The following is a 57,671-nucleotide window of genomic DNA, read 5'->3' as shown; positions in this document are numbered from 1 at the left end:
CGGAGCCGCCGGACCCGATCAGCCCGACCGGCGCGTCCGGGAACAACCGGACCAGCTCGGCGACGACGTCAGCGTCGAAGCAGCACGGCGAGATGCGGGCGAGGTCGTCCGGACGGTCGCGCAGCAGCGCGGCCAGCGGCCCGGCCGCCTCCGGCGCCTTGATCTCGACCTGCAGCCGCGCGCCGACGCCGTCGAGGACCTCCTCGAACGACGGGATCGGCGCGCCGCCGCCGGCGTCCAGCGCCCGGAGCTGCTCGAACGTCAGCTCGGCGACGGCGCCGGTCCCGTCCGTGGTCCGGTCGACGGTGGCGTCGTGGATGACCACCAGCCGGCCGTCGGCGGACAGCCGCAGGTCCAGCTCGATCTCGTCGGCGCCCTCGTCGACGGCCCGCTGGAACGACCCGACCGTGTTCTCCGGCAGCACCGAGGGCGAGCCGCGGTGCGCGCACAGGCTCATCGTCATCAGCCGAAGTACTCCTCGTAGGCGGGCCGGATGTCCTCGACGCCCTGCCGCAGCTGCTCGGCGACCTCGTCGAAGACGTCCTGCGGGTCCTCGCTGCCGTCGCTGTAGATGCGCTGCAGGCCGCTGATGATGAGGTCGGTGCCGTTGGGCAGGAAGGACCGGATCGCGTCGCTGCCCTGCGCCTCGGGCAGCTGCTCGACGGCGACGCTGAAGTTCGGGTCGCTGGACAGGGTCTGCGCCAGCTCGGGGACGTCCATCGACGCCTTGACGATCGGCAGGTAGCCGGTGGCGAGCGTCCACTCGGCCGCGTTCTCCGGCTGCCCGAGGAACTTCAGCAGCTGGAACGCGGCGTCCTTGCGCTCCTGCGCGGCACCCCTGAGCAGCGAGAACCCCATGCCGCCGGTCGGGACGCCGCTGGCGACCTCCTTCGGCAGGAACGCGGTGCCGACCTCGAACCCGGCGGTCGCGGCCGCCTCGTAGATGCCGCGCAGCCCGCCGGTCGACGTGATCGTGGTGGCGACGACACCCGTGCCGAAGTCGGTGCCGGACGCCTGCGCGAGGTAGCCGTAGCCGTCCTCGAAGATGTACTGCTGGTGCCACCGGGCCGCGTCGACGGCGCCGCCGGAGTCGATGGTGACGTCCAGTCCGTCGGACAGCCGGCCGCCGAACTGCCAGACCGCCGCCATGAACTGCCAGTCGTCGTCGCCGGTGAACGCGTGCGCCTTGAGCGGCTGGCCGTTGACGGTGAGCTGCGAGATCGCCGACGACCACTCGCGCAGCTCCGACCACGTGTCCGGACCGCGGTCGGGCAGGCCGGCCTGCTGGAACACGTTCTTGTTGTAGTAGAACAGCGGCGTGCTGCGGCCGAAGGAGAGCCAGTACAGCTCGTCGCCGACCAGCCCCTCGTCGTAGAGCGCCTCGACGTAGTCATCGCGGCCGAAGTCGTCGTCGAAGTAGCCGTTCAGCGGCTCGAGGGCGTCGTTGATGAGGAACCGGCCCCAGAACGTGTCGGCCAGCATCATGACGTCGGGGACGGCGCCGGCCCGCAGAGCGGCGGTCAGCTTGGGCGCGGACTCGGCGTAGGCGCCCTGGAACTGCACCTCGGCGTAGACGTCCTCCTGCGACTGGTTGAACTTCTCCACCAGCGCGGCCAGCGCCTCGCCGTTGACGCCGCCCATCGCGCTCCACATGGCGACGTTGACGCGACCGGCGTACTGCGACGGCGGGCTGACGTCGACCTGGTCGAGGTTGCCGCCCGGGGCGGGGGTGCCGTCGTCGCTGCCGCCGTCGTCGGTGACGCCGCCCGCACAGCCGATCAGCGGGACGGCGACGCCGGCGGCCGCCGCCATGGCGAGGAAGTCGCGCCGGCTCGGCCGGGAGGGGCGCATTACGCTGCGGTGTCGCATGTCTGGTGCGTCCTTTCGTGCTCGCGGTACGGCGTCAGCCCTTGACGGCCCCGCCGGTCAGCCCGCGGGTGATCTGCCGCTGGGCGAGGAGGAAGAGGATGAGCATCGGGAGCGCGACCATCACCGTGCCGGCCATGATCGCGCCCCAGTTCGAGTAGCCCTCGGTGGAGCGCAGGTACAGCAATCCGATGGGCAGCGTCCGCATCTCGACGGTGTTGGTGACGATGAGCGGCCAGATGAAGTCGTTCCACATGTCGACGACGGCGATGATCCCGACGGTGACCAGCATCGGCTTGCACATCGGCAGCACGACCTGCCACATGATGCGCAGGTGTCCGGCGCCGTCGACCCGCGCCGCCTCGACGACGTCGCCGGGCAGCGTGAGCATGTACTGGCGCAGCAGGAACATGCCGAACACCGACCCGGCGCTGGGGATGATCAGCCCCAGGTAGGTGTTCACCCAGCCGAGGTTCGACACGGTGATGTAGTTGACGATCAGCGTGACGTTGTTCGGCACCATCAGGGCGCCGAGCATCACCAGGAAGATCACGTTCTTGTAGGGGAATCGCAGGAACACGAACGCGTACGCCGTCAGCGTGGCGTTGACCAGCTTGATCGCGGCGCCGCCCGCGGTGACGATCAGCGAGTTGACGAAGAAGTCGCCGAACGGCGCGGCCCGCCAGGCGTCGGCGAAGTTCTCGAAGTGCCAGCCGGGCAGCCAACTCGGCGGGAACCGGTAGATGTCGCCCGACTCCTTGAGAGCCGACGAGAACAGCCAGTACAGCGGGCCGATGAACAGCAGCCCGACGGCCACCAGGCCCGCGTACAGCAGCACCCGTCGCAACCGTGCGGCGCTCATGTGTAGTGCACCTTGCGCTGGACGAACCTGGTCTGCAGGCCCGTGACGACGAGGAGGATGACGAACAGCACCATGGCGGCCGCGGCGGCGGTGCCGGCGTCGGAGGCGCGGAAGCCCTGCTGGTAGACGTACCAGGACAACGTCGTCGTGGCGTCGCCCGGCCCGCCCCCGGTGAGGACGGCGATCATGTCGTACGCCTGGAAGGTGCCGATGATCGACGTGACCAGCACGAAGAACGTCACCGGCGACAACAGCGGCAGCGTGATGCGCCGGAACGTCGTCCACGTGCCGGCGCCGTCGAGCCGGGCCGCCTCGTAGAGCTCCTCGGGCAGGTTCTGCAGCCCGGCGAGGTACACGACCGCGACGAACCCGATGCCCTTCCACAGGTACGCGATGACCAGGGCGACCAGCGCCCAGTCGGCGTCGTTCACCCAGCGTGGCGACTCGATCCCGAGCGGGTCGAGCAGCACCCGCGTCAGCCCGTACGCCGGGTCGAAGATGAACAGCCACAACGTCGCGATGGCGGCGCCGCTGACGATGTGCGGGGCGAACGCCGCGGTCCGGACGAACCCCCGGCCGCGCAGCTTCTGGTCGAACAGCAGCGCCAGCGCGAGGCCCAGCACCACGCTGCCCACCACGATCGCCGCGCTGAACGTGAGCGTGGTCAGCAGGATCCCGTGGAAGCTCTCACTGGTGAGCAGGTTCTGGTAGTTCTCCAGTCCCACGTACCGCGGGACGCCGGAGATCATGTTCCAGCGGGTCAGGCTCAGCCACGCGTTGTAGAGGACCGGCCAGTAGTCGAACGTGCCGATGATCAGCAGGTTCGGCGAGATCATCAGCAGGAAGAGCAGGTACTCCTTGCGGCGACGGCGCCAGTGGTGCCGGCCGCGTCGCCGTCGGCGGGCCGTCGGCGCGGTGCCGCCGGGGCCGGCGCCGGTGACGGCGCCTTTGCCCGTGTCGCCGGTGGTGGCGGTGGTGGCGGTGCTCACGAACGCCCTCCCGACATGACGGTCGCAATCGGCCAGAGTGGTGCGGTGTGCGGTGGTGTGCGAGTGACCGTAACAGACTTAACACGAAGAACGATAGACTTAACTTCCACGAAGAGATGAACGGCAAGCGGCCACCCGGCGACGGGTCCGCGACGGGCCCGCGACGGACTCAGTCCGCGGCTACGACGTTCGCGTGTTCACGCAGCTCAGCCATGGTGCGGTCGCCCGCCCCGGCGTTCACCACCAGCGCGGTGAAGTCCTTCGTCGGCGCCAGGCGGTGCAACGCGGTGCGGTTCAGCTTCGTGGGATCCATCAACAGGACCCGGCGCCGGCCGGCCGCCATCATCGCGCGTTTCACGGTGACGATCTCGGGTTCCTGGTGATACGTCGTCGACATGGTCATGGCCGACGTGCTGAGGAAGACGATGTCGGTGGTGAGCGCGCCGATCGCCTCGATCGCGCTCATGCCGAGGAACGCGTCGTGGGTGGCGTTGTAGTCGCCGCCGACGCCGATCAGGTGGATGTCGGGCATCGTCCGCAGCAGCTGCATGATCGGCAGGTAGTTGGTCACGACCGTCAGCGGGCCGAGCCGCAGGTCGCCGAGCCGACGGGCCAGGAAGAGGTTGGTCGTGGAGGTGTCGAGCATGATCGACATGCCCGGCTCGATCATCGCCAGCGCGGCCGCTGCCAGCGCTTCCTTCTCCTTGACCTGCACGCGGATGCGGTACTCGGAGCTGCTCTCGAACACCGTCGACGGCTGCGCGGAGACGCCGCCGTGGAACTTCCGGACGACGCCGCGGCGGGCCAGCTCGTCGAGGTCGCGGTGGACCGTCATCACGCTGGCGCCGGTCAGCTCGGTCAGCTCGGCGACCGAGGCGACCCCGTGGGCGACCACATGCGCGACGATGGCCTGCTGCCGGGCCTCGCGGGCGAGCGTGCGCCGCGACGGCGGGTCGGCGGGACGGGCGGACGGCGTCATGCGCACAGTCTGGCGCAGAGGCCGGACGTTGGCGCACGCACCCGCGTCGTTCCATCGCGCGATGGGTTATGTTTAACGTTCTGTTGTGTTATCTCTGCGAAAACGTGCAGGGCTGACGCACGCGGACATCGAGGCGACGGGGAGCAGATGGAGCCGAGGCCGGCGGACGTCATCCGGGTGGGCATCGACCTCGGGACCCAGAGCGTGCGCGTCCTGCTCGCCGACGACGGCGGCCGGGTGCTGGCGCTCGGGTCCGCCCCGCTCACCAGCCACCGGCGCAGCGACGCCGGACGGCGGCACGAGCAGGATCCGCACCAGTGGTGGGAGGCCGTCGGCCAGGCGTCGCGGCAGGCGTTCGGCGCGCTCGCGCCGTCGCAGCGGACGCTCCCCCTCGGCGCGGTCGCCGTCTGCAGCACGTCCGGCACCGTCCTCCTCGGCGACGAGCGAGGTGCCCCGCTGACCCCCGCCCTCATGTACGACGACGCCCGCGCGGTCGACGAGCTGGCCCGGCTGCACGACCGCCTCGGCGAGACGGCGGTGCAGCTGTCGTGGGCGCTGCCGAAGATCGACTGGCTGTTCCGGCACCACACGACCACCGGCCTGACCGGCCGGTACGTGGCCCACAGCGCCGACGTCATCGCCGCCGCGCTGGTCGGGCACCGCGTCGACACCGACAGCAGCCACGCGCTGAAGTCCGGCTACGACGTGGTCGCACGCCGCTGGGACGAGCGCCTCCTCGAGGCCGCCGACGTGGACCCGGCGACCCTCCCGGCCGTCGTCGCGCCGGGCGCCACGCTGGGCGCCGTCACGCCGTCGGCCGCCGAGCACACCGGCATCGCCGCCGGCACCCCCGTCGTCGCGGGGATGACGGACGGGTGCGCGGCGCAGATCGCGGCCGGCGCGCTGACGCCCGGCTCGTGGAACTCCGTCCTCGGCACGACTCTGGTGCTCAAGGGCGTCTCGTCGACGCTGATCGACGATCCGGCCGGCGCCGTCTACAGCCACCGCCACCCCGACGGCGGCTGGCTGCCCGGCGGCGCGTCCAACGTCGGGGCGGGCGCCGTCGCCGGTGAGTTCGCCGACGACGACCTCGACGCGCTCGCCGCCGAGGCCGGCCGGCGGTTCGAGCCGGCCGGTGCCGTCGTCTACCCCCTGACGGCGCGCGGCGAGCGGTTCCCGTTCGTCCGGCCCGACGCGACCCGGTTCGAGCTCGGCACGACGTCGTCGCGGGCGGAGCGGTACGCCGCCGTCGTCCAGGGCGTGGCCTACGTCGAGCGGCTGTGCTTCGAGCGGCTCGCCGAGCTCGGCGCGGACGTCGGCGGCGAGGTCAGCATCACCGGCGGCGCCACCCGCAGCGCGTACTGGAACCAGCTGCGCGCCGACGTGCTCGGCCGGCCGCTGGTCCTCCCCAGCACCCCCGAGCCGGCGTTCGGCATGGCCGTCCTCGCCTCCGCCGGCCACCGCGCCGGCGCGGCGGCCACCGTCACGCAGCGCGCCGCCGCGATGGTCGGCCGCAGCGCGGTCGTCGAGCCGCGCGCCGACGCGCACGAACGGCTCAGCGCCGGCTACGACCGGCTGGTCGCCGAACTGACCCGGCGCGGGTACCTCGACCCCGCCAACGCGCTGAGCAGCCGGAACGCCTCATGACGACCATCATCACGCTGGCCCGGCACGGCCGGACGCCCTGGCACGAGGGCAACCGCTACACCGGCTCCAGCGACATCGGCATCGACGACGTCGGCCGGGCTCAGGCCGGCGCGCTCGCCGCCCACGTGAAGGACGACCCGCCGGACGCCCTGTACGCGTCCGACCTGCTCCGCGCGCGGCAGACCGCGGCCGCCGTCGCGGAGGTCACGGGGCTGGACGTCCGCGTGGACCCGCGCCTGCGCGAGCTCGACTTCGGCGACGCCGAGGGCCGCACCCTCGCCGAGCTGCGCGCCACCGACCCGGACATCGCCGCGGCGTTCGAGCGCGACCCCGTCGCGCACCACCTGCCCGGCGGCGAGCACCCCGAGGCCGCCGCCGACCGGGCCGAGCAGGCGTTGCGCGAGATCGCCGCCCGGCACCCGGACCAGCACGTGCTCGTGGTGTGCCACAACACGCTGATGCGGCTGGCCGTGTGCCGGCTCGTCGGCATCCCGCTGCGCTCGTACCGCACCGTGCTGCGCGGCCCCGACCCGACCGCCACGACCCGCCTGGCCTTCCCCGCCGCCGAGGGTGCAGCCATGCTCGTCCACTACAACCAGGCGCCGCGATGAGCACCCGGACGACCCGCGGCGCGCGGCAGGATCGCATCGCCGACCACGTGCTCCGCGAGGGCTCGGTCACCGCGAGCCAGCTGGCCGAGACGTTCGGCGTCAGCCTCATGACCGTCCATCGCGACCTCGACGAGCTCGAGCGCCAGGGCGTCGTCCGCAAGTTCCACGGCGGCGTCAGCGCGCAGCCGTCAAGCGTCTTCGAGAGCAACGTCGCCTACCGGCTGCGCACCGCCCGCGTCGAGAAGGCCGCCATCGCCCGGTTCGCGCGCACGCTCGTCGAGCCCGGCATGGCGGTCATGCTGGACGACTCGACGACGACGCTCGGGGTCGCGGAGCTGCTCACCGACGCCGCGCCGCTCACCGTCATCACCAACTTCCTGCCGGTCATCAACGCGACGAGCCGGGTCGAGCGGGTCCGGCTGATCGCGCTGGGCGGCGAGTACCACCCGGCGCACGACTCGTTCCTGGGCGTGCCGTGCATCGAGGCGGTCGAGTCGCTGCGCGCCGACCTGCTGCTGACGTCGACGTCGGCGGCGTCCGACGGGCTGACCTATCACCAGGAGCAGGAGATCGTGCTGGTCAAGCGGGCGATGATGCGTTCTGCCAACCGCCGGGTACTGCTCATGGACCACAGCAAGCTCGGCGGCACGGCGCTGCACCAGCTGGCGCCGCTCACCGACTTCGACGACGTGGTGGTCGACGGCGGCACGCCGCCGGACGTGGTCCGGGCGCTGCGCGAGCGCCGGGTGAACGTCCACGTCGCACCGCTCGACACCCCCTGACCGCGAGGAGGCGGCATGTACATCGGCGTCGACATCGGCACCACGCTGACCAAGGCCGTCGGGTACGGCGACGACGGCGCCGAGCTGTGCGTGCACTCCGTCCCGACGGAGCTGGCGCACGGCGACGACGGCCGGGTCGAGCAGGACGCCGGCGCCGTCGTCGCGTCCGTGACCAGCGTGGTCCGGGCCGTCGCCGCCGAGCTGCCCGGCCCGCCGGCGCTGGTCGCGCTGACCGGCCAGGGCGACGGCTGCTGGTTGTCCGACGCCGACGGCGTTCCGGTGCGGCCCGCGGCGTCCTGGCTGGACGGCCGCGCCGCCGACGTCGTGCGCCGGTGGGACCGCGACGGCACCGCGGACGCCGTCCTCGCCCAGAACGGCGGCATGATCTTCCCCGGCGCGTCGGCCGCGATCCTGGCCGCGCTGGACCGCGACGAGCCCGAGGTGCTGGACCGCGCCGCGACCGCCACGCATTGCGTCGGCACGGTGTTCCAGCAGCTCACCGGCGTCCGCGCCGTCGACGTGTCCGACGCGTCGTACCCGTTCCTCGACCCGCGGACGCGCGACTGGTCCGACGAGATCCTGCGGCTGACCGGGCTGTCGCACCGGCGCGAGCTGCTGCCGCCCGTCGTCGGGCCGGGCGGTCCGGCGGCCGGGCTGACGGCGTCGGCGGCGGGCGCGCTCGGGCTGCCGGCCGGGACGACGGTGACCGCGGGGCCGTACGACCTGCTGGCATCCGCCCGCGGCGCCGGCATCGTCGAGCCCGGCGACGGCCTGCTGATCATCGGGACGACGCTGGCCTGTCAGGTCGTCACGGCCGATCCGGGGCCGATCCCGCACCGCGCCGGGCTGCTGCTGGCGACGTGGCAGCCGGAACGGTGGATCCGGGCGATGCCGGCGATGGTCGGCACGGCGTCGCTGGACTGGCTGCTGCGCCTGGTCGGGGCGCCGGTGTCGGCGCTGGCGGACCTGCTGGCGCAGTCGCCGCCGGGCGCTCGTGGCGTGACGGTGCTGCCGTACTGGTCGGCGTCGGGCGAGCGGGCGCCGTTCGTCGAGGCGTCCGCGCGCGGCCGGTTCGACGGGCTGCACCTGGCGACGTCGCGGTCCGACCTGGTCCGCGCGCTGTGCGAGGGGCTGGCGTACGCGGCACGGCACTGCTTTGACGCGGCCGGGCTGACCGGGCGACTCGCCGTCTGCGGCGGCGGCGCCCAGAGCGCGGCGTGGACGCAGCTCTTCGCCGACGTGCTCGGCCGGCCGCTGGACGTCGTCGACGTGCCGCAGGCCGGTGCGTACGGTGCGGTGCTGTCGGCGCTGGAGGCCCGCGGCGAGACGCCCGGCTGGCCGGTCCCCGCACACACCGTCGAGCCGTCGGCCGCCCACCGGGCGCACTACGACGACGGGTTCGCCGCCTACCTCTCCCGGGTCACGGCGGCGCGCGAGACCTGGGCAACCGCCTCGGAAGGGGACGCATGAGCCGGATCCTGCTGGCCGGGGACCACTTCGTCCGCAATGACCTGCTGGCCGACCGGCTGCGCGCCGCCGTTCCTGCCGGGTCGGCCCTCGACGTCCGGACGCTCGAGCTGGCCTGGCCGCTCGTCCCGTTCGGCCCGGTCGCGGAGGTCGACGAAGCCTCCGACGTCGAGGACGAGCTGGTCGCGCTGGTCGGCGACGCCGAGGTGATCGTCACGCAGATGGCGCCGGTCACCGAGCGTGTGCTGGCCGCCGCGCCGTCGCTGAGGCTGGTCGTCTGCACGCGCGGCGGGCCGGTGAACGTCAACGTCGACGCGTGCACCGAGCGCGGGGTGCTGGTGTGCAACACCCCTGGCCGCAACGCCGTCGCGGCGGCCGAGCACGCGTTGACGCTGATCCTGAGCACGGTGCGGGCGATCCCGCGGATCCACGGCACCGTCGCGGCCGGCGAGTGGCGCAGCGACCTCTACGCGTACGACGAGTGCGGGCTGGAGCTGGGCGGGTCGACGGTGGGGCTGGTCGGGTACGGCGCGATCGGCCGGCGGGTGGCCCGGATGCTGCTTGCGTTCGACGCTCAGGTGCTGGTGGCCGACCCGTTCGTGGCGGACGGGTCGTTGCCTGACGGGGTCGCGCTGGTCGAGCTGGACGAGCTGCTGGCCCGCAGCGACGTCGTCAGCCTGCACGCGCGGCTCACGCCGGACACCGCCGGGATGATCGACGCGGCCGCGCTGGCGGCGATGCGGCCGGGCGGCTACCTGGTCAACTCCGCCCGCGGCGGCCTCGTCGACTACGACGCCCTGGCGGCGGCGCTGGCCAGCGGCCACCTCGCCGGCGCCGGCTTCGACGTCTTCCCGGCCGAGCCGCCACCGGCCGACTGGCCGCTGCTGGGCTCGGACCGGGTCGTCATGACGCCGCACCTCGCCGGCGCGACCCGGCAGACCGCGCACCGCGCCGCCGACCTGGGCGCCGCCGCCGCGGCCGCCTTCCTGGCCGGCGACCGCCCGCCCGGCCTGGTCAACCCCGCCGTGCTGGACTGAACGACGCGCGTCAGCGCAGCGGGATGACCTGGTCGCCGAACTCCGCGACCAGCCGCAGCCGTCCGCCCAGCGCCGCGACGTAGGAGTCGATGGTCGACACCTCGGTGCGGAGCAGTTCGGCGGACTCGATGTCGGACACCCGCCGCTGACCGACCCCCATGATCTGGGCGATCTGCGCCTGGGTCCGCTGCTGCTCGCGGCGGATCTCCGCGAGCCGGTAGGCCGCAACCTCCGCCTCGTTGGCCCGGCGGGCCTCCTCCTGCCTTTCCGGCGTGGTGGGCCGCTTGGCCTTGACGTCCTCCCAACGCACCCATTTCGGCTTATCGGCCATCGTCATTTCCTTCCCCGGCCAGCTCCGCCAGCCAGACGTCGAACCTGCGGTCGGCCAGCGGCACCGCCGCTTTGTACCACCGGGACCACAGTCCCTGTTTGTCGCCGGCCACCAGTAACACCGCCCGGCGGACCGGGTCGAACGCGAACAGGATGCGAACCGTTCCGGCCCGCAGCTCCTTCAGGTTCGGGTGCCTGCTGCCCTTGATGGTGTCGACCGTGGGACGCCCAAGTCCCGGGCCGGCTTCTTCCAGCTGTTCGATCGCGTTGGAGATGCGGTCGAACGACCTCTCGTCCAGTCCGAACATCCATTGCTCGACGTCGTCGAGTAGGTAGACCTCCCAAGCCACAACTGCGCCTCCGTAGAGTATCAGGGTTCTAGAACTCCTGAACTCTGCCTGGAGGGGTTAGCCCGGAAGATAGCCCGACCGGGCGGCGAAGCGACTACAGCGGTTGCCCGCTCGCGAATCGGTACGATGCGGCATGGCCGACATCGACGCTGTCGAGTTCGAGCGGCGGCTGCGGGAGCACCAGTCCGACGACGAGCTGCGCAAGATCCAGCGCTACTTCGCCGACGGCACCAGCGGGGTCTTCCTGGGCGTGCGCATGGGGACGGTGTTCGCGCTCGCCAAGGAGTTCATCGACCTGCCGCCGGCGGAGCTGGAGCGGCTGCTGGAGTCCGACGTCCACGAGCTGCGGGCCGGCGCGCTGAGCGTCATGGACAAGCAGGCCCGCCGCAAGCGCACCCCGCCCGACCGGCGCCGCGAGCTGTACGAGCTCTACCTGCGCCGTCACGACCGCATCGACAACTGGGACCTGGTCGACCTCGCGGCGCCCTACGTCGTCGGCGGGTATCTGGCGGACAAGCCGCGCGACGTGTTGTACGAGCTGGCGCGGTCGCAGGACCGGTGGGAGCGGCGGACGGCGATCACCGCGACGGCGTACTTCATCAGGCAGGGCGAGGTCGGTGACACGTTGGCCATCGCCGAACTGCTGCTGGACGATCCCGAGGATCTCGTCCACAAGGCCACCGGTGGCTGGCTGCGCGCGGCCGGCGACAAGGACCGCGACCGGCTGCTCGCCTTCCTCGGCCGGCACGCCCCGGCGATGCCGCGCGTCATGCTCCGCTACGCCGTCGAGCACCTCGAGCCGGAGCAGCGCGAGTACTACCGGGCCCTTCGCTGAGACCGCCATGGCCGCACGGACCTGGGCCGATCCCGCCGTCCGGCGCCTCGCCGGCGACCCGGACGCCGACCCGATGGACAGCCCGCGGGTCCGCGCGCTGCTGGACTTCCCCGCCGCCCACCCGTACGCGAAGTGGCACGGCGCGCACTGGCGGCTGGTCGAGCTGGCCGATCTCGGCGTGACGCCGCCGGGGAACGCGCGCGACCGCCTCCGGGCCGCCATTGGCCGCGTGCTCGACTGGCTCGGCGGACCCGGGCACGACGACGCCGTCGTCGCGGTCCGCGGGCGGTATCGGTGCACGCCTCGCAGGAGGGCAACGCGCTCTACGCCTGCTCGCGCCTCGGCCTCGCCGCCGATCCGCGCGTCCGCGCTCTGGCCGCGAACCTGTGCTCCTGGCAGTGGCCCGACGGCGGCTGGAACTGCGACCGCGCCGCCGCCGCGCACCGCTCGTCGTTCCACGAGACCGTGACGCCGGCGCTCGGCCTGGCCGCGTACCACCACGCCACCGGCGACCCGGACGCGCTGGCCGCGGCGCGGCGGGCGGCCGGCCTGCTGCTCGAGCACCGCCTGTTCCGCCGGCGCTCCGACGGCGCCGTCGTCCACCCGTCCTGGCTGCGGCCGCACTACCCGCCGTACTGGCACTATGACATCGGGCAGGGGCTGTGGCTGCTGCACCGGCTCGGCCTGCTCGCCGACCCGCGGGCGGCCGACGCCCTGGACGTCCTACGGCGGGCGCGCCGGCCCGACGGCCGGTTCTCCGGGCCGAGCTGGACGAGCGCCCGCCAGCCCGGCGCCGTCGACTGGGGCCGCGGGCCGGACAACGAGCCGCTCAACCTGCGTGCCGAGACGATCCTGCAGGCGGCCGACGAGGCTACGACCAGGACCGGCCGGTGATGCGCTCGTACATCTCGATGTACACGGCGCGGGTCTTCTCGACGACGTCGCCGGGGATGGCCGGGCCGGGCGGGGTCTTGTCCCAGGTGCCGAGGTCTTGCGCCCAGTCGCGCACGACCTGCTTGTCGTAGGAGACCTGACGGCGGCCGGGCGCCCACTGCGACGCCTGCCAGAACCGGGACGAGTCGGGCGTGACGACCTCGTCGGCGAGCAGCAGGGTGCCGTCGGGTGCCAGACCGAACTCGACCTTGGTGTCGACGAGCAGGACGCCGCGCTGTTCCATCAGCTCCGCCGCGCGCCGGTACAGCGTCAGCGTCGTGTCGCGCAGCCGGGCCGCCTGGGCATCGCCGGTCAGCGCCGCGACCTCGTCGTAGGTCATCGGCTCGTCGTGGCCGAGCTCCGGCGGCGTCTTCGTGGTCGGTGTGAAGATCGGCTCAGGCAGCCGGTCGCCCTCGACCAGGCCGTGCGGCAGCGCCACCCCGGACACCGTCCCCGACTCCTGGTACGACGTCCAGCCGGAGCCGGCGAGGTAGCCGCGCGCGACGCACTCGACCGGGACGATCTCGACCTGACGGCAGCGGATGGCCCGGCCGCGCCACTCGTCCGGCACGTCGTCGGCGGAGATGACGTGGTTCGCGACGACGTCGGCGAGCTGGTCGAACCACCAGAGCGAGAGCGACGTCAGCACCTTCCCCTTGTCGGGGATCGGCGTCGGCAGCACGACGTCGTAGACCGAGACGCGGTCCGAGGCGACCAGGATCACCTCGCCCGGCCGGTCGGAGTAGACATCGCGGACCTTGCCCTTGTGAAGTAGCTGCACAGCGCCGTTCTAACACAGACGGGAACCGCGGCGGGCCGTGCGGTGTATGAACGGCAGAACACCACGGACGAGGACAGAACCCATCGCCGACGAGACCGAGCAGGCCGCCATCGCCCGCGTGCGCGCCGGAGACGCCGACGCGTACGCCGTCCTCGTGCGCCGGCACGCCGCCCACGCGCGCCGGCTCGCCGTCATGGCGGGCGCCGGGCCGGACGCCGACGACGTCGTCCAGCTGGCGTTCGTCAAGGCGTACCGGACGATCGGCACGTTCCGCGACGGCGCGCCGTTCCGGCCGTGGCTGCTGCGGATCGTGCTCAACGAGACCCACAACGCCACCCGGGCGACCCGCCGGTACCGGGCGGCGGCGGAGCGCTGGTTCGTCCTCGACACCGCGGCCGCGGCCACCGCCGACGACCCGGCGACGACGGCGCTGGCGGATGAGCGGCGGACGGAACTGGTGGCGGCGTTGCGGGAGCTGCCCGAGCCGCACCAGCGGGTCGTCGCCTGCCGGTACCTGCTCGACCTGGACGAAGAGGAGACGGCGACGGTGCTCGGCTGGCCGCGCGGCACGGTGAAGTCGCGGCTGCACCGGGCGCTGCGCCGGCTGCGGACCCAGCTGGCGCCCACGCAGGCCCAGGAGGTGGACCATGGATGACGCCCTCGACCGCGAGCTGCGCGCCCTCGGCCGCTCGCTCGGCACGGCGATCGACGACGACGCGCCCGCGCCGGCCGCCGTCGCGACGGCGGTGCTGGACCGGCTGCGGACCAGTCCTGAGCCGGTGCCCGCGCGGGGGTGGGCGCGGCCGCGGCCCGCGGTTCGCCGCCGGCTGGCCGTCGTCGCCGTCGCGGTGCTGGTGGCGCTCGGTTTGACGCCGCCGGTGCGGGCCGCGGTCGGCGAGTGGCTCGGCATCGGCGCGGTCGCCGTCCGCCCCGGCCCGTCGCAGCCGTCGGCGTCGCCGCCGCCGGAGGCGACCGCGGGACTCTCGCTCGACACCGCCGCGGAGCTGACCGGGCTCACACCCGTCGTGCCGCCCGTCCTCGGCTCGCCCGACGGCGTCGAGGTGTCGGCCGATCGCCGCGTGCTGTCGCTGACCTGGGGCGCCGGCGCCGAGACGGTCCGGCTGGACCAGGTCACCGACCCGCTGTCGCCGGTGTACCTGAAGACGGCGCAGCTGGGCACGACGGCCCGCACCCTCACCGTCGACGGCCACGACGCATGGTGGTTCGGCACGCCGCACTCCCTCGTCCTGCTGACGCCCGACGGCAGCGAGCGGACCGAGTCGGCGCGGGTCGCCGGCCCGACGCTGGTGTGGGTCGACGACGGCGTCACGTTCCGGCTCGAGGGTGCGGACCGCGACCGCGCGGTCGAGATCGCCGGGTCGGCCCTGGGAACCGGCTGAGCCCGGCCGGTGTAGACCGGGCAACACCACCGACCAGCTGGAGCCGTCATGCGCATCGCCCGCCCGGCCACCGTCGTGCTCGTCCTCGGCGCCCTCCTGTTCCTTGCCGCGCCCGCGTCGGCCGGCGGACCCACCAGCGTGCTGCTGGTGTCGCCGTCCACCGGCCGGACCGCGTCGCTGTACGCGACGAACGAGGGGTACACGACGCTGATGAGCCAGCTGGACGCCGACCCGGCGGCCGATCCCAGCCGCGGCATGACACGGCCCAATATCGGCGGCGACCAGATCGTCGTCACCTGGATGATCCACGACGTGCAGCCCTGGCGGGTCGACCGCATCACCCTGGACGGCGGCGGGCTGCCGGAATGGGTGAACACCACGCAGTCGACCGGCGCCGGTCCGATCGCGCTCGACGATGCCGGCCTGTGGCACCGGCCGGCAGACGCGGCGGCGCTCGCCGGCCTGCTGGTCGAGCTCGGGCTGACCGGGCAGACCGGGCTGCGGCCGGCCGGGAAGGAGGACGCTGCGACGATGTCCGGCAACTTCGACCCGCCGGCCCCGGCCGGTGCGGGCGACGCGGCCGGTGCGTCCGGTGCAGCCGGTGCGGCGTCTTCGCCGGACGACGGCGGCGCGGTCGCCGTGGCGACGTGGGCGTTGCCGGCGGTGGCCGGCGGGATCGTGGTCGGCGTGCTCAGCGACCGCTGGCTGCGCCGCCGGCGCCAAGGCGGCGACGGCGGCCGCTGGCAACTCGTCGACGTCCCCGGGCCCTCGGCCTGACCGACCCTCCGACCGCGGCGGCCCGCTGCGGCTCCCCCTCCGGCTGCGGCGGCCCGCCCGCGGGCTGTTGATCATGGAGAAGGTCGGCTCTGGAGCGCCGAGAGCCCCGACCTTCTCCGTGATCAACAGCGAAAGAGAGAGGTCCAACCGGAGTGATTCCTCAGTCGCGTGCCGTGCGCTGTTCGGCGGCGGCGAGGCAGCGGAGCAGGAAGGCCCGCTCGGCGTCGTTGCCGCACAGGTCGACGGCGCGCCGGTAGGCCGCGACCGCGTCCGCCGGCCGATCCAGGCGGTCCAGCAGCCGGCCGCGAGCGGCGTGCAGCGGGTGGAAGCGATCGAGCGCGCCGCCCGCCACGAGCTCGTCCAGCAGGCCCAGCCCGGCCGCCGGTCCGTGCGCCATCGCGATGGCAACGGCGCGGTTGAGGTCGACGACCGGGGAGGGCGCCGTCGCGCGGAGGACGTCGTAGAGCCCGACGATCTGGGGCCAGTCGGTGGCGGCGGCCGACGGCGCCTCGTCGTGGACGGCGGCGATGGCGGCCTGCAGGGCGTACGGGCCGGGCGGGCGGTGCCGCAGCGCGTCGAGCACCAGTGACCGTCCCTCGGCGATCTTGCCCTGGTCCCAGCGGGACCGGTCCTGGTCGTCGAGCAGCACGAGGTCGCCGGCCGCGTCGACGCGGGCGTCGCGGCGGGCGTCGACCAGGAGGAGCAGGGCGAGCAGGCCGGCGACTTCGGGCTCGGCCGGCAGCAGGCGGTGCAGGATGCGGGCCAGCCGGATCGCCTCGTCGGCCAGTTCCGGCTGGATCAGCGCCGCGCCGGTGCTGGCCGCGTACGCCTCGGTGAACACGACGTACACGACGCTGAGCACGGCCGGCAGCCGGCCGGGCAACTCCGTCGCCGACGGGACGCGGTAGGGGATGCCGGCCGCCCCGATCTTCTGCTTGGCCCGCACCAGCCGCTGCGCCATCGTCCCCTCGGGCACCAGAAACGCCCGCGCCACCTGCGCCGTCGTCAGCCCGGCGAGGTACCGCAGCGTCAGCGCGACCCGCGCCTCGGCACGCAACGCGGGGTGACAGCAGGTGAAGAACAGCCGCAGCCGATCGTCGCCGATGACGTCGGGCCCGGTGTCGGCGGCCGGCTCGGTCAGCCGGGCCAGTTCGTCGCGCTCGGCCTCGACCTTGAGCACCGCCAGCTTGGCCGCGTAGTTCTGCCGCCGGCGCAGCAGATCGACCGCCCGGCGGCGCGCCGTCGTCAGCAGCCACGCGCCCGGCCGGTCCGGCACGCCGTCGACCGGCCAGCGCTCGACGGCGGCGGCGATGGCGTCGGCCGCCACCTCCTCGGCGAGGTCGAAGTCGCCGACCCAGCGGACGAGCGTGGCGAGCAGCCGGCCCCACTCTTCGCGGAAGACCGCCTCGGCGGGGTCGGCCGCCCACCGGCTCACCGTCAGCTCTGGTCGAACACCGTGATCGGGCGGACTTCCATGGACCCGTGCCTCGCGCCGGGGCACTTGGCGGCCCAGTCCAGCGCGGCGTCGAGGTCCGGCACGTCGACGAGGTAGTAGCCGCCGAGCACCTCGCGAGTCTCCGCGAACGGCCCGTCGGTGACCACCCGCTCGCCGTCCTTGAGCCGCACGCTCGTGGCGGTGTTGACCGGCTCGAGCGCGTTGCCGTCGACGTACACGCCGGCCTTGCGGATGTCCTCGGTGTAGGTGAACCACTCGGCCATTTCGGCCTCGAGCTGGTCCTGCGGCGGAGCCTCGGTCCGCGGCTCGCTGTAGATCAGCAGCAGGTACTGCATCTCGTCCCCCTTCGCGGGTCGTCGCGGGCGGCCCGGTGCCGCCCTCACCATGACGACGAACGGCGACCGCCCTCATATACAACACCCCGCTTCCGGTGACGGGAACGACTTCAGGCCGTCAGCTCGCCGCGGGCTGGAACTCGGCCAGCCGGTCGGAGTGCGGCGAACTCCCGGTCGCCGCGAGCCAGTGCGGATACGAGACGTAGACCACCTCGCTCTCCTCGTCGGCGCGGTAGACGAGCTCAGTGCCCGCGCGCAGGTAGATGACCTCGCCGACGACCGCCGTGGTGACGGTGCCGCCGCTCTCGACGCTGAACCGGCCCCTCGTGACGACCAGCGCCTCGTCGTAGGAGACGGTCCACGGGTTCGACTCGCCCGCGCCGTAGCGGGCGAAGCCGACGGTCATCGCAGCGTCGTGGCGCTGGTCGATGGCGTCGGCCAACTGCAGATCCTGATCGAAGCGACGAAACCACTCGAGGTCGTCGCCGCTGGTCACCTTCGTCACGCCGGGCATGTCGCACGCTCCCTTTATGTATCGGTCGCTACACAATAAACCGGTGGCGGCCGGTGGCGTCAAGGGGTTAATGTAGCGATCGACACAGAAAGGAGACGACACGATGGGACGCGGCCGGCCACGCGGGTTCGACCGCGACGTGGCGCTCGACCGTGCCATGCGGCTGTTCTGGACGCGCGGGTACCAGGACACCTCGATCGCCGACCTCACGGACGTTCTCGGCATCGGCTCGCCCAGCCTGTACGCCGCGTTCGGCTCCAAGGCGTCACTGTTCTGCATGGCAGCCGACCGCTACCAGGACGGCGACGGCGGCCGCCCCGGTGTGGCGCTGACCGAGGCGCCGACGGCGCGCGGCGGCGTCGAGGCGCTGCTGCGCGAGAACGTCACGCTGTTCACCAAGCGGGGCGGGCCGCGCGGCTGCCTCCTGACCCGCGCGACGCTGAGCTGCCCGCCGACCGACACCACGGTCGTCGCCTACCTGGAGCGGAGCCGACGCGACCGGCTGACCGCCCTGCGCACGCGGCTGCGGACGGCCGCGGAGGCGGGCGAACCACTGCCATCCGACGACGTCGACACGGTGGCGATGTACTACGACGCCCAGGTGCAGGGACTCGCGGTCCGCGCGCTCGAGGGTGCCACCCGGCCGGCACTGCTGCGCACCGTCGACCTCACGATGGCCGGCTGGGACGCACTGATCGCGCGGTGAGCGGAGCGCCGGGTGCGCCTGCGACCATCCGGCCTCGATCGCCAGGGGTGCGGCGACGGCTGGCGTCCTGGGCGTGCGGCGCGACGGCGGTGTCCTGGTCCGGCGTGGGCGCCGACGTCGACAGGCACGGCCGTCTTCGATGGCGAGGCTCGCGTTCTGGGCCTCTTCGGGGTACGGAGAAGATCAATCGGACCCACTCATTCAGTCGGCCCGAGCGCACCACCGTCACACGGTGAGCACCCAGTGATCTTGCCCTAACTCTGCCGAAATCCGGACATAACCCCCATTACCAAGACTGCCTCTGCGCCCGGCACCCCCGCCCGGGCGCACCGACAAGGAGGCCAGTCGTGACCACCACCGCCGGTACACCACACGCACACACCAGGCGCAGCTTCCTCACCCGCGTCGGCGCCGTCGGCGGCGCCTCGGCGCTGTACGGCAGCATGGAGGCCCTGGGCTTGTTCGCCTCGCCCGCCGACGCCGCCACGGCGACCCCGGACTTCGCGCCGCCGCGGGCGGCCGATCTGCCCGACTCGGCCCGCGCCAGGGGCACGAACGTGGTCATCCTGGGCGCGGGCAGCGCCGGGCTGGCCGCGGCGTACGAGCTGGGCAAGGCCGGCTACGACTGCACCGTCCTGGAGGCGCGCGACCGGCCCGGCGGCCGGGCGAAGACGATCAGGCGCGGCGACAAGCTCACCGACACCGACGGCGTGACGCAGACGTGCCGGTTCGACGACGGCCTGTACTTCAACGCCGGTCCGGCCCGCATCCCGAACCACCACGTGACGCTCGACTACTGCCGTGAGCTGGGCGTTCCGATCGAGGCACTGGTCAACGCGAACGCGGAGAGCCTCTACTACCACGAGAACACGAGCACCACTAACTACGGCGAGCTGGCCGGCACCGCGGTCACCCACCGGCAGGCGAAGGCCGACGTGTACGGGTACATCTCCGAGCTGCTCGCCCAGGCGGCCGACCAGGGTGCACTGGACACCGTCCTCAGCGCCGACGACGCCGAGCGGCTGGTGGCGCTGGCGAACAGCCTCGGCGGCCTGACCGGCGGCCGCTACGCCGGCAACGGCCGCCGCGGGTACGTGGACGCGCCGGGCGCGGGCCACGACGCGGGCGTGGTGGGCACTCCGCCGTCGATGTCGGCGATCCTGCAGAGCCAGTTCGGCACCCGGTTCGCGTTCGAGTTCGGCTGGGACCAGGCGATGATGATGTGGCAGCCAGTAGGCGGCATGGACCGCATCTCCGCCGCTCTCGCGGCGGCCGTCGGCGGTAAGCGGCGCATCACCTACAACGCGCCGGTCACGCAGATCGACAACCGGCCCGACGGCGTGCGCGTCAGCTACCGCCACAACGGCCGGACCCGCACCATCGATGCCGACTACTGCGTCAACACCATCCCGCCGATGGTGCTGACGAACATCCCGAACAACTTCGCCCAGGCGACGAAGGACGCGCTGGCCGTCCCGACCGGCGCGAACACCGGGAAGATCGGCCTGCAGTACGGCCGCCGCTGGTGGGAGGAGGACGACAAGATCTTCGGCGGCATCACCGCGACGAACATGGACATCTCAGGCATCTGGTATCCGTCGTCGGGGTTCCTGAGCCGCAAGGGCGTCGTCGTCGGCTACTACTCCGGCTCGTACAGCGGCCTGACGGTGCCGGACCGGGCCGCCCGCGCGGTCGAGCAGGGCGTGAAGATCCACGGCGCGAAGTACCGCGACGAGCTGGAGACCTCGTTCTCCATCGCCTGGCCGAAGGAGCCGTACAGCCTCGGCGGCTGGGTGAACTGGCCGGGCGGACGCGGCGCCGCGTACGACCTCCTGCTGCGCCCGGACGGCCGGACCTACTTCGCCGGCGACCACCTCAGCTACCTCACCGCCTGGCAGGCCGGCGCGTTCGAGTCCGCCCGCCTGACCGTCACCGCCCTGCACGAGCGCGTCGCCGCCACCGCGGCCTGACCAGGGAGAACCCATGCGCAAGCCCACCCGCCGGCTGACCGTCGTCGCCGTCGTGTCCAGCCTGACCACGCTCGCGATCACCGGCAGCGTCGTCGCCGTCACCGGCATCGGCGCGCCCCGGCCGCAGGAGGTGCGGTTCAACATCGCCGCGCCCGCCCAGGCACCGGACCCGTTCATCGCCAACGGCGTCGCCGTCGGCAACCAGGTGCCGCTCTACTTCTCCAGCGGCATCGGCCCGGGCGCGCTCAACACGGCCGCACCGGCCGGGACGCCCGAGCGCTACATCGACCCGGCCCAGTTCCCCGGCGGGGTACTGCCCGCCGGCGTCACCGTCACCGAGGCGCAGGGCATGAACGCGATGGCCCGCATCAAGGAGAACCTGGAGTCACAGGGCCTCACGCTCGCCGACATCATCAGCATGCGGATCTACCTGGAGGCCCCGCCCGGCGCCGAGCGGGCCGACTACAACGGCTGGAACCGCGCGTACCGGAAGTGGGTGGCCAACGTGAACCGGGTGACGGGCGAGGTGATCCCCGCCTACGCGCCGGTCCAGTTCGCCAACGCCACCCGGCCGTCGCGTACGAACCTCGAGGTCGACACGCTGCCGGTTACCGGCTGGCTGGTCGAGATCGAGGTCGTGGCCGCCTACACCAAGCGCTAGAGCGTCCGCCACAACAGCAGCAGGGCGCGGTCGTCGGCATCGGAGGAGGCGACGGCGTTGATGAGCTTCTGCGCGCCGCCGTCGAAGCCGTGCGCCACCAGCCGCTCGGCCTCGCCCTGCAGTTTGTCGATGCCGTCGGACAGGTCCCGCCGCGGCGCCTCGACCAGCCCGTCGGTGTAGAGCATGAGCGCGTCACCGGGCCGCATGCGCCCGGTGACGGGCTCGTAGTGTTTCTGCTCGTAGACGCCGAGCAGGCCACCCTCGGTGTCGAGGGTGGCCCAGCGGCCGGATCCGGCGTGGAAGTGGATCGCGGGCGGATGGCCGGCCGAGCGGACCTCGTACTCACCGGTGGTGAGGTCGACGACGAGATGGACGGCGGTCGCGAACCCCTCGGGCCAGCGCTGCCGCAGCAGGTAGGCGTTGGCGGCGGGCAGGAACTGGTCCTGCGGCAGCGAGCCGAGCAGCCCGCCGAACGCGCCGGACAGCAGCAGCGCGCGCGTCCCGGCGTTGTGGCCCTTGCCGGACACGTCGACCAGCGCGAGCTCCAGCACGCGGCCGTCGGTGGACCGGGAGGCGACGGCGAAGTCGCCGGAGAAGCTGGACCGCTCGGCGGCATGGTGCTTCAGCTCGACCTGCCAGCCGCGCCCCAGCGGCGGCATCCGGCCCTGGGCGGCCAGGCGGTCGCGCAGGTCGACGAGCATCGACTCGCCCATGGTGCCCTGCAGCCCGAGCCGCGCCCGCGACCGCGCCAGGCCGAGCGACACGATCGCGGTGATCCCGACGACGACGGTGACGGCGGCGAAGGTCTGCCCGCCCCCGATGACGATGCCGCCGGCGATGAGGCAGAACCCCACGGTGCCGACCAGCCAGGCCAGCGCCCGCGGCTGCACGAACAACCCGCCGAACAGCAGCGGCAGCACCAGCGCGATGGCCGGCACGATCGACTCCCACTGCACCATCGACAGCCCGAGCAGCAGGGTGGCGGCCAGCAGGACGGCCATGACGACCGGCTCGCGGATCAGACGCCGCGTCAACGCGCTGGCGGGACGCCCGCCGAAGAACGCCCCCGCCAGCCCGAGCAGGCCAGCCGATCGGGTCGTCACACGAGGACCCTAGCGGCAAAGAGAGCGTGGGAGGAAGATCACACAGAATTGCCCGCGACGGCCCGTCAATGCTGGCAGTTCGGGCACCAGAACAGGTTTCTGGCCGCCGCTCTTCCGGCCGCGACGGGCCTGCCGCAGACCAGGCACGGCTGCCCCGCGCGCCGGTAGACGTACACCTCGCCGCCGTGGTCGTCGACTCGCGGCGGACGGCCCATGGCCTCGGGCTCGTGCTCGGGCCGGACGGTGTCGATCCGGCCGGTCTGCACGCCGAGCGCCATCAACGCCACCAGGTCGGACCAGATCTCCCGCAGGGTCCGCGGCGGCACCGACGAGCCGGGCCGCGCGGGGTCGACACCGGCCCGGAACAGCGACTCGGCGCGGTACACGTTGCCGACGCCCGCGACGACCGCCTGGTCCATGAGCAGCACACCGACCGGCGCCCGGCTGCGCCCGATCCGGGCCAGCGCCGCCTCCGGGTCGTCACCGCGCAGCGGGTCCGGGCCGAGCCGGGCCTCGACGGCGGCCTTGTCGGCGTCGGCGACCACCTCGCAGCGGGTCGGCCCGCGCAGGTCGGCGTGCGCGCCGGCGGTCGTCAGCCGCAGCCGCACCTCACCGCGGACCGGCCCGTCCGGCGCCGGTGCGCCCACGACGTCGAACTTCCCGTACAACCCGAGGTGGACGTGCACCCACCGCCGCCCGGCGAACCCGATGAACAGGTGCTTCCCGTGCGCCTCGGCCCGCTCCAGCCGCGACCCGGACACGACGGCGGCGCCGGCGGCGAACCGCCCCTGCGGACTGGACACCTCGACCACCCGGCCGCCGAACGCACTGGACAGCTCACCGGCCAGACGGTGGATCGTGTGGCCTTCGGGCACTACCGTCCTTTCTATGAACGATCGCGAGAAGGGCGTCCGCAAGCTCGACCAGGTCGACCGGCGCTCCCAGGTCGGCGTGTCGCGGGCGCTGCGGGCCCGGGACGTGTCGCGGCCGAGCCCGGGCGACGTCGCCGCCGCGCTGGAGCGGATCGGGAAGTCGCCGCTGCCGCCGCGTTCTAGTCGGCCGGCGCCGGCAGCGGAGGAAGCTCGCCGTCCACCTCGTAACGGCTGAGCATCGCGATGCGGCGGGCGTGCCGCTCGCTGCCGGAGAACGGCGTCTCGAGGAACGTCTGCACGAATGCCGCGACGTCCTCGAACGGGTGCATGCGGGCGCCGACGGCCAGCACGCGGGCGTCGTTGTGCTCACGGGCCAGCCGCGCGGTCTCCTCGGACCACGCCAGCGCGGACCGGATGCCCTCGACCTTGTTCGCGGCGATCTGCTCGCCGTTGCCGGAGCCGCCGATGACGACGCCGAGGCTGTCCGGGTCGGCCGCGACGCCCTCGCCGGCCCGCAGGCAGAACGTCGGGTAGTCGTCGAGCTCGTCGTAGACGAACGGGCCGTGGTCGACGATCTCGTGGCCGCCGTCGCGGAGCACCTCGACGAGGCGGTTCTTGACTTCGTATCCGGCATGGTCGGAGCCGACGTGGACGCGCATGGCCGTCAGTCTGCCGTATGGCCGGCTCAGTCGAAGACGGGCTCGCGGGTACGGGTCCGCTTGAGCTCGAAGAAGCCGTCGTACGAGGCCAGCGCCCGCACGCCGTCCCATACTCGACCCGCCTCGTCGCCCTTCGGCGCCGGCGCCAGCACCGGGCCGAAGAACGCGTAGCCCTCGACCGCGATGACCGGCGTGCCGACCTCGGTGCCGACCTGGTCCATGCCGGCGTGGTGGCTCTCCTTCAGCGCGGCGTCGAACTCGTCGGTGTCGGCGTACGCGGCCAGCGACGCCGGCAGCCCGACCTCCTCGAGGGCGGCGGCGATGACCTTGCCGCGGTCGCGCTCGTGGCCCGGGTGGAACCGGGTGCCGAGGGCGTCGTACAGCGGCTTCACCCATTCCTGGCCGTGCAGATGCTTCGCGGCCGTGACGACGCGCACCGGGCCCCAGCTGTCGGCCATGAGGCGGTTGTACTTCTCGCCGAGGTCGCGCTCGGCGTTGAGGTACGACAGCGACATGACGTGCCAGGTGACCTCCACCGGCCGGACCCGCTCGACCTCCATCATCCAGCGCGACGTCATCCACGCCCACGGGCAGATCGGGTCGAACCAGAAGTCGACGTGAGTGGTCTCGCTCATGCGGTTGCCCTTCATCACAGTTGACACGTCAAAGAGGTCTCGAAATGGCCAACCGCGCGCTGACACGATCGATTCCCAGGGCTCACGGCCAGCGCGAAGACGGATGTTCTGCCAGGATCGACGCCATGTCTGGCACGAACCTGACCCGCGACGAGGCCCGCGAACGCGCGTCCGTCCTCGACCCCGCGTCGGTGCGGTACACCGTCCACCTGGATCTCACCACCGGCGAGACCACGTTCGGGTCGACGACGACGGCGACGTTCGCCGCCACCGAGGGCGCCGAGACCTGGCTGGACCTCATCGCGCCCACCGTGCACGAGGTCGTCCTCAACGGCAACGCGCTCGACCCGGCCGAGGTCTTCGACGGCAGCCGGGTCAAGCTCACCGGCCTGGCCAGCGAGAACGAGGTCAAGGTGGTCGCCGACGCCGCCTACATGAACACCGGCGAGGGCCTGCACCGGTTCGTCGACCCGGTCGACGACGAGGTCTACCTCTACTCGCAGTTCGAGGTGGCCGACGCCCGCCGCGTCTACGCGTGCTTCGACCAGCCCGACCTCAAGGCCGAGGTGACCTTCCTGGTCGACGCGCCGTCCAGCTGGGAGGTCGTGTCGAACGCGCCCGGCAAGGCGGGCAAGGCCAGCCACGGCAAGAAGCGGTGGACGTTCGAGCCGACGCCGAAGCTGTCGACCTACGTGACGGCGATCGTGGCCGGTCCGTACCACGTCGAGCGCTCGGAGCACGTCGGCAAGGAGAAGACGATCCCGCTCGGGCTGTACTGCCGCAAGTCGCTGGCCGAGCACCTCGACGCCGCCGAGCTGTTCGACGTCACCAGCCGCGGCTTCGCCTTCTTCGAGGACGTGTTCGGGCTGGCCTACCCGTTCGCGAAGTACGACCAGCTGTTCGTGCCCGAGTTCAACGCCGGCGCCATGGAGAACGCCGGCGCCGTCACCCACCACGAGGACTACGTCTTCCGCAGCCGCGTCACCGACGCCGCCTACGAGCGCCGGGCCGAGACGATCCTGCACGAGATGGCGCACATGTGGTTCGGCGACCTCGTCACCATGCGCTGGTGGGACGACCTCTGGCTGAACGAGTCGTTCGCCACCTGGGCGTCGGTACTGTCGCTGGCCGAGGCGACCCGGTGGACCGACGGCTGGACGACGTTCGCCGTCACCGAGAAGCTGTGGGCGCTGCGCCAGGACCAGTTGCCGTCGACGCACCCGATCTCCGCCGACATCCGCGACCTCGAGGACGTCGAGGTCAACTTCGACGGCATCACCTACGCCAAGGGCGCCAGCGTCCTGAAGCAGCTGGTCGCGTGGGTCGGCCGCGACGCGTTCCTCGAGGGCGTGCGGGCCTACTTCGCCGAGCACGCGTGGGGCAACACCTCACTCACCGACCTGTTCGGGCACCTCGAGCGCACCAGCGGCCGCGACCTGTCGGCGTGGAACGAGCAGTGGCTGCGCACGGCCGGCGTCAACACGCTGCGCCCCGCCGTCACCATCGACAGCGCCGGCACCTACACGTCGGTGGTCGTCGAGCAGACCGCCGCGCCCGAGCACCCGGTCATCCGGTCGCACCGGGCCGCCATCGGCCTGTACGACTACACCGACGACGGCGCACTGGTGCGGCGCACGCGGGTCGAGCTGGACATCGACGGCCCGCGCACCGAGGTCGCCGAGCTGCGCGGCGAGACCCAGCCCGACCTGCTGCTGGTCAACGACGACGACCTCACGTTCGCGAAGGTGCGCCTCGACGACCGCTCGCTGGCGACGGTGGTGCGCTCGATCGGGTCGCTCGACCCGCTGCCGCGGGCGCTGTGCTGGACGGCCGCGACGGACATGCTGCGCGACGCCGAGATGTCGGCCAGCTCGTTCGTCGAACTGGTGCTCGGCGGCATCGCCCGCGAGACGTCCATGGGTGTGGTGCAGCACGTGCTCAGCTCCGCCCGGGCCGCGATCGAGCTGTACGCCTGGCCGGCCAACCGGACGGCGCTGTCGTCGCGCTGGGCGGCGGCGCTGCGCCAGCTGGCCGGGTCGGCCGAGGCCGGCGGCGACCGTCAGCTCGCCTTCACCCGGGCCTGGGTGGCGGCCGCGGCCAGCGACGAGCACATCGCGGAGATCATGGCGCTGCTCGACGGCGACGAGTCGGTGCTGCCGGGCCTGGTGGTCGACACCGACCTGCGGTGGACGCTGCTGCAGCGGCTGGTCGTGCTGGGCGCGGCCGGCGAGAGCGCCGTCGACGCCGAGCTGGAGCGCGACAACACCGCGACCGGGCAGCGGCAGGCCGCGTACGCCCGCGCGGCCGTGCCCACGTACCCGGCCAAGGCGGCCGCCTGGCAGGCCGCCGTCGAGTCCGACGCGCTGCCGAACGCGCTGCTCAGCGCCACGGTGCGCGGCTTCGCCCACCCTGAGCAGCGCGAGCTGGTGCGCCCGTACGTCCAGCCGTACCTCGACGCCGTCCCGCGGGTCTGGGCGGACCGGACCAACGAGAGCGCGCAGGCCGTGGTCGTGGGGCTGTTCCCGCGGCTGCTCGCCGACGCCGCCACGGCGACGACGGTGCGTGGCTGGCTCGAGACAGCCGAGCTGCCCGACGCCGCCCGCCGGCTGGTCGTCGAGGGCCTGGCCGACCTCGACCGGGCGCTGCGCGCACAAGACCGCGATCGCCAGGCGGGTTGACGGGTTTTGTGCGGGGTTTCATCTACCATGTAGATGACCGTTCCGAGCATGATGGTGGGGGTCAGAACGTGCCACGTGTAACAGCCCGCGAGTCCGCCGGCGGCACCCAGAGCGTCGAGCGGGCGCTCTCGTTGCTGTCCGCGTTCAACGAGGAACACCCCGAGCGGCGCATCTCCGAGCTGGTGACCGCGACCGGGCTGGGCCAGTCGACGGTGTCGCGGCTGGTCGGCGCGCTGGTCAACCTCGGGTACCTCACGCACCACGGCCGCAGCGGCCTGTACGGCATCGGCCCGCGGGTCATCACGCTGGCCGGCATCGGGCTGAACCAGTCGCCGGTGCACCAGCAGTCGCGCCAGCTCGCGCAGAACCTCGCCTCGTCGCTCGGCCTCGGCGTCAACGTCGCCGAGCGCCACGACGCCAGCCTGTTCTACCTGTGCCACTTCGAGGGCGCCAACGCGCCGCGGCCGTCCACGCTGATCGGCCGCGGCGGCCCCCTGCACGCCACCGCCATGGGCAAGGCGCTGACCAGCGAGCTGCCGCCCGACGAGCTCCGGTCACTGCTCGGCGACCAGTACGCCCGCTACACGCCGCACACCCTGACGTCGTTCGACGAGCTCAGCGGCGCTCTGCAGGAGGTGCGCTCGCGCGGGTACGCGACCGAGCTGGAAGAGCTGGCGTTCGGCCGGGCCTGCGTGGCCGCGCCGATCCGGGACCGGTCCGGCCAGATCATCGCCGCGCTGTCGGTGTCGGGGCCGCTGTCGGCAATGAACCTCCCGGCCCGGCAGGACGAGCTGGCGATGATCGCCATCGAACACGCCGACCAGATCTCGTCCAACCTCGGCTACCACGCCACCGTGACCGCGCTCCCCCACTGAGATCGCTTTCCGGGGTACGCGGTCCTGTCCGTCCACGCAGGTCAGGTACCTGTCTCGGTGCCGCCGCCGCGCGACTCCGGCGGGACGGGCGACCGGCCCGCCGGAGCACGAGCTGCCTCAGAGCTTGCGGAAGCGGGCACCGCTCAGGCGGGTGTAGCCGGTGCTGGCGTCGCGGACCTCGATGCGCACGTTGCCGCCCATGCCGGCGGCGAACTCGAACGTGCCCAGCTCGCGCCAGGTGCGCGGCTGTTCCATCTGGTTGACGACGAACTCGGTCTCGCCGCCCAGGTGCGTGACGACGTAGACGGCGTTGGTCGCGGTCTCGAAGTTGGACGGATACCAGACGTCGACGGCGTAGCTGCCGGCCTCGGGGAGGTCGGGGGTCCACGTCGCCGTGCCGCCGGTGACGCCCTCGGGGCTGTACCGGGACGCGGCGCCGTCGGCCCCGGCCAGGCCGCTGATCAGCCAGCTGCCGGTCTGGTCGTACCGCGGCGGGTAGTCGTTGTTGGTGATCGCGATGATGTCCGGGTCCTCGACCCGCAGGCTGATCGTCACCTTCGGCTTGCCGTCCAGGTTGGCCGACACGAAGTGCGTCTGCTCGGTCGGGATGGTCGGCCGGGTGGTGGCCCGCACGACGTGCTCGAGCTCGGTGCGCGGCGGCACCTCGACCTCGAACGTCGTCTCGCTGAACGACCAGTGGAACTGCCCGGTGATCGTCACCGTCCGGGTCACCGGCACCGGGCCGCGGTTGAGCACCGCGATGCGCAGGTCGATCGAGCCGCCCGGCTCCGGAACCACGGCCGGCGACGGCGTGATCGCGGTCAGCCGCACGGGGTCGACCAGCTCGACGGTGACCGGCTCCAGCTCCGCCGAGCCGCCGGACCAGGTCGCCGTCGCGGTCAGCGGATGCGGCACCGCGAGCGCGGCGTCGGCGGGCACCGTCACGGAGAACGTCCCGGTCACCGACTCACCGGCGGCGACGGCGTCGGGCAGCGGCTCCGACGGGGTCACCGTCCACCCGCCCGGCGCGGCCAGCGCGACGGCGACACCGGACAGCGACGACGACGCCGTCAGCCGCACCCGCAGCGTCAGCTCGTCCGCCGGCGACGCGGTGGCCGGCGCCGACAGCGACCCGAACGCCGCCGCTCCGCCGGCCGCGACCCCGGTGACCGACGACGGCAGCCGCAGCGTCCGCCGCTGCGACGTCGCCGACAGCGTCCGCACCTCGTAGGCGAACGTGTCGGTCAGCGCCGCCAGCGGGACCGTCCATTCGTTCGGGTACGGCTTGTCCGCGACGATCTGCTCCGGCCCGTCGTTCACCCAGTACGCGAGCGTCGCCGCCTCGACGGAGTCGCTCTGCACGTAGGCGTCGGCAGCCGTCCGGTCCGGCCGGACCAGCAGCATGCCGCGGGTCAGGCCGCCCTCGGCGCCGGGCAGCGCGTCGTCGAAGGCGTAGCTGACCTCGCCGCGGTCCTCCGACGATGGCAGCCAGTGCCACGGCGCCGGCCGGCCGGCGCCGCGGACGATCACCACGGTGATGCCGCGCGCCGACACCGTCACGGGCAGCTTCCCGCCGGTGAGCCGGTAGTGCTTCCACCGGCCGTTGTCCATCAGCACCTGGACGTCGTACCGGCGGCCCGGGTCGATGCCGGTCAGTTCGCGGTCGAACGTCACCGTCGCGCTCACCGTCGCGTCGCGCGAGTTCGTCAGCGACAGGTACAGCGAGTCGTTGCCGACGCCGGTCAGCCAGTTCAGCTGCGGGTGGTCGACGGCGACGATCCCCTCGGGCAGGTACGGCCAGACGCCGTCCTCGCCGAAGAACGTGCCCGGCTCGTGCCCGTAGGTGCTGAACTTGAAGAACACGAAGTCGCACTCGAACTGCTTGGGGAAGCTGATCCGCCCGTCCGACCGGACGTAGTGCTCGCTGAACAGGTAGTCCAGCGTGAGGCCGAGCTGCGCCGGCGCGTGGTGGAAGTAGATGCAGCTCTCCCCTGGCGGGCCGGTCAGCGGGAAGTCCGGGCGCAGGTGCTGCGCGGTGAACTGGCGGTTGTAGTAGCCGGGGTAGTGCGTCCAGCGGCCGATGACCAGGTTGTGCGCGAAGTCGACCAGGAACTCGTCGCCGGCCTCGTGCGCCAGCCGGAGCAGGAACGGCGCCCAGATCGGGTTCATCACCATGCCGCCGCCGGGGTGCCGCTTCGGCTCCTGGATGCGGTACGTGATCAGCTGCTCGATCGTCTGACCGGTCGTCGACACGTACCAGGCCGGCACCTCCTCCGGGGCGATGTCGTCGAGCGGGTAGTCGGGCAGGAGGTGCCCGTTCCAGTCGTCGAACTGCATGTTGATCATGTACGGGACCGGCGCCCGCACCGTGCCGTCGGGCACGGGCCGCACCATCGTCTGGGTGACGAACCGCTGCGCCTCGCGGTACGCCGCGTCCAGGAAGTCGCGCTCGCCGGTCAGCTCGTACATGACGAACAGCTCCAGCCAGTGCTTGGAGTACGAGAAGACGAACACGCCGTCGCCCTGGTTGTTCGAGTACGGCGTCAGGACCTGGTCGCGCAGGTACCGGCGGGCCAGCGCCGTCGCCTCGGCCAGCCAGCCCTCGTCGCCGGTCAGGACGTAGGCCTGCAGGGCGTTGCTCCACGGCGCGCGGGTGTCGCGGAACGGCGGGGCCTTGACGGTGTCGAGCGCCAGCCGGTGCAGCGCCGCGTTCTGGCCGCGGGTCTGCCGGTACAGCGGGACCAGCGTGTTCGCGTCGACGGCGACGCCGCCCAGGCCGTAGACGGTCGCCGAGGTGTCGTTGTAGACGTCCTTGCCGATGATCGGGGTGTGCCCGTGGTTGCGCCGCGAGACGTGGTACTCCATCATCTGGCGGGCGCGGCGGTCGTAGAAGTCGCCGGCTCGGTCCGGCGGCGACAGCAGGTAGTTCGCCGACAGCAGCACGCCGGCGACGGACGTCCGCACGGCCTGGTCGTTCTCGGAGTCGGCGAACCCCTTGGCCCGGTTCCACCAGCCGGAGAACGACGGCACGAACGTCTCGCTGTCGTCGCCGTCGGGCTCGATGCCGACCAGGTTCATGATGTTGGACGCCGTCTGCGTCAGCGACGTGTCGTAGACGTTCTCGCGGTAGGCCGTGAATCCGTACTCGCCGCGGCACAGCGCGACGTAGGCGTCGTAGAGCACGCCCGCATGCGCCTGGACGCCGAACGCGTAGCCCAGGCTCTGGCCCGGCTCGAGCAGCGACCGGTCGCCGGCCTGCGGCGCGTACGCCACCGGCTGCACGTGCGCCTCGTCGTTGAGCAGGCTCATCCCGAACGGCTGCCGGTACGGGCCGAGGTCGCGCTCGTGCTCGTAGGCGATGACGTCGCTGGGGATGTAGACGCCGGACGTGACGGTCCGGCCGGCGATGGTCCGCTGCACCAGGCTCATCGGCGCAAACAGCTCCCAGCTGCTCAGCGACTCCGGGCTGCCGATGACGCGGGCGTGCTGGCGGATCCCGCACAGCACCTCCTCGGCGTCGTCGGCGGTGCCGGTGTCGAGGCTCTGGTAGCCGACGACGAAGTGGCCGGCCTGCCGGGCGGTGACGGTGTAGTGCAGCTCGGGGTGCTCGCGGTCCAGCGACCAGCGCACCGTGAGCTCGTGGACGCCCGGGCTCGTGCTGGTCAGCTCGACGGTGCGCGGGCCGAGCTGGCGGAACCCGTCGAAGGCGACCCAGTGCGGCGTGGCGGAGCTGTAGTAGTAGCGCGGGCTGGGCCGCTCGGTGCCGGTGAGCACGACCCACTGCTCGTCGAACCGGCGCTCCGGGTCGGTGACGGCGACCCAGCCGGCGTCGGTCCGGAGTTCGAGGTCGCGGACGTAGCTGCGCCCGCCGTCCCAGGTGGCCTCGTGGAACGTCACCCGGTAGCGGTCGTTGGACAGCTGTGCGACCTGCCGGAAGGCCAGGTTCGGCTTCTCGGTGCGGCGCATCGCGTCGGTGGGGACGGCCGGATCGTCCGCCGTCGTGGCCGGTGCGGCGTGCGCCGGCTGACCGAAGGCTCCCAGCACCGGCGGCAGCACGGCCGCGCCGACGAGCATGCCCATGACGGCACGTCGCGACAACATGGTGGGAGTGGATGCCTGCAATGTGACTCCATCGTCCATAATATGAGTGTTGTATGGTTTCAATCGCCGTGTCAACAGCCACAGGAAAACGCTGTCCGGAGAGGACTCCCATGCTGGAACTGCCCTCGGAGGACGCCGTCCGGTCGCCGCACACGGGCTGGACGCGGGCGCACTGGGAGGTGGTGGCCGACCACAAGCTGCTGGCGCTGCGTCCGCACGCCTCGCCCCGGCACGCGCTGATCTCGCTGCCAGGGCTGTCCGGCGCCAGCGGCCGGTGGAGCGACGGGCTGGAGGCGTTCGCGCGGACGTTCCTGCTGGCCGGGTTCCGGGTCGGCGGGGCGGGCGGCGACGACCCGCACGGGTTCGCCGACTGGTACGCCGAGGGGCTCGCGGCCGGCACCGACCCGTCCTCGCCCGAGCGCTGGCCGCGGTTCGGCGAGCGCGGCCAGGCCAAGGTCGAGGCGGCGTCCATCGCGATCGCGCTGCACGAGACCCGGCCGTGGCTGTGGGACCGGCTGCCCGAGCGCACCCGCGAGACCGTCGTCGAGTGGATGGCGGAGATCCTCGGGACGTTCGTGCACACCAACAACTGGATCTGGTTCCAGAACGTCGTCGAGGGGTTCCTGCGCTCGGTCGGCGGGCCGTGGCGCCAGGACGAGATCGACCGGAACCTGGCCGTCCACGAGGGCTTCTACGCCGGCGACGGCTGGTACTCCGACGGCGGCAAGGGGCCGGACGGGCTGCGGCACTTCGACTACTACAGCGGCTGGGCGCTGCACGTGTACCCGCTCTGGTACCACCGCATCGTCGGCACGGCGGCGCCGCTGCCGTACCGGGAGCGGCTGGTCCGGTACCTCGACGACGCCCAGTACTTCGTCGCGCCGTCGGGTGCGCCGGTGCTGCAGGGCCGGTCGCTGACCTACCGCTACGCCATGCTCGGCCCGTTCTGGACCGGCGCGCTGTTCGACGCGACGCCGCTCCCGCCCGGGCGGACCCGGCGCCTGGCCAGCGGGGTGCTGCGCTGGTTCGTCTCGCGGGGTGCGGTGGACGACGACGGGCTGCAGCCGATCGGGTGGCGGGGCGCGTTCGCGCCGATCCGGCAGCTCTACACCGGCGCGGGGTCGCCGTACTGGTCCAGCAAGGGCTTCGCCGGTCTGCTGCTGCCGCCCGACCATCCGGTGTGGACGGAGACGGAGTCGGCCTTGCCGGTGGAGACCGCGGATGTGTCGGTGCTGATGCGGCCGCCGGGGTGGCTGCTGTCCGGCACGGCGGCCGACGGCGTGGTGCGGCTGGTCAACCACGGCAGCGACCACATCTACGGGCCGCGGGTCGCCGACGACGTCGCCTTCTACGCGCGGCACGGGTACTCGACGCACGCGGCGCCGTCGCTGCACCGCGAGGGCGTGGCACACCCGGGCGAGTCGCACGTCGCGCTGCTCGACGCCGGCGGGCGGCCGAGCCACCGCAGCCCGATCCGCCGGCTGGCGGTGACCGCGTCCGACGAGGCGGTGCTGGCGTCGCGGTCGCGGGCGCACTGGCGCGAGACCGGCGAGCCGACCGTCGGCGACGGCGACGCGTTCCGCACCGGCCCCTGGCTGACGACGGCGTCCGTGCTGCGTGGCGCGCTGGAGGTGCGACTGGCCCGGCTGGACCCCGTCGAACTGGCCGACGACCCGGACGAGGTGTGGGTGGCCGACGCGGGTCCCTGGGTGCTCCGGTTCGGCGGCTGGTCGATCGCGTCGGACACGGCGCCGCGGGTGGCCTCGGACGACCGGGTGGTCGCCGACAAGGGGCTGACCAGCCTGGTCATCGGCGTCGGCGACGTCTCGGCGACGGGCGTGGCCGAGCCGCCCGGCGCCCACCCGCTGGGCCGCTGGTCCGCCTGGCCCTGGGCGGCGACCTCCGGTCCGGCGGCGTTCGGCCGGGTCTACGCCGCTGTCGTCGTGCTCTCCGCCGACCCGGCCGCGGTGGCCGCCGCCCCGTCCGTCCTCGTCACGGTGGACGGCGACGACGTCACCGTCACCTGGCCCGGCGGCTCGACCACCACGCTCACGCTGCCCGGACCGCGGCCGGACGAGACGCTCACCCTGGGGAGCTGGTGACGGCGGGGACGATCTGCTCGGCGAACGTGCGCAGCTGCGACGGCGGGCCGCCGAAGAGGAGGACGTCGGCGCGATGGTCGGCCGCCAGGGCGCTCAGCTCGTCGATCCATTGCGACACCGGACCGGCCAGGTAGCCCTCCGAGACCCCGTCGGTGATGGTGCCGCCCACGTTGTACACGCGGCGGACGGCGGACGGGTCGCGGCCGGCCTCGGCGGCGGCGGTGTCGACCCGTTCGTTGAGCTCGGGCAGCCGCTTCAAGACGTCGGCGTTGACCGACGGGACCCAGCCGTCGGCCAGCCGGCCGGTCAGCGCCAGCGCTCGCGGGCCGTAGGCGCCGACCCAGATGCCGAGGTCGTGCGCCGGCAGGGGGCCGGAGTGCACCCCACGCAGGTGGTAGTGCGACCCCTCGAAGCGCAGCCCGCGCTCGCCGCCCCAGAGCAGGCGGATCACCTCGATCGCCTCGGCCAGCGCCGCCAGCGCCTCCCCCGGCGTCCGCCGCACGCCGCCGTAGCCCTCGATCGCGTCCCAGAACGCGCCCGCGCCGAGGCCCAGCTCGAACCGTCCGCCCGACAGCACGTCCAGCGACGCCGCGGTCTTGGCGAGGACGCCGGGCGGGCGCAGCGGCAGGCAGGCGACGTCCGGGAAGACGCGCAGCGACGACGTGGCCGTCAGGATCGCGCTGGACAGGACCATGGTGTCGACGTAGCGGCGCTGGTACGGGTGGTCCTGGATGCCGACGTACTCCAGGCCCAGCGACTCGGCCAGGCGCGCGGTCTCGATCAGCGGGTCGGCCGCGTTCGGGACCAGGAAGTATCCGAAGCTCACCACGTGGCCGGCCTCCGGTCGCGCCACGGCCGGGCCGCCTCGAGCTGCGCGGCCAGCGACAGCAGCGTCTCCTCGGCGCCGTGCATGCCGCCGAGCATGACGCCCACCGGCAGCGTCACGCCGTCGACCTCGGTGGTCTCGAGCGGCAGGCTGATAGCCGGCCAGCCGGTGAGGTTCCAGACGCTGGTCCACGGCGTGAACGCCATCTGCCGGGCGAAGTCGCCGGCCGGGTCGGCGTCGTCGCGCTGGGAGCCGACCGGCGCCGGCAGCTGGGCCAGCGTCGGGCACAGGACGACGTCGTAGGCCGCCCAGGTGGCCGCCGTCTCACGCGTCGTGGTCTGGATCAGTCCCAGCGCCGACGCGTACTCGATGCCGCTGACCGACCCGCCCTTGTCGCGCAGCCAGCGGGTCAGCGGCAGCAGCAGGTGCTCGTGCTCGGGCGGCACCGGCGCGCTCAGCGCCAGCACCGACCAGATCGCCTCGAACGAGTCCCACCGCTCGGCCGCGAACGGAACCGGCGCGGGCTCGACCCGGTGACCGAGGTCCTCCAGCAGCCGGGCGGTGCGGACGACGGCGGTCAGGCAGGCGTCGTCGACGGGCGCGTCGGCGGAGATGACGGGGGTGGTCAGCAGGCCGATGGTGAGCCGGCCGGGGTCGCGCCCGCAGGCGTCGAGGAAGGTGGTGCGCGGCGGCGCGAGCACGTAGAGGTCGCCGGCCCACTGGTGCGACAGCACGTCCAGCAGCGCCGCGGTGTCGCGGACGTCGCGGGTGAGCACGCCGTTGGACGCCAGGCCGGCGCCCTCCGGGCGGTACGGGCCTGGACTGACGCGGCCGCGGGTGGGCTTGAGCCCGACCAGCCCGCAGGCGCTGGCCGGGATGCGGATCGAGCCCCCGCCGTCGCTGCCGTGCGCGACCGGCGCGATGCCGGCCGCGACCGCCGCCGCGGACCCGCCGCTGGAGCCGCCGGCCGACCGCGAGGTGTCCCACGGCGTGCGGGCCGGCGGCGCGATGTCGGACTCGGTGTACGGCGGCAGGCCGAACTCGGGCGTGTTCGTCTTGCCGATCATCAGCGTGCCGGCCCGCTGCAGCAGCGTGACGACGCCGTCGTCGGCGGGCGCGACGAAGTCGGCGAGGGCCGCGCTGCCGGCCCGAAACGGCACGCCGGCCACCATCGCGAGGTCCTTGACGGGGCACGGCACGCCCAGGAACGGCGGCAGCTCGCCGCCGGACCTGGTCCGCTGGAGGAGGCTCTCGGCCTCGGCGGCCTGCTCGCGGGCGAGGTCGGGGGTCAGGGTGACGAAGGCGCCGAGGGACGAGTCCAGCCGCTCGGCCCGAGCGAGCGAGTGGTCGACCACCTCGGACGGCGACACCTCGCGCTGGCGGACCGCCGTGGCCAGCTCCAACCCGGTCAGCTCATGGATCTCGCTCACGCTTCGACCCTACGGTGCCGGGCCGCCCCTTAGGTGCGGCCCGGCGGATTCGCGCGGGTGCGGCTCAGCGGTCCCGGCCCGCGGCCGCGTCCTGGACCGCCTTGAGCTCGGCGGCGGTGATGTCGTCGCTGCCGGACGCGAGCTTGATGACCGCGCGGGCGATGGAGATGTTCTGCTCGCGGATGTAGGCGGTGTCGCGGACGACCTGGGCGAGCTGGGCGGCCTGTTCCGGGGTCATGTCCTGCTCCTGGGGGTTGTTGGTCAGCTCGATCACCGGGTTGCCGGGGCAGGCGGTCTGGGCGCCCGGCACCTCGCGATGTCCTCGGATGTCGCCGCGACCGGGCCAGCGCCGGAGGAACACGTCGCGGCGGAAGTCCCAGAGCGCGACCGCCATCGCGGACGTCGGCTGCTCCCGGTCGCCGACGATGCACAGTACGCCCACGAACTCGTGGTTGGCGTCGGGGTTGCTCGGACTGGCGCAGTGGGCGCCGACCCGCGCCGAGCCGCGCAGGTCCCACACCCGGCCCGCCTGGTCGATCGCGAAGTTGTAGCCGATGTCGGACCAGCCGCGGTCCTCGACGTGGAACTGCCGCCAGGCCCGCAGCCGCCCGGCCACCGTGGCGGCGGACTCGACGCCGTACGCGTCAGTCGTCGAGCCCGGCCAGTGGCAGGCCAGCCCGACCAGCTTCGTCCCGGTCAGCTGGGCCCCGCCGCGCGCCGTGGACGTCCATGCGGAGCGGGGCATGTAAGTGGTGGCGGCCTGCGGCACGGGCACGGGACCCGGATCGGGCAGGTCGGGCAGCGGCTCGGCCTCACCGGCGCGGTCCTCTGCGGTGAACGGACCCGGGTCGACGTCGAAATCGCTCGCGGCGGTCGCCATGGCTGCGCCTTCCCATCGTCAGGATGCCTCACGCCGATCTGATCGATTTCTACCCATCTGCACGAAGTGTCAAGCATCGTGTCAGGTCCGGATTTCGATCTGTCGCGTGAGGGCTGTCACCAGACGGTCATATGGTGACCTTCACAGGTGTGTGGCCATCCCCGGGCCGCGCAGCGAAACGACGAGTTCATCGGAGGCGGCGATGAGCGACGACGGCCGGACGTCCGGCGCGCGCCCCAGCGGCCCGCCGGGCGGCTTCGACGATCCCGATCCGCCCCCGGCCACCGGGCTGCGGGCCCGGCTGTCGTCGCAGGCCGCCACCACGCCGCGGCCCTTGCGGCCGCGCCGCGGCGCGGACCTCTCCACTCTGGCCTCGCTGGTGCTGGCGCTGCCGTGGTTCGTGTTCAGCCTCACGGTCGTAGGCATGGTCGGGCTGGGCATCGGCGCGCTGGTCGGCAACACCACCGTCGTGCCCATCCTCTGCATGGTGCTGTGGCTTGCCAGTGGCGTGCTGATCTTCTACCGGCCGGTCGAGATCGGGGTGGCGCGGTTCTTCCTGCGCGCCCGCCGGCCCACGCCCAGCGAGCGCGAGCGGCTCGAGCACGCCTGGATCGAGGTCTCCAGCACGGCCGGCCGCGACGGCGCCAAGTACCAGCTGTTCATCGAGGACAGCGACGCGCTGAACGCGTACGCCGCGTCCGGTCACATCGTCACGGTCACCCGCAAGACGCTCGAGGCGATGCCGCACCACCACCTGGCGGCGGTGCTGGCGCACGAGCTGGGCCACCATCTGGGCGGCCACCCGTGGAGCAACCTGCTGGCCTACTGGTACTCCGTGCCGGCGCGGCTGCTGACGCGGGTGCTCCGGCTGGTGCTCCGGGTGGTCGTCAGGCTGTTCTCCATGGTGTTCGCGGTGGTCGCCCGCATGCCGGCGCTGGCGTCGTTCATCGCGAAGGTCATCACCTGGTCGCTGATCCTGTTCGTGGTGTTCTTCGTGACGGTGCTCATGGCCACGGCCGTGCAGTCCGGCCAGACGTGGGCGCCGCCGACGGTCGCGCTGATCGTCCTGACGCCGCTGCTGCTGCCCTGGCTGGCCCGGCGCAGCGAGTACCGCGCCGACCGCATCGCCGCCAACCTCGGCTACGGTCACGCGCTCATCGAGGTGTTCGAGGACTGGCTGCGCCAGGGCATGGACGACGACCGCCGCAACTTAGTGCTGCGGGCCCGGCTGTTCAGCACCCATCCGGCGCTGGCGGCGCGCATCAAGCGTCTCGACGCCTATCTGCGGAAGAACGCGTAGGAGGGCCTCATGCTCGGTCGACGACGGCGCGGCGAGACCCCCTGGGACGTGCTCCGCGCAGACCATCCCGACGCCGCCGTGGCGATGGACCGGCTGGTCCAGGACGGCCGGCTGTCCGACGTCGACACCGCCCGCATCACCGGCGCGCTCGACCTCCGCGCAGGCGACGCCACGGCGCTGGCCCAGCTGGCCGACGAGATCGTGCGGTACGGCCCGGCGGCGCTGGCGCACCCGTCGGCGCTGCACGACCTCCCGGTGCCACGGCTGGCCAAGCACAACCTCGCGCTGGGGCAGGTCCGCCTCGGGCGCACCGTCCAGGACCCGCACGCCGACACCGTCATGACCCAGGACTTCGGCATCGACCAGGACGTCCTGCGCACGTCGCTGCTGGTCATCGGGCCGCCGGGGTCGGGCAAGACGCGCGGGTTCGCGCTGCCGATCGTCGAGCACCTGTCGCTGTCGGCGCTGGCCGGGCAGTCCAGCGTGGTCGTGGTCGATCCCAAGGGCAACGACTTCGCTCACAAGGGCTGGTTCGACGTCACCATCGACCCGCTCAACCCGACCACCGGGTTCGACCTCTACGGCGGCACCAACCATCCCGACACCGCGGCCGACCGGCTGGCCAGCGCCATGCTGCCGCCGTACGTCACCGACGACATGGCCTACTTCATGGACGGCTCGCGCAACGCGCTGTACGCGTGCCTGGCGCCGTTCCACCTGGCCTTCGGGCGGTGGCCGAAGATCCGCGAGATGCTGGCGCTGCTGCGCTCCGAGCAGGGCATGACCGACCAGGTGAAGGCCAACCTGCGCGGTTCGGAGGGCAAGGAGGCCAAGGCGCTGCTCGACAGCCGCCGCGACCAGCTGGCCCGCAACGCCGACCCCGCCGCGTCGCTGGTCGAGCGGTTCCAGCTGCTGGCCCGGCCGCGGCTGATGGACCTGTTCGACCGCGAGAACACCTTCCGCATGCACGACATCAACAAGCCGATGCGGGTGCGGGTGTCGCTGCCCGAGGCCGAGTTCCCCGACGCCACCCGCATCCTGGCCCGGCTGGTGGTGTCGCAGTTCGTGCAGGTCACGTCCGCGCCCGACACCAACCGCGGCATCTTCAAGGCGCTCGCCATCGACGAGGCCGGCCGGTTCGTCGACGACTACGTCGCGCGCGGCGTGCAGAAGCTGCGCTCCAACAACGCCGGGCTCATCCTGCTGGCGCAGACCATCAGCGACTTCCCGGTGCAGGTCCGGGCCACGGTGTTCGGCTCGGTCGGCTGCAAGGCCGTGTTCGGCGGCATCGACCCGGTCGACGCCAAGGTGTTCTCCGACTGGTTCGGCGACCACTGGGTGTCCGAGGTCAGCTACAGCCAGGGCGAGGCGACCGGCCTGGCCCGCACCAGCGGCAGCTCCCGCGACAGCCGCGGCGGCTGGAACCGCTCCGACGGCGAGACCCGCAACTGGGGCGTCACCAAGGGCACCAACCTGCGCCGGGTCGAGCGGCCGCGGTGGACGGTGTCCGACATCGTCACCCGCATCCCCGCCGGCCACTGCGTCGTCGCGTTGTCCCGCTCCGACGGCACCCGCACCGGCCCCACGCTGATCAACCTGCGCGCCTGAGTCGGGGAATGCCGAGTTGGCCGGGGTTTGCCGAGTTGGGCGGGGGTTTGCCGAGTTGGGCGTCCCCCTGCTGCCCATTTTCTTAGCCGCGCACCCGCGCCTCAAGCGGACTGATGGGCGCTTCGCGCCGACGATGACCGCTTGACCCGCGGGCCCGCGGCCCAAGAACGGGCAGCTATCAGGGGGACGGGGAAGAACCGGGCACAGCCCGGACGGTTCGCGGCCGTCGCTCTGACCACCGGATGCCCAAAGAACCGGCGGATACCCGAATTTCCGGCGAGTGCAGCCCGGATCAGGCCAACACGCGCCGGAAATTCGAGTACCAGCCCGTTTCACCAGCACGACGGTGTGACCTCACCCGCCACCGTGACACCTCACCCGCCACACGACCACACCCGGCATCAATCCAGCCGCCATCCGGTCCTCACACGAGTGAGGTACTCCCCACGCGAGTCAGGACCGACGCCACACTCCCCCCGTCCCCCTGATAGCTGCCCGCACTTAGACCGCGAGGGTGCGGGTCAAGTCCAAGCCCGGAAGCACAGCGAAGAGACACCACAGAGGCGCGGACTTGAGGCGCACCCTCGCGGCTAAGAAAATGGGCAGCAGGGGGACGGCCCACTAGGCAAACTCCCGGCGAACTGCGCGCCCGACCAGCTCAGAGGTCAGCACCGGCAGGGCGGCCTCGGCGAGGCGGGCGCGGCCGGCGTCGGTGAGGTGCAGGTGGTCGCCGGAGTCGTGGGCGGGAAGCAGGCGGTCCGGGTGGGCCGGGTCGCGCAGGGCGGCGTCGAAGTCGGCGAGGGCGTCGAGGCCGGCCGCAGTGCGCACGTGGGCGTTGGCCGCCTGACGGATCGCCTCGCGCTCGGGCGTCCAACTCGCCGCGCCGCCGAACGGCGTCATGGTGGCGGCGACGACGGCCAGACCGGCGGCTCGCGCGCGGGCGACCACCTCGTCGTACGCGGCGATCAGCTCGTCGGCCGACGAAACCCCGCGGGAGAGGTCGTTGACGCCCTCGAAGAGCATCAGGGTGTGCACGCCCGGCTGGCTCAGCGCGTCGCGGTCCAGCCGCGTCAGCAGCGACGGGCCGAAGCCGTCGACGGTGACGCGGTTGCCGGCCATCCCGGCGTTGAGCAGCGCGAACGGCAACCCGCCCGGCGACGAGCGCAAGGCGGCTGCCACCCGGTCCGGCCAGCGCAGGTTCCGGTCCGGCACCGTGCCGCAGCCGTCGGTCAGCGAGTCGCCGACGACCACCACGGCGCCGCCGGCGTCGGGCCGGTCCAGCGTCAGCCGGTCGAGGAAGAACCAGTGCAGCACCCGCTCCGTGGCCCCGGACGAGCCGGACGTCACGAAGGTCGTCTGCGACGAGCGCAGGTGCCCGGTCACCGTCTCGACCGAGCCCGGCACCACGACGGTCACCGCGACGTCCGTGCCGCCGGTGACGGGGAACGACGGCACCGGGTCGCTCACCGCGACCTCCCCGGCCGGCACCGTCACGCACGCCGACCCGCCGCCGAACGTCACCGCCTGCGACCCGCCGGTGCCCTCCACCCGGACCGGACCGAGCAGCACCGGCGCCGTCCCGAACACGTTCGACAGCCGCACCCGCAGGCCGTCTCCGCCGACGTGCGGATGGACCACCATCCGGACGGTCACGTCCGCCAGCCGGACGTCCTCCAGCAGCGCGGTCGCGGTCGTCCAGACGCCGATGGTCCCGGCGGTCACCGGCCGGCCCCGGCGAGGCGCCGCACCGCGTCCTCGTCGACGGTGATACCCAGGCCCGGACCGGCCGGGACGGCGATCGCGGACCCTGCCGGCGTCAGCGCGTCGGCGGCCACCGCGGCCAGCGGGTTGCTGCCGATCCAGTACTCCATGATCGCGAAGTTCGGCATCGCGGCCGCGCACTGCACGCTCGCGGCGACGTGGATCGGCGAGCCGATGCTGACGTGCGGTGTCGCCTGCGCACCGAACGCGTCGGCCAGCGCGGCGATGCGCATCGTCTCGGTCACGCCACCTGCGCGGCACACGTCGGGCTGCAGCACATGCAGCCCGCCGCTCCGCAGGAACGCCAGCGCCCGGTGCCGGCTCGCCAGGCTGTCCAGCGCCAGCGGCACGTCCAGCGCGGCGGCCAGTCGCGCGTACCCGTCGACGTCCTCGGGCGGCAGCGGCATCTCGAAGAACCCGGCGCCCAGCTCTGCCAGCGCCCGGCCCACCCGCAGCGCCTGCGGCAGCTCGTACTGGCCCGCGGCGTCGGCGAACACCGCGGCGGACGGCCCGAACACCGACCGCACCGTGGCCACCGAGGCGATGTCGTCCTCCGGCGACACCCCGATGGCCACCTTGACCGCGCCGTAGCCCTGGTCACGCAGCCGCTGTGCCTCGGCCCGGACGACCTCCTGGCCGGCGTCGTCGGCCGACCCGGCCGGCACCCCCGACGCGTACACCGGGACGGTCTCGCGGAACCGGCCGCCCAGCAGCGCCCAGAGCGGCCGGCCGACCGTCCGGGCCCAGGCGTCCCACAGCGCGATGTCGACGCCGGCCAGCGCCTCGAGCCAGAACCCGGAGTCGTGGCCACGCACCCGCATGCCCGCGTACATCCGCTCCCAGGTGGCGGTGAGCTCGTCCAGCCCGCTGCCGAGCACCAGCGGCGCCAGCAGGTCGTCGACGATCGCCGCGGTCGCCCGGCCGCCGACCGGCGCCTTCGCCTCGCCCCAGCCGGTGACGCCGTCGGACGTGGTGATCTTCACCAGCACCGTGTCGATGGTGTCGCTGTAGACGTAGCGGCGCCGGGCCGCGGGCGGGTACTCCACCAGCGGACGGCCGTGATCGGCGCTCCACGTGCGGGCGCCCCAGTAGACCTCCTCCGGCGCCGCTCGCAGCACGAACGTCTCGACCGTCTGGACCTTCATCGGTGCGTCTCCTCCTCCATGCGGTCCAGCACGGCGTGCAGGACCGGCGCCTGCCCCCACGGGAACACGCCCGTGGCCCGGCTGACGTAGTCGCGGTGGCCGCCCACCGGCGTCGCCTCCGACACCACCAAGGCGCCGTCGTCGAGCGCGGCGAGGGTGGCGTCGAACGCGCGGTCGGCCAGCTCCGCGTAGCCGGCGTCGACCAGCCCGTACGTCACCGCGCGGCGCAGCCCCCAGGCGAGGTAGGCGGCGACGCTGTGCTCCACCGGCGAACCGGGTTCGTCGACGACGGTGTGCCAGCGGCCGCGGTCCTCCCAGGCGGCCAGCGCCTCGACCAGCCGGCCCAGCCGGGCGCGCAGCCCGTCGTCCGGCGCCGCATGCACCGTGTCGACCAGCCCGAACAGCGCCCACGCCTGCCCGCGGCCCCAGGCGACCCCGTTGCCGCGCCGGGCGGCGACGTCGTAGCCGTGGTGGAACAGGCCGTCGTCGCGCTGCAGCACCGACGCGTACGCGGTGGCGTACTCGACCGCCTCGGCCGGCCGGCCCAGCGCCGCCAGGCCGGGCCCGTCGGTGTGCATGCAGTCGACCCAGACGGTCGACGACCACGGCTCGAGGTCCGGCCGGTGCACCCGCGGACCGCCGAGCCAGGGCTCCGGCGCGCCCAGGACGGCCGCCACCCACCGTTCGCAGGCGGCGTCGACCGGCGCCGACGGCCGCGCCCGGCGCAGCGCGAGCAGCGCCTCGACCGGGATCAGGTGATCGGTCGGCGCCGCCGCCGCGGCCAGCGCCGGCCCCACCAGTTCCTCGACCCGCCCGGCGTACTCCGCCGAACCCAGCACCGATGATGCCCGGACCAGCCCGGACAGCGTCCCGCCGATGCCGTACCCCCAGATGGTGACCGGGCAGCGGGCGGTCCGGTCCGCCACGGCGCGTACCAGCCCGGCCGGCAGCCCCATCAGATCAGCGCCTGGACGGCCTGGCCGGCGGCCCGCATGGCGTCGACCGGCGAGGAATCGCCGACCAGCACGCTCTGCACCTGCTCGGCGACGGCGGTCTCCATCTGGGCGTACTGCGGGAAGCGCCAGAACGGGCTGGCCGTGGCGGTCGGAGTGACGCGCTCGTTGAAGGCCGCGGTCAGTGCGTGGGCGGTGACCTCCGGTGCGTCGACCGCGGCCTCCAGCGCCGGCGGAGCCAGGATGTCCTCGAAGTACCGCACGACCGTCCCCTCGTCCGAGGTCACCCAGTGGGCGTAGTCGGTGGCCGTGTCGGCGCCGTCGCCGTCGACCACCACGATGACGTGGCCCCACAACAGAGAGCGCGGGGTGTCACCGGCGGCCAGCACCGGCCGGGCGATGCCGTCGAGCTTGGCCGCCAGCTCCGGGTCGGGCGAGTCGGCGATCGTGGCCGCGGTCCCCTTGACGGCGTCGTCGTACACCCCGACCTTGCCCTGGCCGAACAGCGCCCGCGCGTCGAAGCGGTCGACGTCAGGCGCGATCAGCCCGGCGTCGTAGAGCCGTTTGAACCAGGCGACCGCCTCCACGCTCGGCTCGTCGCCGATGGTCACGGTGTCGCCGTCGATCAGCGGGCTGCCGAAGGTCTCCATCCAGGTGAGGATGTCCTTCATCTGCGCCGGCTTGGTCATGGCGGCGTAGGGGACGATGCCGTCGCCGAGTGTCTTCAGCTCGGTCAGCAGGGCCTCGAAGTCCTCGATCGTCTCCGGCGCCGTGGTCGCGCCGACCCGGCCGAGCAGCTCGGTGTTGGTGACCAGGCCGATGGCGCCGATGGTCCACGGCACGCCCCACTGGGCGTCGTCGACCTGCCCGGCCCTGACGGCGGTGTCGGTGTAGCCGCCGCCTGACACGACGGCGCCGACGTCGCGCAGGGCGCCCAGCGGCGCCACCACGCCCAGCCAGGCGACGTCGAGCTGGGCGGCGCCGCTGAACTGCCCGCCGCGGATCTGGAGGACGAGCTGGTTGAGGTACTCGTTGAACGGATACGTCACGCCGTCGATCGCGATGCCGTGCTCTCCCGCGTAGGCGTCGAGCTGGGCCTGCACGACCGGCGCCGCCGCCTCCTCCGACAGCGACCACGAGGCGAAGCTGAAGTCGGTGGGATCGCCGGCCGGGCTGCCACCGGCGGAGGGACGGCTCTCCCCCGGCGCGGACGGCGCGCAGGCGGCCAACCCGGCCGCGCCGACGCCGGCGCCCAGCAGCTGGAGCAGCCGGCGGCGGGAGTAGACCGTGGTCATCGGATACCTCCTGCCGATCCGGCCGCCGCGACCAGCAGGTCCGCGCTCTCCTGCCGGGTGAGCAGACCGTCGGCGAACCACTGCGACGACGTGTCGCGCACGGCGCGGACCAGTGCGCCGTGATCGGCGAACGGCCCCCGCGCGTCGACCACGTCGAGGAACGTGCAGCCGTCGCCCCTGTCGTGGTTGACCACACCGGAGTCGACGCCGCCGAAGGTCACCGTCACGTCCGCCGGGTGGCCGGCCGGGCAGGCGTCGGCGGCCTCGACCGTCACCGACGTGCGGGCCGTGAACGAGCCCAGCCCGTACGACACCGTCACGACGTCGCCGGGCTCGGCGCCCAGCGCGTCGGTGTCCAGGGCGCCACGGAACACGGCCGCGGATGCCGAGACCTGCTGGACGGCCAGGTCCACCGGCGCGCCGGAGCCGACCCGCACCTGTACCGTCGCCCGGTCCAGCGCCGTGGTGTCGAGGTCGAGGGGCGCGGTCAGCTCGACGGCGCCGTCCACCACCCGCACGGACGTCTCGGCGTCGGCCAGCCAGGCCAGCGACTCGTTCCAGGCGGTGTTGAACGCCACCCAGCCCTCGCTGTGGCCGATGTTGCCCACGCCGGGGTTGTACGGGAAGTGCGCGTTCTTCGGCGATCCGTCCAGCACGCCGGGCACGCCCTGCAGGATGCCGGCGCCGCCCTGGAACTCACTGAACCAGCCGAGCTCGGCGCCCTCGAAGCCCCACTGCTCGGTGGCCGCCCGGTAGGAGGCGTGCCGGCCGGTGGGGTTGCGCCCGAAGATGTTGTCGACGGCGGCGACGGCGAGCTCGCGCAGCCGCTGCGCCAGCGCCGGATCGTCGACGACGCTCGCCGCGGCCAGGGCGGGCGCGGCGAAGCCGGCGAGGTTGCCGGTCTCGTTGGGGTCCGTGCCACCGCCACCGGTGAACGACGGGATCGTCCACCGGTCGTCGGAGTACTTGCGGAAGTCCCACAGGTTGTCCGACCGCCCGACGGCCACCGTGGCCCACTCCGTGATCTTCGCCGCCGTGCCCGCCGGCGCCTCCGACGGGTACCGGCGCAGGAAGTCGACCAGCGCCGTGACGGTGATGTGCTCGGACATCCGCTGGCCCTTGGTGGTCAGCGGGTCGGTCCAGTCGAGGTTGCCGACGATCCAGGCGGCGTTGCGCTGTGCGGCGTCCAGGTAGGCGGCGGCGTCGGGCCGGCCCTCGCGCAGCGCCACGTCGTACATGTCGAGGTTGGCCCGGATCGAGTGACCGGGCGGGAACTCGCCCTTGCCGGTGCCGACCTGCGTGTAGGTCTGGAACAGGTCTGCGGTGTGCGGCGTGTAGTCGTAGGCGGAGGTGAACCGGTCGTGCGGCTGGTGTCCCCACAGCGGGAACAGGTAGTCGCGGACGTCCTCGTACATCTCGACCGGAATCCACTCGGCCAGGTCCGGGTAGGCGCGCAGGAACGCCGCCAGCTGCCCCTTCCAGAGCGTGTGGTTGACGTCGTGCGCCAGCATCCGGTCCACGCCCCAGGCGATCATCCGCACCACCTCGGGGGTGTCGGCCGGCAGCTCGTAGGCCATGCCGCGGTAGACGGCGTCCTCGAGGCGCATCCCCTCGAACGCGCTCGGGTTGGCCGAGAACAGGTCGATCAGCGTCGGCACCTCGAACGAGTACGTGTCGCCGTCGCGCCACATGACGCTCCACCGGCAGCGAGGGCTGTGCCAGCCGACGTCGGAGGCGGCGGCGTCGCCGAAGTAGCAGCGCGACCCGCTCATGAACTCGACGGCGTTCTCGTACGACACCCGCTCCAGCCAGGACGGGCCGATGCCGAACGGCGCCGACTCCCCCTCACCCGCGGTGCCGGTTACGACCACGCGGTAGTCACCCTCGCCGGCGGCCGGGCGGAAGGCGCTGAAGTCACCGACGCCGCCGGTCACCTCGCCGGTGTACCGCTCGGCACCGGACTCGTCGACGACGGCGAACCGGGCGCCGTCCTCGGCCTTCGGCGCGGTGAACCGCTTCGGCCGGTCGGTGTTGAAGCCGCTCTGGTTGAGGATCACCGGCTGCTCGTCGTCAGGCGTTCCCGGCCCGGTCCAGTCGCAGCCGGTGGGCTGGGTCGGGTGGCCGGCCGCGGCCTCGTCCAGCGGGGACACGACGATCGACGAGATCGACGTGCGGGACCGGTAGACGCCGAGCCCGACGGTGCCGCCGTCCGCACCCGCCCGGACCGCCGCCACCCGCTCGCCGTTGATCTCCGCCGCGAGGATGCCGTTCGCCCGGGTCAGGGTGACGTCGAACCACTGCCCGGTCTCCAGTACCGGGGCGGCGCCCACGCACTCGGCCGCGCCGATCGGGCGGGACATGCGGATGGTGGACAGGCCGGCGACCTGGAGCGCAAGGTTCCCCACCCGGGGCCCGGAGGTGTCCGTCCAGTCCGTCAGGACGTTGAGCGGCACGGCGTCGCTGGCGCCGGACGCGTCGATGCGAGCCCGCACCCTGATCTCGTACGACTCCGGCAGCACGACGGCCGGGTCGGGGGTGATGTAGCGGCCCGAGGCCTGCGCCACCGTGTCGACCGTGGTGTAGGGGAACTCGGTGCCGCCGATCGTCCATTCGTCCAGCGACCCGGTCACCGCCCGCCAGCCGCCCATGCCGGCGGAGAAGTCGTCGGCGAACAGCGGTTCCTGTGCCGATGCCGGACCGGCGGCAAGGCCGGCCGCGATCAGGGGTACGGCGAGCAGGGCGATCATCCGGCGCGGAATACGCATGCGAGGCTCCTTCGGCTCACGGGGCGGCGGGAACGAAGCGGACTGACGACGCACGGGTGTAGCCGGCCGACACCGCCGACAGGACGACGGACGATCCGGTGCCGGCCGCGAACTCCCAGGTCCCGAGCGGCACCCACGCGCCGCCCTGGGCCTTCTGGTTGACGGTGACCGTGCTGGACCCGCCGGGGTGCTGGACCACGTACCGCGCCGACGTCGTGGTGTTGGCGTCGGCCGGGAACCACGCCTGCACCTCGTAGCGGCCGGCCTCGACCAGGCCGGGCGTCCACGTGGCGGAGTCGCCGACACGGTTGCTGTACAGCGAGCCGGCGCCGTCCGGGCCGGCCAGGCTGCTCGGCGACCAGGCGCCCGCGGCGGCGAACGGGACGGTCCCGTCCGGGCGCGGCTGGGTGTCGCCGACGGTGACGGTGGCGGTGCAGTGCTGCGAGCCGTCGACCCGCAGCGGCGGCGAGGGCGCGCCGATGCGCCCGTCGGCCAGTGACGTCACCGTGTACTCGCCGCCGTTGCGGCCGGCCGGGCCGATCACGACCGACGTGTCCGCGGTGACGGCCAGCGTCGCGGTGGTTCCGCAGGCCGCGCGGGTGACCAGGTAGCCGGCCGCGCCGTCGACGGCGTCCCAGCTCAGCACGGTGTCGGTTACGGAGAGCCCGGACGGGGGCGACGGCTCCGAAGCGGCCGCCGCGGCCGTGCGGACCTGCGCCGTCCACGGCCGCGACAGCCCGGTCGCGGTCTCGGCCCGGACGGTGATCGTGTAGGACGCGTCCGGGTCGAGGCCGGTGATCGGCAGCAGGTCGACACCGGCCCGTTCGACGGTGAACTCGCCCCGGCCGGCGCGACCCGGGCCGGCGACGCGGACGTGGTAGCGCTCGACGCCGTCCGGCGGGGTCAGCCGCACGCCGGCCGTGGTCGAACCGGCGATCAGGCCGTGGACGGTGAGCCCGGGCACGGATTGCGGCGACAGCGTGGTCGCGGCCAGCGGCTCACTCCATACCCCGGCGGCGCCGCCGGGCTCGATCCGGCGCAGCCGCACCTCGTACTCGCGCCCGGCGGCGAGGCCGTCCACGCGGGTCGAGCCGCGCAGAGCGGTCTCGTACCGGCGGGCCTCCTCGCCGGTGCGCACGTCGGCGACCTCGACCTCGTAGCTGCCGCCGGCCCGCGCGTCGGAGTAGCCGAGCACCAGTCCGGACTGGACGGGGACGACGGTGGCCAGCCGCGGCGGCAGCGCGCCGGCGCCGGTGACGGGCGTCGCGGTCACCGGGCCGGCCGCCGTCGCGCCCGCGCCGTTCACCGCCGCGACGACCACCTCGACCGGCCCGCCGTCGCCCAGCCCGGTGAGGTCCGCGAACGCCTCGACCGTGTCCGTGGCGACGACGGCGCCGCCGCGGCTCGCCGTCACCCGATAGGCGTCGGCGCCCGGGACCGCCGAGTACCGGACCCGCACCGCGCCGGTCGCCTCGACGACGGACGTCACCGACGGAGCGGCCGGAGCCCGCACGGCAGCCGTCGCGACCGCCAGCTCATGCCCGGTCGGCGAGAGCAGGCTGACCTGCTGGGTGACCGCGGCGCCGGCGGCGTCGGCCCAGCCCACCGGGACCCGCAGCAGGTCGTCGCCGGGCGCGATCTCCGGCAGCTCGATGACCCGGCCGTCGACCACCGCACCGGCGGCGTCGGTGGCCTGCCATGCCAGCCGGTAGCCGCGGAGCACGAACGCGGGCGCGTCGCCGTCCGCCGTGCCGCGCGGCGTCAGCTCGGCCATGCTCACGCGCGCAGCAGACTCCCCGGTGCCGCCGACGAGCCGCAGCCCGGCGATCGGCGCGTTGGCGGCCTGGACCTGCGCGTAGGCGCGCTTGCGCCCGCCCCAGACGTCGACGACGCCCCAGCCGCGCACCTGGTTGGGCGAGGAGCCCGCGTGGTCGCTGCGGTAGTCGTTGAACGTCCACTGCGACCAACCGACGATCCACGGCCGGTCGGCGAACGCCGGGGTCAGCGCCGCGGCGCCGGTGCGGAAGTCCAGGTGCTCACGGGTGACCGGGAAGGTGAAGCTGTCCGGGCTGTACTCCGAGACGAAGATCGGCCGGTCCGGCCACAGCCGGTGGGCATGGTCGGCGAGCTGGGTGAAGCTCCCGTACATGTTGATGCTGATGAAGTCCATGTAGTTCGAGCCGTCGTCCTCAGGCCGCTGCACGTTCGGGTACGAGTTGCTCACCTGGGTGACGAGCCGGTGCGGGTCGAGCGCCCGGACGAACGCCGACATCACCCGGTCGTACTCGCGGCCCACCGACGTGTGCGCCGCGATCTCGTTGGCCACCGAGTACGCGAACACGCTCGGGTGGTTGTAGTCGCGGTGCACCATCTCGGTCAGCTCGGCCTGGATGGACGGATAGCCCGACGGCGTGATGTCGCGGTCGCCGCCCCACACCGGCACCTCGGTGACGACCAGCAGGCCGATCTCGTCGGCGTAGTCCAGCAGCTCCGTCGCCTGCGGCACGCAGTTGAGCCGCATCATGGTCGCCCCCGCCGCCCGCATCCGGTCCAGGTCGCGCCGCACCAGCGCAGTGGGCTCGGTGTTGCCGGACACGCGGTCGTCCTGCACCCGGTTGTAGCCGGACAGCCGCACCGGCTCGCCGTTGAGCAGGATGGACGTGCCGTCGATCGCGATGCTGCGGATGCCGAACCGCTCGCTCACGGCGTGGCCGGTGCCGAGCGTCGTCTCGAACCGGTACAGAGCCGGGTGGTCGGTCGACCACAGCTCGTAGGCGCCGGCCGGCACCTGGGCCGTCAGCACCGCGGACGCCGTCCCGCCGGCCGGGACGGTCACCGTCGCGGACGGCTCGCCGCCGGCGACGGGCAGCGGCTCCTCGCGGTCGGGGTCGGTGAGCGCGCCGGTGACGGTGATCTCGCGGTCGGCGTCGCCGTCGTTGGCCAGGAGCACGGTCGAGGTCACCGCCGCCGTGCCCACGTCCAGGTCCGGCGTCGCGACGACCTCCTGCCGGTCGATGCGCACCTCGTCGGTCGTCACCAGCGACACCGAGCGGGAGATGCCGCCCCACGGCCACCATGCGCCCTGGTCGAACCGGTTGTCCGCCTCGACCAGCACGACATTCTCGCCGTCGGCCAGCAGGTCGGCGACGTCGAACTCGAACGGCGTGTAGCCGCCGTGGTGCTCGCCGAGCAGCCGCGCGTTGAGCCACACGCGGGAGTCCCAGTAGACGGCGCCGAAGTGCAGCCGCGCCCGCTCGCCGTCAGCCGGCGCCGTCGCCTGGAAGCTGCGCTGGTACCAGCCCTTGCCGCGGTGGCCGGCGTAGCGGTCGTGGACGTCCCAGTTGCCGGGCACCGTGATGGTGTCCCAGGCGCCGGACGGGTCGGTGCGGAAGCTCCACGCCCCGTCCAGGCTGAGGACGTCCTCACCGCCGACGGCCACGCGACTCGGCAGGTCGGTCGTGGGGATGCCGCTGACGGGCGCGACCGGGGCCTCCGCGCCGGCGGGTGCCGGGACGGCTCCAGCCGCGACAACGACGGCGACGAGGATCGCGGCGAGACACTTCATGACGAGTAGACCTCCACCTCGAAGACCCGCGCGACGTCGATGCTGCTGCCCGACGGGTCGGTGATGGACAGCCGGACCTGGTCGCCGGTGACGCCGACGTCACCGGCCACCACGTGGTGCGCGACGTTGCCGGTGAACGCGGCCACCTGCTGCCAGCCGGCCGGCGTGCGCACCTCGACGGCGAAGTCCTTGAGCGTCGTCGTCGGGTCGTGGTTCGTCGAGTTGTAGCCGGAGTAGACGTGGATCTCCGCGACGTCGGCCGGCTCGCCCAGGTCGACGACCAGCCACGGCGCCGGGTCGCCCTCGGCCGACAGCCAGCGGCTGGCGTCGGCGAAGCCGCCGTCGACGGCCAGCCCGCCGCCGGTGTTCGCGCGCAGCGCCGACGACACGGTGACCGGCCGGCCCACGGCGACGTTGACGCCGGGTGGCACGGCGACGGCCGCGGAGTCGGTCAGCTCGCGCTCGGTGCCGTAGTGCCGGTACCGGGCGGTGACCGCCAGCTCTGCGGTGCCGCCGGCGTCGTCGGGCGGGGTCACCTGCCAGGTCACCGTCGCGGTCCCGCCGGGCGGCAGCACACCGTCCGCCGTGCCGGTCCGGGTCGCCTGCCAGCCGTCCGGCAGCTCGAGGCCGACCACCAGCCGGTTCAGCGGCGCCGCCGACGTGCTGCGCACGGCGACGGTCACCGGCGTGGCGACGCCCTGCGGGTAGGCGGCCGCCGCGTCGAGGGTGAGCGTCGCGCCCGGGCGGTCGCCCGGCCGCACCGGGAACGCCTGGTTCGTGAAGCCCACGTCGGTGTTGTGTCCAAGCCAGTGGGTCAGGTACGTGCGCGCGGCCAGCAGCGCCACCCACTGCTCACGGCCGGAGTAGGTGTCCTCCGACGCGGCGCCGTAGGTGCGGCCGTCGTCGAACCGGGCCTGCATGTCCAGCGCGCGCTGGGCGTGCGCGGCGGCCCAGCCGGCGGCCGGCAGCTCGCTGCCGGCATCGAACCCGTAGCTCGCCGCGAGCGTGTCCAGCAGCAGGAAGTGCAGCTGGCGGTCGGTGCCCCAGTCGTTGCCCTGCGGGTAGTAGACGCGCGCGGTGGCCGCGCCGGCCGCGTCGCGCACGTAGATCGTGCCGCCGGGCGCGGCGTAGGGCGGCGCGGCGAACACGTGGTCGGCCAGTGCCTCGTAGACGACGCCGGCGTTGTGCAGTGCCGCCCGCGGGGTGTCACGGCCGGCCAGCGCGTACGCCAGCGGCGCGCCGACGCTGTTGGCGATGCTGGTGAAGTAGTCGGGATGGATGCGGCTGTGGTTGACCAGCGTCCCGTCCTCGAAGATGTTCGAGCCGTTCAGCCACTCGCTCAGCGGCTTGCCGTTGACGACGGTGTCGTCGTGCAGGTCGCTCGGCCGGGAGTAGGCCGAGACCATCAGCTCCAGCGCCTTGTCCTGCCAGACCGCGACGTCCGGGTGCTCGGGCATCATCGCGACAGCCAGGTTGAGGAAGGCGGCGTTCCACGCGTTCTCCTCGGCCTTGCTGTCGCCGGGGGTGACGACGGTGCCGTCCGGACGCTGGTAGTAGGGAACGGTGTAGTCGAGGAACACGCCGGCCTCGGCCCGCACCATGCGGGCCAGTCGCTCGCGGTCCGCGTCGGGCAGGTCGTCCCACAGCAGCCAGCCGGCGAACGCCGCGTTGAACGCCCACAGCGCGCTCTGCCACTCGGTGCCCCAGGCGCCCGCAGTCGAGTTGGACTCGTGCCGGTAGGCGATCGAGGTGATCAGCCGCAGCGCCACCTCGCGGGCCCGCTCCTCCGGCACGCCGGTGGCCGCGGGGTCGTAGGCGCCGGTCGCCAGGACGGTGGCCAGGCCGAGGGCCGCACTGCCGGGCGGGCGGACGTTGCCCTCGCCCACGCCGCCGAGGTCGAGGTACTCACTTGTCTGGCCGCCGTACCGGGCCGGGAACCAGGTGCGCAGCGTGTACTCGCTGGAGTTGAGCAGGATCGCGCGGACCCGCTCGGCCTGCGCGTCGTCCGGGAGCCCGGCGTCGAACCGGCTCCAGTCGACGGGCGTGACGGCGTCGGCGGCGGGCGCCGCCGTGGCCGCGCCGGGCGCCACCGGGACCAGCGCGAGCGCGACCGTGGACAGGGCGGCAGCCAGGCCGGCGAACCGGCGGTGGGAGGTCACGGCGTCGCTCCGGCCGGGGCGGGATCGACGACGACCTCGATCGCGCGGCGGGTGATGACGGTGTGCCCGCGCTCCGGCGACTTCCGGTAGTAGAGGAACGCCGAGCCGCCGTCGTAGATCGAGTCGAAGTCGTGGTCGTCGTGCGCGGCGCCGGCGACGTCGATGACCACCGGGTAGTTCGCCTGGTCCACCGTCGATGTCAGCAGCAGCCGCGGCGCGCTCCAGGTCACCAGGTCGGGCGAGGTCGAGTACCGCACCGCGGTCTCGTCGCGGAACACGGCGATGTACTGGCCGGACGTCTCATGCCAGACGACGCTGCGCACCGGCCCGGTGAACCCGCCGGTCCCGAGCACGGCGCAGGGCGGGTTGGTGCCCTCGTACGGGTCCGTGCTGCGCTGCTCGAACCCGGGCGTCGCGGTGTCGCCGTCCCACGCCCGCCAGCTGCCGCGGTGCGCGGGGTCGACGCTGCGGAACAAGCAGATGCCTCGCGGCTGGTGCTGCGGGTCGGCCGGGTCGGCCGGATACCCGGAGTTGGTGTACGCCAGCAGGTAGTACTCCTCGCCGGTCTCGTGGTGCCCGCGGACGATGTTCGACGGCGTCCCGTAGCCGATCCAGCCCGACGGCGGCGTCTCACCGTGCGCCGGGTAGGTGACGTTGGGGTAGATGGCCACGTGGTCCGGCGGCGCGACGCCGGTGCGGAAGGTCAGGTGGTTGTCGCCGGCCGCGGCGGGCACCGGGGCGCTCCAGACGGCGATCGCGGAGTACCAGCAGTACGGCCGGTCGTCGTCGACGCCGGCCTGGTGGCAGACGTCGTCGAGGGCGTTCATGCGGGTGCCGAAGAAGTCCTGGTGCCCGTAGGCGAACACGGTGTCGCGAGCGTCGTCGAAGTGCAGGCCCTGGATCCAGGTCTTCTGGTCGAACGACCGGATGGTGGCGGCGATCTCGGCCGGGGTGGCGTCGGCGTCGAGGTTCTCGCCGTCCATGACGGGGACGCAGTCCAGCTCCGCCCGGGCCGGCCGGGCCGCGAAGTCGGCCGCGGACCCGGTCCATTGCCAGCCCTGCGCCTGCGGGTCGGCCACGGTGAGGTGGACGACGTCCTTCTGGTCCATCACGGCGCGCACGGGTGAGTCGATGTGCACCTTCCGGCCGCCGCACTGCGAGCCGGGGTCGTCGCTGTCGTGGAACGTCTCGATGACGGAGTCGGCCAGCCGGAGCCGCGGCACCGCGGCCGTCGCGCCCTGCGCTGCGTCGGCCGTCGCCGGCGGCGTCAGCAGCGCGAGGTCGACCGCCTCGGCCAGCCGTTCCCGCCCGGCGTCGCTGGGATGCAGGTGGTCGCCCTTGTCGTAGGCCGGCATCAGCCGCACCGGGTCGGCGGGGTCACGCAGTGCGGCATCGAAGTCGATGACGCCGTCGAAGGCGGGGTCGGTGCGGAGGAACTCGTTGACCTCCTGGCGCACCGCTTCCTTCGCCGGTGTGTAGGTCGACGCCCCGCCGATCGGGGTGAGCGTGCCGACGACCAGCCGCAGCCCGCGCGCGTGCGCCCGGTCGGCGATCGAGCGGTACGCCTCGATCAGCGGCGCCGCCGTGGTGACGCTGCGCGACACGTCGTTGATGCCCTGGAACAGCAGCACGGTGTGCACGCCCGGCTGGTCCAGTGCGTCGCGGTCGAGGCGGTCCAGCGTGCGCGGCCCGTAGTCGTCGAAGAGGATCCGGTTGCCCGACATCCCGGCGTTGAGCACCCCCGACTGCTCGGCCTCCGGCAGCTCCAGGATCCGGCGGGCCAGGTGGTCGGGCCAGCGCAGGTTGCTGTCGGGCACGTCGCCGCCGCCGTCGGTCAGCGAGTCGCCGACGACGGCGATCGCGCCGGCCGCCTCGGTGCTGTCGAAGGAGACCCGGTCCAGCCAGAACCAGTGCTCCAGCTCGCCGGTGAAGGCCGCTCCCCCGGTCTCGGCGGTGTGCCGGCCGCCGGCCAGGTACGTCGTCGCCGACGGCCGCAGGTGCCCGGTCACCGTCGGCACCGACCCGGGCACGTACGCGCTGACGACGACGTCCGACGCCGGCGCCCAGCTGCCGGACACGGGGTCGCTGACGATCGAGCCGCCGGCCGGCACCGTCACCGTCGTCAGGCCGCCGAACGTGACCGGCCGGACGCTGCCGTCGACCAGTTCGGCGCCGTCCTGCTGCTCCGCGACCGTCACCTCGCCGAACGTGACCGGCTCGAGGCCGAAGGCGTTGGTGAGCCGGAGCCGCAGGTCGTCGCCGCCGATGCTGGTGCGTACGACCATCCGCACCGTCTGGTTCTCGATCCGCACGTCCTCCAGCAGGGACGACGATGCTGTCCAGGTCCCGGTGCCGGGGTGCGGTGGGTCGGCTCCGACCGGGGTGAACCGGACCGCGTCGCCGCGCGCGTTGCCGGGTGCGTCGCCGACCGTCAAAGTGACGGAGCCGAGCTGCTCCGCGCCGAACTCGTACGTGCCGAGCGAGACCCAGCGGCCGCCGGTCGCCGTCTGGTCCAGCACGACGCTGGACTCGCCGCCGGCGTGGGTCACCGTGAAGGTGGCGGCCGTCGTGCTGTTGGTGTGCGGCGGGAACCAGACCGCGACGTCGTAGCCGCCGGCCGGCAGCCGTGCGGACCAGGTGGCGGTGGAGCCGTCCGTCGAGCTGAACCGCGATCTGGTGCCGTCGAACCCGGCCAGGGCGCTGCCGCCCCAGGTGCCGGTCTCGGCGTACGCCGGTGTGTCCGGGTCGCAGGTCGGCGGCGTGCCCTCGTCGGTGACGGTGACGACCGCCGGGCCGCCGGGCGCGGTGACGGCCACCGGCGCGGACCACGGCCCGGTGCCGGCGGCGTTCACCGCGGCGACGCTGTAGGTGCCGGCCGCCTGGTCCAGGCCGCCGAGACTCAGCGACGTCCCGGTCGTGCTGCCGGCCAGTCCGTCGGCGCACGTCGCGGCGCCGGAGACCTCGACGACGTACGTCCGCGCGCCGGGTACCGCGTCCCAGCTCAGCGTGGTCTGGCCGTCGGCGCCGGTCTCGGCCGCCACGGCGGCCGGTGCGGCGTCCGGGGCGGCCGTCTCGACCGGCAGCGAGTGCGTGGCCCGGCCGCCGCCGCTCAGCACGTAGTCGTGGCCGGGCTCGAACGCGAACCGGAACGCGCCGGTGACGTCGTCGACCTCGAACGGGACGGTGTGGCCGGTGGTGCGGTCGGCGATGCGCAGCCGGTCCGGGTCCCAGCCGGTGTTCGCGTTCAGGATCGTGCTCCGCGCGTCGCCGTCGGTCCACTCGTACCGCGACGACCGCGCCACCGGGTAGACCTCGGCGGTGAACCCGGCGACCTCGCCGGACTCGTCGCGGTCGCGCAGCACCAGCACGCCCTTGCCGCCCACGAACGCGGGCACCCGGTCGGTGCCGACGGCGTAGTCCTCGAGCGTGCGCGGGCCGTCGACCACCGCACCCGTGGAGTAGTCGATCCAGCGCCCGGCCGGCAGGTACACGTCCCGCGCCTGCGCCGTCTCGAAGTCGGCGCCGAAGACCGGCGCCGCCAGCAGCGACTCGCCGAACATCCACTCGTACTGCCGGGTCTGGTCGTTCACCAGGCCGTAGGTGGCGGGGTCGTCCGGGTAGGCGACCGGCAGCGGCGTCATGGCCGACGGGTAGCCGGTCTCGTACCCGTC

General features: G+C 73.2%; 46 protein-coding genes (2 of these 46 cut by a window edge). 19 read left to right on the top strand and 27 right to left on the bottom strand.

The genetic code is table 11. The annotated features are described in order from the left end of the window. From BLV05_RS14155 to BLV05_RS14135, 5 genes are all read right to left on the bottom strand, one after another. Positions 1-463 carry the 5' portion of a glycerophosphodiester phosphodiesterase gene (locus BLV05_RS14155; protein WP_046767401.1) on the bottom strand. It extends 239 nt beyond the left edge of the window, so the window shows 463 of its 702 coding nt (coding positions 1-463); it begins with the start codon at positions 461-463; its stop codon lies off the left edge, out of view. After that, positions 463-1,851 (bottom strand): ABC transporter substrate-binding protein, encoded by a 1,389-nt coding sequence (locus BLV05_RS14150; RefSeq protein ID WP_052762226.1) that lies wholly within the window; start codon positions 1,849-1,851, stop codon positions 463-465. Before BLV05_RS14150 ends, BLV05_RS14155 begins: the two co-directional genes overlap by 1 nt. Positions 1,852-1,903: 52 nt before the next feature. Beyond that, a complete protein-coding gene (locus BLV05_RS14145) occupies positions 1,904-2,728 on the bottom strand; it encodes a carbohydrate ABC transporter permease (protein WP_046767403.1) in 825 nt (274 codons plus the stop codon). Then, positions 2,725-3,717: a carbohydrate ABC transporter permease gene (locus tag BLV05_RS14140; RefSeq protein WP_197683649.1), complete on the bottom strand. Its 993-nt coding sequence runs from the start codon at positions 3,715-3,717 to the stop codon at positions 2,725-2,727. The genes BLV05_RS14145 and BLV05_RS14140 overlap by 4 nt, the downstream gene beginning before the upstream one ends. A 169-nt stretch (positions 3,718-3,886) precedes the next feature. Further along, positions 3,887-4,696: a DeoR/GlpR family DNA-binding transcription regulator gene (locus tag BLV05_RS14135; RefSeq protein WP_046767404.1), complete on the bottom strand. Its 810-nt coding sequence runs from the start codon at positions 4,694-4,696 to the stop codon at positions 3,887-3,889. Positions 4,697-4,843: 147 nt separating this feature from the next. Here BLV05_RS14135 and BLV05_RS14130 point away from each other — a divergent pair, with 147 nt between their 5' ends. The 5 genes from BLV05_RS14130 to BLV05_RS14110 are packed head-to-tail and all read left to right on the top strand — an operon-like array spanning position 4,844 to position 10,240. Beyond that, positions 4,844-6,343 carry an FGGY-family carbohydrate kinase gene (locus tag BLV05_RS14130; RefSeq protein ID WP_046767405.1) on the top strand — a complete coding sequence of 500 codons (1,500 nt, stop codon included), beginning with the start codon at positions 4,844-4,846 and terminating at the stop codon, positions 6,341-6,343. After that, positions 6,340-6,954: a histidine phosphatase family protein gene (locus BLV05_RS14125; RefSeq protein WP_046767406.1), complete on the top strand. Its 615-nt coding sequence runs from the start codon at positions 6,340-6,342 to the stop codon at positions 6,952-6,954. The genes BLV05_RS14130 and BLV05_RS14125 overlap by 4 nt, the downstream gene beginning before the upstream one ends. Beyond that, the gene (locus tag BLV05_RS14120) at positions 6,951-7,736 is read left to right on the top strand and encodes a DeoR/GlpR family DNA-binding transcription regulator (protein ID WP_046767407.1); all 786 of its coding nucleotides are present in this window, start codon (positions 6,951-6,953) and stop codon (positions 7,734-7,736) included. Before BLV05_RS14125 ends, BLV05_RS14120 begins: the two co-directional genes overlap by 4 nt. Before the next feature lie 15 nt (positions 7,737-7,751). Then, the gene (locus BLV05_RS14115; protein WP_046767408.1) at positions 7,752-9,206 is read left to right on the top strand and encodes an FGGY-family carbohydrate kinase; all 1,455 of its coding nucleotides are present in this window, start codon (positions 7,752-7,754) and stop codon (positions 9,204-9,206) included. After that, on the top strand, positions 9,203-10,240 hold the full coding sequence (locus tag BLV05_RS14110; RefSeq protein ID WP_046767409.1) for a 2-hydroxyacid dehydrogenase: 1,038 nt from the start codon (positions 9,203-9,205) through the stop codon (positions 10,238-10,240). The genes BLV05_RS14115 and BLV05_RS14110 overlap by 4 nt, the downstream gene beginning before the upstream one ends. Positions 10,241-10,250: 10 nt before the next feature. Here BLV05_RS14110 and BLV05_RS14105 read toward each other — a convergent pair whose 3' ends face one another. Both BLV05_RS14105 and BLV05_RS14100 read right to left on the bottom strand, forming a co-directional pair. Next, positions 10,251-10,571, bottom strand: a complete 321-nt coding sequence (locus BLV05_RS14105; RefSeq protein WP_046767410.1) for a helix-turn-helix domain-containing protein — start codon at positions 10,569-10,571, stop codon at positions 10,251-10,253. Next, the gene (locus tag BLV05_RS14100) at positions 10,561-10,878 is read right to left on the bottom strand and encodes a type II toxin-antitoxin system RelE/ParE family toxin (RefSeq protein ID WP_046767411.1); all 318 of its coding nucleotides are present in this window, start codon (positions 10,876-10,878) and stop codon (positions 10,561-10,563) included. Before BLV05_RS14100 ends, BLV05_RS14105 begins: the two co-directional genes overlap by 11 nt. Before the next feature lie 175 nt (positions 10,879-11,053). Here BLV05_RS14100 and BLV05_RS14095 point away from each other — a divergent pair, with 175 nt between their 5' ends. Beyond that, positions 11,054-11,755: a DNA alkylation repair protein gene (locus tag BLV05_RS14095; RefSeq protein WP_046767412.1), complete on the top strand. Its 702-nt coding sequence runs from the start codon at positions 11,054-11,056 to the stop codon at positions 11,753-11,755. Positions 11,756-12,049: 294 nt separating this feature from the next. Beyond that, the gene (locus BLV05_RS14090; protein WP_052762227.1) at positions 12,050-12,649 is read left to right on the top strand and encodes a hypothetical protein; all 600 of its coding nucleotides are present in this window, start codon (positions 12,050-12,052) and stop codon (positions 12,647-12,649) included. Here BLV05_RS14090 and BLV05_RS14085 read toward each other — a convergent pair. Continuing rightward, a complete protein-coding gene (locus BLV05_RS14085) occupies positions 12,627-13,469 on the bottom strand; it encodes a phosphoribosylaminoimidazolesuccinocarboxamide synthase (protein WP_046767413.1) in 843 nt (280 codons plus the stop codon). The genes BLV05_RS14090 and BLV05_RS14085 overlap by 23 nt on opposite strands. A 46-nt stretch (positions 13,470-13,515) precedes the next feature. Between BLV05_RS14085 and BLV05_RS14080 the strand changes: the two genes are divergently transcribed. From BLV05_RS14080 to BLV05_RS14070, 3 genes are read left to right on the top strand one after another with little or no spacing between them, the layout of a single operon-like run. Further along, on the top strand, positions 13,516-14,124 hold the full coding sequence (locus BLV05_RS14080; protein WP_082155023.1) for an RNA polymerase sigma factor: 609 nt from the start codon (positions 13,516-13,518) through the stop codon (positions 14,122-14,124). Next, positions 14,117-14,869, top strand: a complete 753-nt coding sequence (locus BLV05_RS14075) for a hypothetical protein (RefSeq protein WP_052762228.1) — start codon at positions 14,117-14,119, stop codon at positions 14,867-14,869. Before BLV05_RS14080 ends, BLV05_RS14075 begins: the two co-directional genes overlap by 8 nt. Before the next feature lie 48 nt (positions 14,870-14,917). Next, positions 14,918-15,646 carry a hypothetical protein gene (locus BLV05_RS14070; protein WP_052762229.1) on the top strand — a complete coding sequence of 243 codons (729 nt, stop codon included), beginning with the start codon at positions 14,918-14,920 and terminating at the stop codon, positions 15,644-15,646. Positions 15,647-15,806: 160 nt separating this feature from the next. On the opposite strand, the gene BLV05_RS14065 is transcribed toward BLV05_RS14070, so the two are convergent. The 3 genes from BLV05_RS14065 to BLV05_RS14060 form a co-directional block, all read right to left on the bottom strand. Next, entirely contained in the window at positions 15,807-17,081 is a 1,275-nt protein-coding gene (locus BLV05_RS14065; protein ID WP_197683648.1) for an RNA polymerase sigma factor, read from the bottom strand. Positions 17,082-17,083: 2 nt separating this feature from the next. After that, the gene (locus BLV05_RS35785; protein ID WP_046767414.1) at positions 17,084-17,437 is read right to left on the bottom strand and encodes a YciI family protein; all 354 of its coding nucleotides are present in this window, start codon (positions 17,435-17,437) and stop codon (positions 17,084-17,086) included. Between the two features lie 118 nt (positions 17,438-17,555). Beyond that, positions 17,556-17,951 (bottom strand): cupin domain-containing protein, encoded by a 396-nt coding sequence (locus BLV05_RS14060; RefSeq protein WP_046767415.1) that lies wholly within the window; start codon positions 17,949-17,951, stop codon positions 17,556-17,558. Between the two features lie 103 nt (positions 17,952-18,054). Here BLV05_RS14060 and BLV05_RS14055 point away from each other — a divergent pair, with 103 nt between their 5' ends. From BLV05_RS14055 to BLV05_RS14045, 3 genes are all read left to right on the top strand, one after another. Next, positions 18,055-18,657: a TetR/AcrR family transcriptional regulator gene (locus BLV05_RS14055; protein WP_046767416.1), complete on the top strand. Its 603-nt coding sequence runs from the start codon at positions 18,055-18,057 to the stop codon at positions 18,655-18,657. A 347-nt stretch (positions 18,658-19,004) separates the two neighbouring features. Continuing rightward, positions 19,005-20,627, top strand: a complete 1,623-nt coding sequence (locus BLV05_RS14050) for a flavin monoamine oxidase family protein (protein WP_046767417.1) — start codon at positions 19,005-19,007, stop codon at positions 20,625-20,627. Positions 20,628-20,640: 13 nt separating this feature from the next. After that, a complete protein-coding gene (locus BLV05_RS14045; RefSeq protein WP_052762230.1) occupies positions 20,641-21,288 on the top strand; it encodes a Rid family hydrolase in 648 nt (215 codons plus the stop codon). Here the strand turns inward: BLV05_RS14045 and BLV05_RS14040 are convergent. Together BLV05_RS14040 and BLV05_RS14035 are read right to left on the bottom strand one after the other, a co-directional pair. Further along, on the bottom strand, positions 21,285-22,391 hold the full coding sequence (locus BLV05_RS14040; protein WP_197683647.1) for a PP2C family protein-serine/threonine phosphatase: 1,107 nt from the start codon (positions 22,389-22,391) through the stop codon (positions 21,285-21,287). The two genes, BLV05_RS14045 and BLV05_RS14040, sit on opposite strands and share 4 nt — an antisense overlap. A 65-nt stretch (positions 22,392-22,456) precedes the next feature. Continuing rightward, positions 22,457-23,266, bottom strand: coding sequence for an Fpg/Nei family DNA glycosylase (locus BLV05_RS14035; RefSeq protein WP_046767418.1), 810 nt, complete (start codon positions 23,264-23,266; stop codon positions 22,457-22,459). Between the two features lie 13 nt (positions 23,267-23,279). Here BLV05_RS14035 and BLV05_RS35780 point away from each other — a divergent pair, with 13 nt between their 5' ends. Next, positions 23,280-23,498, top strand: coding sequence for a hypothetical protein (locus tag BLV05_RS35780; RefSeq protein ID WP_152690629.1), 219 nt, complete (start codon positions 23,280-23,282; stop codon positions 23,496-23,498). On the opposite strand, the gene BLV05_RS14030 is transcribed toward BLV05_RS35780, so the two are convergent. Both BLV05_RS14030 and BLV05_RS14025 read right to left on the bottom strand, forming a co-directional pair. Beyond that, positions 23,443-23,922 carry a ribose-5-phosphate isomerase gene (locus tag BLV05_RS14030; RefSeq protein ID WP_046767419.1) on the bottom strand — a complete coding sequence of 160 codons (480 nt, stop codon included), beginning with the start codon at positions 23,920-23,922 and terminating at the stop codon, positions 23,443-23,445. The genes BLV05_RS35780 and BLV05_RS14030 overlap by 56 nt on opposite strands. A 26-nt stretch (positions 23,923-23,948) precedes the next feature. Beyond that, positions 23,949-24,557, bottom strand: coding sequence for a mycothiol-dependent nitroreductase Rv2466c family protein (locus tag BLV05_RS14025; RefSeq protein WP_046767504.1), 609 nt, complete (start codon positions 24,555-24,557; stop codon positions 23,949-23,951). Positions 24,558-24,682: 125 nt separating this feature from the next. On the opposite strand from BLV05_RS14025, the gene pepN reads away from it, so the two are divergent. Further along, complete coding sequence (gene pepN, locus BLV05_RS14020; RefSeq protein ID WP_046767420.1) at positions 24,683-27,235, top strand: aminopeptidase N; 2,553 nt, start codon at positions 24,683-24,685, stop codon at positions 27,233-27,235. Positions 27,236-27,303: 68 nt separating this feature from the next. Beyond that, on the top strand, positions 27,304-28,110 hold the full coding sequence (locus tag BLV05_RS14015; RefSeq protein WP_046767421.1) for an IclR family transcriptional regulator: 807 nt from the start codon (positions 27,304-27,306) through the stop codon (positions 28,108-28,110). 117 nt (positions 28,111-28,227) lie between these two features. On the opposite strand, the gene BLV05_RS14010 is transcribed toward BLV05_RS14015, so the two are convergent. Next, on the bottom strand, positions 28,228-32,211 hold the full coding sequence (locus tag BLV05_RS14010) for a golvesin C-terminal-like domain-containing protein (protein WP_152690630.1): 3,984 nt from the start codon (positions 32,209-32,211) through the stop codon (positions 28,228-28,230). A 110-nt stretch (positions 32,212-32,321) separates the two neighbouring features. Between BLV05_RS14010 and BLV05_RS14005 the strand changes: the two genes are divergently transcribed. Then, positions 32,322-34,313 (top strand): DUF2264 domain-containing protein, encoded by a 1,992-nt coding sequence (locus BLV05_RS14005; RefSeq protein WP_052762231.1) that lies wholly within the window; start codon positions 32,322-32,324, stop codon positions 34,311-34,313. Here BLV05_RS14005 and BLV05_RS14000 read toward each other — a convergent pair. The 3 genes from BLV05_RS14000 to BLV05_RS13990 form a co-directional block, all read right to left on the bottom strand. Next, entirely contained in the window at positions 34,294-35,139 is an 846-nt protein-coding gene (locus tag BLV05_RS14000) for an LLM class flavin-dependent oxidoreductase (protein WP_046767506.1), read from the bottom strand. The two genes, BLV05_RS14005 and BLV05_RS14000, sit on opposite strands and share 20 nt — an antisense overlap. Further along, positions 35,136-36,569: an amidase gene (locus BLV05_RS13995; RefSeq protein WP_046767423.1), complete on the bottom strand. Its 1,434-nt coding sequence runs from the start codon at positions 36,567-36,569 to the stop codon at positions 35,136-35,138. Before BLV05_RS13995 ends, BLV05_RS14000 begins: the two co-directional genes overlap by 4 nt. A gap of 64 nt (positions 36,570-36,633) precedes the next feature. Further along, entirely contained in the window at positions 36,634-37,449 is an 816-nt protein-coding gene (locus tag BLV05_RS13990) for a peptidoglycan recognition protein family protein (protein ID WP_046767424.1), read from the bottom strand. Positions 37,450-37,651: 202 nt separating this feature from the next. On the opposite strand from BLV05_RS13990, the gene BLV05_RS13985 reads away from it, so the two are divergent. Both BLV05_RS13985 and BLV05_RS13980 read left to right on the top strand, forming a co-directional pair. Beyond that, on the top strand, positions 37,652-38,749 hold the full coding sequence (locus tag BLV05_RS13985; protein WP_052762232.1) for a M48 family metalloprotease: 1,098 nt from the start codon (positions 37,652-37,654) through the stop codon (positions 38,747-38,749). Between the two features lie 9 nt (positions 38,750-38,758). Next, positions 38,759-40,357, top strand: coding sequence for a type IV secretory system conjugative DNA transfer family protein (locus tag BLV05_RS13980; protein ID WP_082155025.1), 1,599 nt, complete (start codon positions 38,759-38,761; stop codon positions 40,355-40,357). Between the two features lie 621 nt (positions 40,358-40,978). Here the strand turns inward: BLV05_RS13980 and BLV05_RS13975 are convergent. The 8 genes in view from BLV05_RS13975 to BLV05_RS13940 are tightly spaced (at most 16 nt apart) and all read right to left on the bottom strand, a layout consistent with a single transcriptional unit that may run on beyond the window. Further along, the gene (locus BLV05_RS13975) at positions 40,979-42,079 is read right to left on the bottom strand and encodes an SGNH/GDSL hydrolase family protein (RefSeq protein ID WP_052762233.1); all 1,101 of its coding nucleotides are present in this window, start codon (positions 42,077-42,079) and stop codon (positions 40,979-40,981) included. After that, positions 42,076-43,263, bottom strand: a complete 1,188-nt coding sequence (locus BLV05_RS13970) for a mandelate racemase/muconate lactonizing enzyme family protein (RefSeq protein WP_052762234.1) — start codon at positions 43,261-43,263, stop codon at positions 42,076-42,078. Before BLV05_RS13970 ends, BLV05_RS13975 begins: the two co-directional genes overlap by 4 nt. Beyond that, on the bottom strand, positions 43,260-44,219 hold the full coding sequence (locus tag BLV05_RS13965; protein WP_046767426.1) for a glycoside hydrolase family 88 protein: 960 nt from the start codon (positions 44,217-44,219) through the stop codon (positions 43,260-43,262). The genes BLV05_RS13970 and BLV05_RS13965 overlap by 4 nt, the downstream gene beginning before the upstream one ends. Then, the gene (locus tag BLV05_RS13960) at positions 44,219-45,511 is read right to left on the bottom strand and encodes a sugar ABC transporter substrate-binding protein (protein ID WP_046767427.1); all 1,293 of its coding nucleotides are present in this window, start codon (positions 45,509-45,511) and stop codon (positions 44,219-44,221) included. The genes BLV05_RS13965 and BLV05_RS13960 overlap by 1 nt, the downstream gene beginning before the upstream one ends. Further along, positions 45,508-48,276 carry a hypothetical protein gene (locus BLV05_RS13955; RefSeq protein ID WP_152690631.1) on the bottom strand — a complete coding sequence of 923 codons (2,769 nt, stop codon included), beginning with the start codon at positions 48,274-48,276 and terminating at the stop codon, positions 45,508-45,510. Before BLV05_RS13955 ends, BLV05_RS13960 begins: the two co-directional genes overlap by 4 nt. Positions 48,277-48,292: 16 nt before the next feature. Further along, complete coding sequence (locus BLV05_RS13950) at positions 48,293-51,841, bottom strand: glycoside hydrolase family 2 (protein WP_052762236.1); 3,549 nt, start codon at positions 51,839-51,841, stop codon at positions 48,293-48,295. Then, on the bottom strand, positions 51,838-54,000 hold the full coding sequence (locus tag BLV05_RS13945; RefSeq protein ID WP_063932503.1) for an NEW3 domain-containing protein: 2,163 nt from the start codon (positions 53,998-54,000) through the stop codon (positions 51,838-51,840). Before BLV05_RS13945 ends, BLV05_RS13950 begins: the two co-directional genes overlap by 4 nt. Further along, on the bottom strand, positions 53,997-57,671 hold the 3' portion of the coding sequence (locus BLV05_RS13940) for a GDSL-type esterase/lipase family protein (protein ID WP_052762237.1). The gene runs 1,791 nt beyond the window's last position; the window shows 3,675 of its 5,466 coding nt (coding positions 1,792-5,466); its start codon lies off the right edge, out of view; the stop codon is at positions 53,997-53,999. The genes BLV05_RS13945 and BLV05_RS13940 overlap by 4 nt, the downstream gene beginning before the upstream one ends.

The organism is Jiangella alkaliphila (assembly GCF_900105925.1).
Taxonomy (GTDB): domain Bacteria; phylum Actinomycetota; class Actinomycetes; order Jiangellales; family Jiangellaceae; genus Jiangella; species Jiangella alkaliphila.
The sequence above is the reverse complement of the archived record's forward strand: the minus strand, read 5'-3'. Positions and strand labels throughout refer to the sequence as shown.

What these genes read in the sequence shown, in the direction of transcription:
- BLV05_RS14025 (WP_046767504.1), bottom strand. Translation starts at nt 24,557, where the DNA reads ATGAGCGAGACCACTCACGTCGACTTCTGGTTCGACCCGATCTGCCCG.
- BLV05_RS13985 (WP_052762232.1), top strand. Translation starts at nt 37,652, where the DNA reads ATGAGCGACGACGGCCGGACGTCCGGCGCGCGCCCCAGCGGCCCGCCG.
- BLV05_RS14105 (WP_046767410.1), bottom strand. Translation starts at nt 10,571, where the DNA reads ATGGCCGATAAGCCGAAATGGGTGCGTTGGGAGGACGTCAAGGCCAAG.
- BLV05_RS14080 (WP_082155023.1), top strand. Translation starts at nt 13,516, where the DNA reads ATGAACGGCAGAACACCACGGACGAGGACAGAACCCATCGCCGACGAG.
- BLV05_RS14030 (WP_046767419.1), bottom strand. Translation starts at nt 23,922, where the DNA reads ATGCGCGTCCACGTCGGCTCCGACCATGCCGGATACGAAGTCAAGAAC.
- BLV05_RS14110 (WP_046767409.1), top strand. Translation starts at nt 9,203, where the DNA reads ATGAGCCGGATCCTGCTGGCCGGGGACCACTTCGTCCGCAATGACCTG.
- BLV05_RS14055 (WP_046767416.1), top strand. Translation starts at nt 18,055, where the DNA reads ATGGGACGCGGCCGGCCACGCGGGTTCGACCGCGACGTGGCGCTCGAC.
- BLV05_RS13965 (WP_046767426.1), bottom strand. Translation starts at nt 44,219, where the DNA reads ATGGGGCTGCCGGCCGGGCTGGTACGCGCCGTGGCGGACCGGACCGCC.
- BLV05_RS13955 (WP_152690631.1), bottom strand. Translation starts at nt 48,276, where the DNA reads ATGCGTATTCCGCGCCGGATGATCGCCCTGCTCGCCGTACCCCTGATC.
- BLV05_RS14095 (WP_046767412.1), top strand. Translation starts at nt 11,054, where the DNA reads ATGGCCGACATCGACGCTGTCGAGTTCGAGCGGCGGCTGCGGGAGCAC.
- BLV05_RS13980 (WP_082155025.1), top strand. Translation starts at nt 38,759, where the DNA reads ATGCTCGGTCGACGACGGCGCGGCGAGACCCCCTGGGACGTGCTCCGC.
- BLV05_RS14115 (WP_046767408.1), top strand. Translation starts at nt 7,752, where the DNA reads ATGTACATCGGCGTCGACATCGGCACCACGCTGACCAAGGCCGTCGGG.
- BLV05_RS13970 (WP_052762234.1), bottom strand. Translation starts at nt 43,263, where the DNA reads ATGAAGGTCCAGACGGTCGAGACGTTCGTGCTGCGAGCGGCGCCGGAG.
- BLV05_RS13990 (WP_046767424.1), bottom strand. Translation starts at nt 37,449, where the DNA reads ATGGCGACCGCCGCGAGCGATTTCGACGTCGACCCGGGTCCGTTCACC.
- pepN (WP_046767420.1), top strand. Translation starts at nt 24,683, where the DNA reads ATGTCTGGCACGAACCTGACCCGCGACGAGGCCCGCGAACGCGCGTCC.
- BLV05_RS14120 (WP_046767407.1), top strand. Translation starts at nt 6,951, where the DNA reads ATGAGCACCCGGACGACCCGCGGCGCGCGGCAGGATCGCATCGCCGAC.
- BLV05_RS14070 (WP_052762229.1), top strand. Translation starts at nt 14,918, where the DNA reads ATGCGCATCGCCCGCCCGGCCACCGTCGTGCTCGTCCTCGGCGCCCTC.
- BLV05_RS14135 (WP_046767404.1), bottom strand. Translation starts at nt 4,696, where the DNA reads ATGACGCCGTCCGCCCGTCCCGCCGACCCGCCGTCGCGGCGCACGCTC.
- BLV05_RS14060 (WP_046767415.1), bottom strand. Translation starts at nt 17,951, where the DNA reads ATGCCCGGCGTGACGAAGGTGACCAGCGGCGACGACCTCGAGTGGTTT.
- BLV05_RS14125 (WP_046767406.1), top strand. Translation starts at nt 6,340, where the DNA reads ATGACGACCATCATCACGCTGGCCCGGCACGGCCGGACGCCCTGGCAC.
- BLV05_RS14130 (WP_046767405.1), top strand. Translation starts at nt 4,844, where the DNA reads ATGGAGCCGAGGCCGGCGGACGTCATCCGGGTGGGCATCGACCTCGGG.
- BLV05_RS14145 (WP_046767403.1), bottom strand. Translation starts at nt 2,728, where the DNA reads ATGAGCGCCGCACGGTTGCGACGGGTGCTGCTGTACGCGGGCCTGGTG.
- BLV05_RS13960 (WP_046767427.1), bottom strand. Translation starts at nt 45,511, where the DNA reads ATGACCACGGTCTACTCCCGCCGCCGGCTGCTCCAGCTGCTGGGCGCC.
- BLV05_RS14100 (WP_046767411.1), bottom strand. Translation starts at nt 10,878, where the DNA reads ATGTTCGGACTGGACGAGAGGTCGTTCGACCGCATCTCCAACGCGATC.
- BLV05_RS14010 (WP_152690630.1), bottom strand. Translation starts at nt 32,211, where the DNA reads ATGTTGTCGCGACGTGCCGTCATGGGCATGCTCGTCGGCGCGGCCGTG.
- BLV05_RS14150 (WP_052762226.1), bottom strand. Translation starts at nt 1,851, where the DNA reads ATGCGCCCCTCCCGGCCGAGCCGGCGCGACTTCCTCGCCATGGCGGCG.
- BLV05_RS35780 (WP_152690629.1), top strand. Translation starts at nt 23,280, where the DNA reads ATGAACGATCGCGAGAAGGGCGTCCGCAAGCTCGACCAGGTCGACCGG.
- BLV05_RS14075 (WP_052762228.1), top strand. Translation starts at nt 14,117, where the DNA reads ATGGATGACGCCCTCGACCGCGAGCTGCGCGCCCTCGGCCGCTCGCTC.
- BLV05_RS14005 (WP_052762231.1), top strand. Translation starts at nt 32,322, where the DNA reads ATGCTGGAACTGCCCTCGGAGGACGCCGTCCGGTCGCCGCACACGGGC.
- BLV05_RS13950 (WP_052762236.1), bottom strand. Translation starts at nt 51,841, where the DNA reads ATGAAGTGTCTCGCCGCGATCCTCGTCGCCGTCGTTGTCGCGGCTGGA.
- BLV05_RS14045 (WP_052762230.1), top strand. Translation starts at nt 20,641, where the DNA reads ATGCGCAAGCCCACCCGCCGGCTGACCGTCGTCGCCGTCGTGTCCAGC.
- BLV05_RS35785 (WP_046767414.1), bottom strand. Translation starts at nt 17,437, where the DNA reads ATGCAGTACCTGCTGCTGATCTACAGCGAGCCGCGGACCGAGGCTCCG.